The sequence below is a fragment of the Citrobacter sp. HN-141 genome, from assembly GCF_033341895.1.
Lineage (GTDB): Bacteria > Pseudomonadota > Gammaproteobacteria > Enterobacterales > Enterobacteriaceae > Citrobacter.
The window spans coordinates 1-57,671 of record NZ_JAWPBF010000021.1; the positions used below are offsets into that span (position 1 = coordinate 1).

At 51.9% G+C, this 57,671-nt stretch carries 49 protein-coding genes and 2 pseudogenes (1 of these 51 running past the window's edge); 28 read left to right on the plus strand and 23 right to left on the minus strand.

What is annotated here, in order from left to right; translation table 11 throughout:
• Positions 1 to 60: IS1 family transposase (locus RYZ59_RS24830; protein WP_071528444.1), on the plus strand; the 60-nt coding region annotated here is incomplete at its 5' end.
• Between the two features lie 16 nt (positions 61 to 76).
• Here the strand turns inward: RYZ59_RS24830 and RYZ59_RS20925 are convergent.
• A pseudogene (locus RYZ59_RS20925) lies at positions 77 to 238 on the minus strand (DNA-binding response regulator); the annotation flags it as partial.
• 438 nt (positions 239 to 676) lie between these two features.
• On the opposite strand from RYZ59_RS20925, the gene RYZ59_RS20930 reads away from it, so the two are divergent.
• From RYZ59_RS20930 to opgB, 6 genes are all read left to right on the plus strand, one after another.
• Complete coding sequence (locus tag RYZ59_RS20930; protein WP_101742995.1) at positions 677 to 1,453, plus strand: threonine/serine exporter ThrE family protein; 777 nt, start codon at positions 677 to 679, stop codon at positions 1,451 to 1,453.
• Positions 1,444 to 1,917, plus strand: a complete 474-nt coding sequence (locus tag RYZ59_RS20935) for a threonine/serine exporter (protein ID WP_202039584.1) — start codon at positions 1,444 to 1,446, stop codon at positions 1,915 to 1,917. The genes RYZ59_RS20930 and RYZ59_RS20935 overlap by 10 nt, the downstream gene beginning before the upstream one ends.
• A 122-nt stretch (positions 1,918 to 2,039) precedes the next feature.
• Positions 2,040 to 2,579 (plus strand): primosomal protein DnaT, encoded by a 540-nt coding sequence (dnaT, locus tag RYZ59_RS20940; RefSeq protein ID WP_318050537.1) that lies wholly within the window; start codon positions 2,040 to 2,042, stop codon positions 2,577 to 2,579.
• Positions 2,580 to 2,581: 2 nt separating this feature from the next.
• Positions 2,582 to 3,319, plus strand: a complete 738-nt coding sequence (gene dnaC, locus RYZ59_RS20945) for a DNA replication protein DnaC (RefSeq protein WP_003019133.1) — start codon at positions 2,582 to 2,584, stop codon at positions 3,317 to 3,319.
• 69 nt (positions 3,320 to 3,388) lie between these two features.
• Positions 3,389 to 3,880: a DUF2501 domain-containing protein gene (locus tag RYZ59_RS20950; protein ID WP_137383822.1), complete on the plus strand. Its 492-nt coding sequence runs from the start codon at positions 3,389 to 3,391 to the stop codon at positions 3,878 to 3,880.
• Between the two features lie 242 nt (positions 3,881 to 4,122).
• Positions 4,123 to 6,414 (plus strand): phosphatidylglycerol--membrane-oligosaccharide glycerophosphotransferase, encoded by a 2,292-nt coding sequence (opgB, locus tag RYZ59_RS20955; RefSeq protein ID WP_318050534.1) that lies wholly within the window; start codon positions 4,123 to 4,125, stop codon positions 6,412 to 6,414.
• Between the two features lie 78 nt (positions 6,415 to 6,492).
• Here opgB and RYZ59_RS20960 read toward each other — a convergent pair whose 3' ends face one another.
• Positions 6,493 to 7,515: a zinc-binding alcohol dehydrogenase family protein gene (locus tag RYZ59_RS20960; protein WP_202039588.1), complete on the minus strand. Its 1,023-nt coding sequence runs from the start codon at positions 7,513 to 7,515 to the stop codon at positions 6,493 to 6,495.
• A 136-nt stretch (positions 7,516 to 7,651) separates the two neighbouring features.
• Between RYZ59_RS20960 and RYZ59_RS20965 the strand changes: the two genes are divergently transcribed.
• The 3 genes from RYZ59_RS20965 (at position 7,652) to RYZ59_RS20975 (ending at position 11,534) form a co-directional block, all read left to right on the plus strand.
• Positions 7,652 to 8,563, plus strand: a complete 912-nt coding sequence (locus RYZ59_RS20965; protein ID WP_318050532.1) for a GntR family transcriptional regulator — start codon at positions 7,652 to 7,654, stop codon at positions 8,561 to 8,563.
• 147 nt (positions 8,564 to 8,710) lie between these two features.
• The gene (locus RYZ59_RS20970) at positions 8,711 to 10,018 is read left to right on the plus strand and encodes an enolase C-terminal domain-like protein (RefSeq protein WP_318050530.1); all 1,308 of its coding nucleotides are present in this window, start codon (positions 8,711 to 8,713) and stop codon (positions 10,016 to 10,018) included.
• Between the two features lie 220 nt (positions 10,019 to 10,238).
• The gene (locus RYZ59_RS20975; RefSeq protein ID WP_411961748.1) at positions 10,239 to 11,534 is read left to right on the plus strand and encodes an MFS transporter; all 1,296 of its coding nucleotides are present in this window, start codon (positions 10,239 to 10,241) and stop codon (positions 11,532 to 11,534) included.
• 56 nt (positions 11,535 to 11,590) lie between these two features.
• Here the strand turns inward: RYZ59_RS20975 and tsr are convergent, their stop codons facing one another.
• Positions 11,591 to 13,255 (minus strand): methyl-accepting chemotaxis protein, encoded by a 1,665-nt coding sequence (gene tsr, locus RYZ59_RS20980; RefSeq protein ID WP_318050526.1) that lies wholly within the window; start codon positions 13,253 to 13,255, stop codon positions 11,591 to 11,593.
• Positions 13,256 to 13,610: 355 nt separating this feature from the next.
• Here tsr and btsT point away from each other — a divergent pair, with 355 nt between their 5' ends.
• The 3 genes from btsT to yjiA all read left to right on the plus strand — a co-directional run bounded on the left by btsT (position 13,611) and on the right by yjiA (position 17,127).
• Positions 13,611 to 15,761, plus strand: a complete 2,151-nt coding sequence (gene btsT, locus RYZ59_RS20985) for a pyruvate/proton symporter BtsT (RefSeq protein WP_115601038.1) — start codon at positions 13,611 to 13,613, stop codon at positions 15,759 to 15,761.
• 202 nt (positions 15,762 to 15,963) lie between these two features.
• On the plus strand, positions 15,964 to 16,158 hold the full coding sequence (locus RYZ59_RS20990; protein ID WP_003830038.1) for a YbdD/YjiX family protein: 195 nt from the start codon (positions 15,964 to 15,966) through the stop codon (positions 16,156 to 16,158).
• Positions 16,159 to 16,170: 12 nt separating this feature from the next.
• Positions 16,171 to 17,127 carry a GTPase gene (yjiA, locus tag RYZ59_RS20995; RefSeq protein ID WP_318050522.1) on the plus strand — a complete coding sequence of 319 codons (957 nt, stop codon included), beginning with the start codon at positions 16,171 to 16,173 and terminating at the stop codon, positions 17,125 to 17,127.
• Positions 17,128 to 17,242: 115 nt separating this feature from the next.
• On the opposite strand, the gene RYZ59_RS21000 is transcribed toward yjiA, so the two are convergent.
• The gene (locus RYZ59_RS21000; protein WP_318050520.1) at positions 17,243 to 18,211 is read right to left on the minus strand and encodes a hypothetical protein; all 969 of its coding nucleotides are present in this window, start codon (positions 18,209 to 18,211) and stop codon (positions 17,243 to 17,245) included.
• 141 nt (positions 18,212 to 18,352) lie between these two features.
• Here RYZ59_RS21000 and hsdR point away from each other — a divergent pair, with 141 nt between their 5' ends.
• From hsdR to symE, 4 genes and pseudogenes are all read left to right on the plus strand, one after another.
• Entirely contained in the window at positions 18,353 to 20,782 is a 2,430-nt protein-coding gene (gene hsdR, locus RYZ59_RS21005; protein ID WP_318050518.1) for an EcoAI/FtnUII family type I restriction enzme subunit R, read from the plus strand.
• 74 nt (positions 20,783 to 20,856) lie between these two features.
• Entirely contained in the window at positions 20,857 to 22,326 is a 1,470-nt protein-coding gene (locus tag RYZ59_RS21010; RefSeq protein WP_318050516.1) for an N-6 DNA methylase, read from the plus strand.
• Positions 22,326 to 24,086 (plus strand): annotated as a pseudogene (locus tag RYZ59_RS21015) (restriction endonuclease subunit S). The gene RYZ59_RS21010 and the pseudogene RYZ59_RS21015 overlap by 1 nt, the downstream one beginning before the upstream one ends.
• Before the next feature lie 216 nt (positions 24,087 to 24,302).
• The gene (gene symE, locus RYZ59_RS21020) at positions 24,303 to 24,647 is read left to right on the plus strand and encodes an endoribonuclease SymE (protein WP_318050515.1); all 345 of its coding nucleotides are present in this window, start codon (positions 24,303 to 24,305) and stop codon (positions 24,645 to 24,647) included.
• A 104-nt stretch (positions 24,648 to 24,751) separates the two neighbouring features.
• Here the strand turns inward: symE and RYZ59_RS21025 are convergent, their stop codons facing one another.
• The 4 genes from RYZ59_RS21025 to RYZ59_RS21040 all read right to left on the minus strand — a co-directional run bounded on the left by RYZ59_RS21025 (position 24,752) and on the right by RYZ59_RS21040 (position 27,655).
• Positions 24,752 to 25,816, minus strand: coding sequence for a DUF2955 domain-containing protein (locus RYZ59_RS21025; protein WP_318050513.1), 1,065 nt, complete (start codon positions 25,814 to 25,816; stop codon positions 24,752 to 24,754).
• Positions 25,806 to 26,873, minus strand: a complete 1,068-nt coding sequence (locus RYZ59_RS21030; protein WP_318050511.1) for an HlyD family secretion protein — start codon at positions 26,871 to 26,873, stop codon at positions 25,806 to 25,808. The genes RYZ59_RS21025 and RYZ59_RS21030 overlap by 11 nt, the downstream gene beginning before the upstream one ends.
• Positions 26,874 to 26,879: 6 nt before the next feature.
• Positions 26,880 to 27,344: a MarR family winged helix-turn-helix transcriptional regulator gene (locus RYZ59_RS21035; protein ID WP_079937181.1), complete on the minus strand. Its 465-nt coding sequence runs from the start codon at positions 27,342 to 27,344 to the stop codon at positions 26,880 to 26,882.
• 146 nt (positions 27,345 to 27,490) lie between these two features.
• On the minus strand, positions 27,491 to 27,655 hold the full coding sequence (locus RYZ59_RS21040) for a DUF1127 domain-containing protein (RefSeq protein WP_202039606.1): 165 nt from the start codon (positions 27,653 to 27,655) through the stop codon (positions 27,491 to 27,493).
• 177 nt (positions 27,656 to 27,832) lie between these two features.
• On the opposite strand from RYZ59_RS21040, the gene RYZ59_RS21045 reads away from it, so the two are divergent.
• Positions 27,833 to 29,245 (plus strand): PLP-dependent aminotransferase family protein, encoded by a 1,413-nt coding sequence (locus RYZ59_RS21045; RefSeq protein ID WP_318050508.1) that lies wholly within the window; start codon positions 27,833 to 27,835, stop codon positions 29,243 to 29,245.
• Positions 29,246 to 29,296: 51 nt separating this feature from the next.
• On the opposite strand, the gene RYZ59_RS21050 is transcribed toward RYZ59_RS21045, so the two are convergent.
• Complete coding sequence (locus RYZ59_RS21050; RefSeq protein WP_318050507.1) at positions 29,297 to 30,223, minus strand: Rpn family recombination-promoting nuclease/putative transposase; 927 nt, start codon at positions 30,221 to 30,223, stop codon at positions 29,297 to 29,299.
• 501 nt (positions 30,224 to 30,724) lie between these two features.
• Between RYZ59_RS21050 and mdtM the strand changes: the two genes are divergently transcribed.
• A complete protein-coding gene (gene mdtM, locus RYZ59_RS21055; protein WP_318050505.1) occupies positions 30,725 to 31,966 on the plus strand; it encodes a multidrug efflux MFS transporter MdtM in 1,242 nt (413 codons plus the stop codon).
• Positions 31,967 to 32,050: 84 nt separating this feature from the next.
• Here the strand turns inward: mdtM and RYZ59_RS21060 are convergent, their stop codons facing one another.
• The 3 genes from RYZ59_RS21060 to RYZ59_RS21070 form a co-directional block, all read right to left on the minus strand.
• Complete coding sequence (locus RYZ59_RS21060) at positions 32,051 to 32,611, minus strand: YagU family protein (protein ID WP_137351347.1); 561 nt, start codon at positions 32,609 to 32,611, stop codon at positions 32,051 to 32,053.
• A gap of 241 nt (positions 32,612 to 32,852) precedes the next feature.
• Positions 32,853 to 34,043 (minus strand): cystathionine beta-lyase, encoded by a 1,191-nt coding sequence (metC, locus tag RYZ59_RS21065; RefSeq protein ID WP_271449410.1) that lies wholly within the window; start codon positions 34,041 to 34,043, stop codon positions 32,853 to 32,855.
• Positions 34,044 to 34,074: 31 nt separating this feature from the next.
• Complete coding sequence (locus tag RYZ59_RS21070; protein WP_318050499.1) at positions 34,075 to 35,307, minus strand: dicarboxylate/amino acid:cation symporter; 1,233 nt, start codon at positions 35,305 to 35,307, stop codon at positions 34,075 to 34,077.
• A gap of 219 nt (positions 35,308 to 35,526) precedes the next feature.
• On the opposite strand from RYZ59_RS21070, the gene RYZ59_RS21075 reads away from it, so the two are divergent.
• From RYZ59_RS21075 to RYZ59_RS21105, 7 genes are all read left to right on the plus strand, one after another.
• Positions 35,527 to 36,453, plus strand: coding sequence for a LysR family transcriptional regulator (locus RYZ59_RS21075; protein WP_271457542.1), 927 nt, complete (start codon positions 35,527 to 35,529; stop codon positions 36,451 to 36,453).
• A 74-nt stretch (positions 36,454 to 36,527) separates the two neighbouring features.
• The gene (locus tag RYZ59_RS21080; protein ID WP_318050496.1) at positions 36,528 to 37,808 is read left to right on the plus strand and encodes a DUF445 domain-containing protein; all 1,281 of its coding nucleotides are present in this window, start codon (positions 36,528 to 36,530) and stop codon (positions 37,806 to 37,808) included.
• Positions 37,809 to 37,821: 13 nt separating this feature from the next.
• On the plus strand, positions 37,822 to 38,286 hold the full coding sequence (locus RYZ59_RS21085; protein ID WP_202039612.1) for a GNAT family N-acetyltransferase: 465 nt from the start codon (positions 37,822 to 37,824) through the stop codon (positions 38,284 to 38,286).
• Between the two features lie 95 nt (positions 38,287 to 38,381).
• Complete coding sequence (locus RYZ59_RS21090) at positions 38,382 to 39,533, plus strand: double-cubane-cluster-containing anaerobic reductase (protein WP_318050493.1); 1,152 nt, start codon at positions 38,382 to 38,384, stop codon at positions 39,531 to 39,533.
• A gap of 9 nt (positions 39,534 to 39,542) precedes the next feature.
• Positions 39,543 to 40,310: a putative 2-hydroxyacyl-CoA dehydratase activator YjiL gene (gene yjiL / locus RYZ59_RS21095; protein ID WP_318050491.1), complete on the plus strand. Its 768-nt coding sequence runs from the start codon at positions 39,543 to 39,545 to the stop codon at positions 40,308 to 40,310.
• Positions 40,307 to 40,558: a DUF3343 domain-containing protein gene (locus RYZ59_RS21100; protein WP_202039615.1), complete on the plus strand. Its 252-nt coding sequence runs from the start codon at positions 40,307 to 40,309 to the stop codon at positions 40,556 to 40,558. The genes yjiL and RYZ59_RS21100 overlap by 4 nt, the downstream gene beginning before the upstream one ends.
• Positions 40,559 to 40,837: 279 nt before the next feature.
• Entirely contained in the window at positions 40,838 to 41,239 is a 402-nt protein-coding gene (locus RYZ59_RS21105; RefSeq protein WP_318050488.1) for a hypothetical protein, read from the plus strand.
• Between the two features lie 62 nt (positions 41,240 to 41,301).
• Here RYZ59_RS21105 and RYZ59_RS21110 read toward each other — a convergent pair whose 3' ends face one another.
• The 5 genes from RYZ59_RS21110 to uxuA all read right to left on the minus strand — a co-directional run bounded on the left by RYZ59_RS21110 (position 41,302) and on the right by uxuA (position 47,041).
• On the minus strand, positions 41,302 to 42,309 hold the full coding sequence (locus tag RYZ59_RS21110; RefSeq protein ID WP_137383850.1) for a porin: 1,008 nt from the start codon (positions 42,307 to 42,309) through the stop codon (positions 41,302 to 41,304).
• 192 nt (positions 42,310 to 42,501) lie between these two features.
• Positions 42,502 to 42,711 (minus strand): hypothetical protein, encoded by a 210-nt coding sequence (locus tag RYZ59_RS21115; RefSeq protein ID WP_318050486.1) that lies wholly within the window; start codon positions 42,709 to 42,711, stop codon positions 42,502 to 42,504.
• Between the two features lie 637 nt (positions 42,712 to 43,348).
• Positions 43,349 to 44,122, minus strand: coding sequence for a Uxu operon transcriptional regulator (gene uxuR / locus RYZ59_RS21120; RefSeq protein ID WP_271442262.1), 774 nt, complete (start codon positions 44,120 to 44,122; stop codon positions 43,349 to 43,351).
• Positions 44,123 to 44,299: 177 nt separating this feature from the next.
• Positions 44,300 to 45,775 carry a fructuronate reductase gene (locus RYZ59_RS21125; RefSeq protein WP_318050483.1) on the minus strand — a complete coding sequence of 492 codons (1,476 nt, stop codon included), beginning with the start codon at positions 45,773 to 45,775 and terminating at the stop codon, positions 44,300 to 44,302.
• 81 nt (positions 45,776 to 45,856) lie between these two features.
• Entirely contained in the window at positions 45,857 to 47,041 is a 1,185-nt protein-coding gene (gene uxuA / locus RYZ59_RS21130; protein ID WP_318050481.1) for a mannonate dehydratase, read from the minus strand.
• Positions 47,042 to 47,427: 386 nt separating this feature from the next.
• On the opposite strand from uxuA, the gene gntP reads away from it, so the two are divergent.
• Positions 47,428 to 48,771 carry a gluconate permease GntP gene (gntP, locus tag RYZ59_RS21135; protein ID WP_318050480.1) on the plus strand — a complete coding sequence of 448 codons (1,344 nt, stop codon included), beginning with the start codon at positions 47,428 to 47,430 and terminating at the stop codon, positions 48,769 to 48,771.
• A gap of 49 nt (positions 48,772 to 48,820) precedes the next feature.
• On the opposite strand, the gene RYZ59_RS21140 is transcribed toward gntP, so the two are convergent.
• Genes RYZ59_RS21140 through RYZ59_RS21150 form a run of 3 tightly spaced genes read right to left on the minus strand, consistent with a single transcriptional unit; the run spans position 48,821 to position 51,666 of the window.
• Positions 48,821 to 49,516, minus strand: a complete 696-nt coding sequence (locus tag RYZ59_RS21140; protein ID WP_318050478.1) for a lactate utilization protein C — start codon at positions 49,514 to 49,516, stop codon at positions 48,821 to 48,823.
• Positions 49,509 to 50,936 (minus strand): LutB/LldF family L-lactate oxidation iron-sulfur protein, encoded by a 1,428-nt coding sequence (locus RYZ59_RS21145; protein ID WP_137383856.1) that lies wholly within the window; start codon positions 50,934 to 50,936, stop codon positions 49,509 to 49,511. Before RYZ59_RS21145 ends, RYZ59_RS21140 begins: the two co-directional genes overlap by 8 nt.
• A gap of 10 nt (positions 50,937 to 50,946) precedes the next feature.
• Positions 50,947 to 51,666 carry a (Fe-S)-binding protein gene (locus tag RYZ59_RS21150; protein WP_137383857.1) on the minus strand — a complete coding sequence of 240 codons (720 nt, stop codon included), beginning with the start codon at positions 51,664 to 51,666 and terminating at the stop codon, positions 50,947 to 50,949.
• Between the two features lie 579 nt (positions 51,667 to 52,245).
• Between RYZ59_RS21150 and RYZ59_RS21155 the strand changes: the two genes are divergently transcribed.
• A complete protein-coding gene (locus tag RYZ59_RS21155) occupies positions 52,246 to 53,799 on the plus strand; it encodes an L-lactate permease (RefSeq protein WP_202039623.1) in 1,554 nt (517 codons plus the stop codon).
• 499 nt (positions 53,800 to 54,298) lie between these two features.
• Here RYZ59_RS21155 and pdxY read toward each other — a convergent pair whose 3' ends face one another.
• The 3 genes from pdxY to RYZ59_RS21170 form a co-directional block, all read right to left on the minus strand.
• Complete coding sequence (gene pdxY / locus RYZ59_RS21160; protein WP_137383859.1) at positions 54,299 to 55,156, minus strand: pyridoxal kinase PdxY; 858 nt, start codon at positions 55,154 to 55,156, stop codon at positions 54,299 to 54,301.
• Positions 55,157 to 55,167: 11 nt separating this feature from the next.
• A complete protein-coding gene (locus tag RYZ59_RS21165; RefSeq protein ID WP_137383860.1) occupies positions 55,168 to 56,433 on the minus strand; it encodes an aromatic amino acid transporter in 1,266 nt (421 codons plus the stop codon).
• Positions 56,434 to 56,623: 190 nt separating this feature from the next.
• Positions 56,624 to 57,671: the 3' portion of a tyrosine phenol-lyase gene (locus RYZ59_RS21170; protein ID WP_016155590.1), read on the minus strand. It continues 323 nt past the right edge of the window; 1,048 of the gene's 1,371 nt are visible here — the last part of the coding sequence; the start codon falls outside the window, past its right edge — the gene reads right to left on this strand; the stop codon is at positions 56,624 to 56,626.

Genomic DNA, 57,671 nt, shown 5'->3' on the forward strand with positions numbered 1-57,671 from the left:
TCGGTGGAGCTGCATGACAAAGTCATCGGGCATTATCTGAACATAAAACACTATCAATAAGTTGGAGTCATTACCCCAGATCTGAACGTCGCAGTTGCAGCAATGTCAGTTCTTCTACGGCGCGGCAGTAGGTCAGTTTGTAATCGGAGAAATGCGCTTGCATTACCCCTTTAAGCCCAGTTTGTATGATAGGTAATTTACTAATAATAATTGCGTTCTTGCAGCGTCCTGGCAACATAACTCCTCCATATTCACATGTCCTCAATCTTGCGCACGCAAGTATCACCTTCAATCAAATAAATAATTAATAGACATGCGTTAAACAATAGACAGGATGAATTATTTATCCTTATTATAAATAGAAAATGGCGATGCTACGTTCCCAATAGCATCACACTATAAATTCATCATGCCATAATCACGCACATGTACATTCATTGTACAATTAAAATAACTACATTAAATTATTAGCATTCCTTACGTAATTACTGCTCATCTCGAAAAATTTAGTCCGGGTTCAAGCGTGGGTCCCACGATACGATTTCCTGCAACCACCAAGTAGCCTGTTTCTTTTTTCAACACAAAGATTGATCTTATCCAGAGCCAACGGACTCACGCTTCATGATAAAAAGAAGATATTCTTCATTAAGAGAGCATCTTTTAGTCAGAGCGAGCTATGCAAACAGAGCAGTCGTCACAAAGAACGGTTACACGGTTATGTATACAATGCGGGCTTTTTTTACTGCAACATGGCGCAGAAAGCGCGTTGGTCGATGAACTTTCCACCCGCCTGGGTCTGGCGCTGGGGATGGACAGTGTAGAAAGTGCCATATCATCGAATGCCATCGTGCTGACGACGATCAAAGACGGACAATGCCTGACATCGACCCGAAAAAATCAGGATCGTGGCATCAATATGCACGTCGTGACGGAAGTGCAACACATCGTTATTTTGGCAGAGCATAATCTGCTGGATGAAAAAGGGGTAGAGAAACGGTTTAACCAAATCAAACCGCTGCGCTATCCCAGATGGCTGGTTGCTTTCATGGTCGGATTGTCCTGCGCCTGCTTTTGTAAGCTCAATAACGGCGGCTGGGATGGCGCGATGATCACCTTCTTCGCCAGCATGATCGCCATGTACATTCGCCAGATCCTGGCTTCCCGGCATTTGCATCCACAAATCAACTTTTGTATCACCGCTTTTGTGGCAACCACCATCTCCGGCCTGCTGCTTACGCTCCCGACGTTTAATCACACCCCTACTGTAGCCATGGCTGCCAGCGTGCTGTTACTGGTTCCCGGTTTTCCGTTGATCAATTCGGTTGCGGATATGTTTAAAGGACACATTAACACCGGCCTTGCTCGCTGGGCGATTGCCAGTCTGCTTACGCTGGCAACCTGCATTGGCGTGGTGATGTCGATGACCTTATGGGGGCTTCGCGGATGGGCGTGATCGATTTTATTTTTGCACTCATACAGGACATGATCCTTTCTGCCATCCCGGCAGTAGGATTTGCCATGGTCTTTAATGTGCCACATCGGGCGCTTCCCTGGTGTGCGTTGTTAGGCGCCCTGGGACACGGTTCCCGAATGGTTATGATGACCGCTGGATTCAACATCGAATGGTCCACCTTTATGGCCTCATTGCTGGTAGGCTGCATTGGGATCCAGTGGTCACGATGGTATCTGGCGCATCCGAAAGTCTTCACCGTTGCGGCAGTGATCCCTATGTTCCCTGGGATCTCCGCCTACACCGCCATGATATCCGCCGTAAAGATCGGTCATTTCGGCTATAGCGAAGCGCTGATGATTACCCTGCTGACCAACTTCCTGAAAGCATCATCGATTGTGGGCGCACTCTCAATTGGGCTTTCCGTGCCAGGGCTATGGCTGTATCGCAAACGCCCGCGCGTGTAACGAGTGAACCTGTTTACCCCTTCGCAGATGGGGGAACCTTCCCTCATCTGCTGCTCTCCTCTTTCTCTGTGTTACTATAAAAGCAGTCCCTTCTCGGTTGTTGTTCAGTATTGAGAAACATTATGTCCTGCAAAATTTTGACTCCGGACGTCATCAGTATTGACGCCTTATTACACGATCACAACGCGGTGCTGGCGAAGACGGCGGCTGGCGCTGTGGCTGTTTTTGCCAATAATGCGCCTGCTTTTTACGCCGTAACCCCAGCACGGCTGGCAGAATTACTGGCGCTTGAAGAGAAGCTGTCACGCCCGGGAAGCGATGTAACCTTAGATGCCCAATTCTATGAAGAGCCGCAAGCGGCACCAGTTGCCGTGCCAATGGGTAAATTTGCGATGTACGCTGACTGGCAGCCAGATGCTGACTTCCAGCGTCAGGCGGCGTTATGGGGCGTGGCGCTAAGAGAGCCCGTCACCGCTGAAGAACTGGCTTCATTTGTTGCCTACTGGCAAGCCGAAGGCAAAGTCTTTCACCATATCCAGTGGCAACAAAAACTGGCGCGCAGTATCCAAATAGGCCGGGCCAGCAATGGCGGAATGCCGAAGCGCGATGTGAACAGTGTCAGCGAACCTGACAGCCATATTCCACCAGGTTTTAGGGGATAACGATGAAAAACGTTGGCGACCTGATGAAACGTTTGCAAAAAATGATGCCACCCAATGTTGAGCCAGCCTTCAAAACAGGCGAGGAGCTGCTGGCGTGGCAAAAAGAGCAAGGTGAAATTCGTGCCGCTGCATTGGCGCGTGAAAACCGGGCCATGAAAATGCAAAGGACCTTCAACCGTTCCGGTATCCGTCCTCTACACCAGAACTGCTCGTTCGAGAATTATCGCGTCGAGTGCGAAGGTCAGATGAACGCCCTGAGCAAAGCCCGCCAATACGTTGAAGAGTTTGACGGCAACATCGCCAGTTTTATCTTCTCTGGCAAACCCGGCACCGGCAAAAACCATCTTGCCGCCGCCATTTGCAACGAACTGCTGCTGCGCGGCAAGTCGGTACTGATTATTACCGTGGCCGATATCATGTCGGCGATGAAAGAGACCTTCAGCAATCGTGAGACCAGTGAAGAACAGCTGCTCAACGATCTCAGCAATGTGGATCTGCTGGTGATCGACGAGATCGGCATGCAGACCGAATCCCGCTACGAGAAAGTGATCATCAACCAGATTGTCGATCGCCGTTCGTCGTCTAAACGCCCAACCGGCATGTTAACCAACAGCAATATGGATGAAATGAACAAACTGCTCGGCGAGCGGGTGATGGACCGTATGCGGTTGGGCAATAGCCTGTGGGTGATCTTTAACTGGGAAAGCTACCGCAGTCGGGTGACCGGTAAAGAGTATTAAGCATTAGGAACACTCTTAAGACAGGCAGCGCTATACTGCGCTGAAAATGCATAACACGAGTTACACATAATGATGAAAACACCCCAACGTCTGCTGTGCTGCGCGCTTGCCGCCAGCACGCTCATCTCCACCAGCGTTTTCGCCGCCTCCTGGCAAGATTCGCTCTCCAGCGCGGCCAGTGAGCTGAGCAAACAAAGCTCCGGCTCGCAGGGCAGCTCGTCGCTCTCTTCCCTGACCAGCCTGCTAAATGGCAGCAATCAGTCGTTGACCTCCAACAGCATGAATAACGCCGCCGGTATCCTGGAATATTGCGCGAAACAGAAACTGGCTTCGGTCACTGATGCGCAAAACGTCAAAAACCAGGTGCTGGATAAACTGGGGCTCAGCGCGCCAGAACAGAAACAAGATACCAACTATATGGACGGGATTCAGGGTCTGCTCAACGCCAAAGATGGTCAGCAGCTGGACCTGAACACGATTGGCAACAGCTCGCTGGCGAAGCAGGTCAAAACCAAGGCCTGCGATCTGGTGTTAAAACAGGGTATGAACTTCATTTCCTGATGCAACAAATGCCGCGCCCGGCCATTTCACCATCGGCGCGGCAGCAATCAATCCCACGATGATATTTACCTACCAAATGAGGAGTGATTGCCCGCAAACACCCGCATATCTAAACCAATTCTGAATAACAATCTCATTTAATGTCACTACAATTGCAGCAATATAACAACGCTATTACATTGTACTCTCAAAAAAATGATTAGCCTGCCAGGCAATTGCCCGGTGTTACTGAGGATAGACCGTTGTCAGAATTGCTCTCCATCACTCTGTTTCTCGCTTCGGTACTGATTTATGCCTGGAAAGCGGGTCGCAACACCTGGTGGTTCGCCGCCACGTTAACGGTGCTGGGGATCTTTATTGTCTTAAACATCACGCTGTATGCCAGTGACTATTTCACAGGTGACGGCATCAACGATGCGGTCCTGTACACCCTGACCAACAGTCTGACTGGCGCGGGGATCGGAAAATATATCCTGCCAGGCGTTGGGATAGCCCTGGCGCTGACCACCGTTTTTGTCACGCTGGGTTGGATACTGCGTCGCCGTCGCCATCATCCGCATCATGTCGGTTACAGTCTGCTGGCCCTGCTGCTGGCGCTGGCTTCCGTTGATGCCAGCCCGGCGTTCCACCAGATAACTGAACTGGTCAAATCCCAGTCACGCGATGGCGATCCCGATTTTGCGGCCTATTACAAAGAGCCATCAAAAACGATCTCCAATCCGAAGCTGAATCTGGTTTATATCTACGGCGAAAGTCTGGAGCGCACTTATTTTAACGACGACGCCTTCCCGGATCTGACCCCGGAACTCGGCGCGTTGAAAAACGAAGGTCTGGATTTCAGCAACACCATGCAGCTGCCGGGTACGGATTACACCATCGCAGGCATGGTCGCCTCACAGTGTGGCATTCCGCTGTTTGCACCATTTGAAGGCAACGCCTCGGCATCGGTTTCCAGTTTCTTCCCCAACAACATCTGTCTGGGCGATATCCTGAAGAACTCCGGTTATCAGAACTATTTTGTGCAGGGCGCAAATCTGCGCTTTGCCGGGAAAGACGTGTTCCTGAAATCCCACGGTTTTGATCACCTGTACGGCGCTGAAGAGTTAAAGGGCGTCGTTGCAGATCCTGCGTATCGTAACGACTGGGGCTTTTATGATGACACCGTACTGGATGAAGCATGGAAAAAATTCGAAGAGCTGTCACGCTCAGGGCAGCGTTTTTCACTGTTTACCCTGACGGTAGACACGCATCACCCGGATGGGTTTATTTCCCGCACCTGCAACCGTAAACGCTATGATATCGATGGCAAAACCAATCAGTCATTTAGCGCCGTCAGTTGCAGTCAGGAAAACATTGCCACGTTTATTAATAAGATCAAAGCCTCACCGTGGTTTAAAGATACCGTGATCGTCGTCTCTTCCGATCATCTGGCAATGAACAACACCGCATGGAAGTATCTCAACAAGCAAGATCGTAACAACCTGTTCTTCGTGCTACGCGGCGATCAACCCCAGCAGGAGACGCTGGCGGTGAAGCGGAATACCATGGATAACGGTGCTACCGTACTGGATATTCTGGGCGGCGATAATTTTATCGGCCTTGGACGCAGTAGCTTATCCAGCGAATCCGTATCGGAAGTGTTCCTGAATATCAAAGAGAAAATGCTGGCGTGGAAGCCCAACATCATCCGTTTGTGGAATTTCCCGAAAGAGATGAAAGCATTCACCATCGATCGGGACAAAGAGATGATCGCTTTCTCCGGGAGTCATTTCCGTCTGCCGCTGCTGCTCCGGGTCTCGGATCAACGCGTCGAACCTCTGCCGGAAAGTGAATATTCAGCCCCGCTGCGCTTCCAGCTGGCTGATTTCGCCCCGCGCGACAACTTTGTCTGGATAGACCGCTGTTACAAAATGGCGCAGCTGTGGGCACCGGAACGGGCACTCTCTACCGACTGGTGCGTATCACAGGGGCAACTGGGCGGGCAGCAGATCGTGCAGCATGTCGATAAAGCCAACTGGAAAGGGAAGACGACGTTTAAAGATACGGTCATCGACATCGAACGCTATAAAGGTAACGTCGATACGCTAAAAATTGTCGATAACGATATTCGCTACAAAGCTGACAGCTTCATTTTCAACGTAGCGGGTGCGCCGGAAGAAGTGAAACAGTTTAGCGGAATTTCACGCCCTGAATCCTGGGGGCGCTGGTCTAACGCCCAGCTGAGCGAAGAGGTGAAAATCGAATACAAGGCTCCGTTGCCGAAGAAATTCGATCTGGTTATCACCGCGAAAGCCTATGGCGATAACGCCAATCGCCCGATACCGGTGCGCGTAGGCAACGAGGAACAAACGCTGGTCTTAAGTCAGGAAGTCAGCACCACCACCTTGCATTTTGATAACCCGACATCCGCCGACACGCTGGTGATTATCCCACCCGATCCGGTCGCCACCAACGAGGGCAACATTCTGGGTCACTCGCCGCGTAAGCTGGGGATCGGGATGGTTGAAATCAAAGTGGTTGATATACAGGGTTAACCATCCGGATAACCCCAATAATGTGCCAGTAAAAAAAACAGCGCCCAACACGACTCCGGGCGCTGCATGGCAACTGTCTCAGAACGTAATCACCCCTTTGATCAGCTCACGGTTGTTGATCACATCCCGTTCATAGATCTCTGCCAACGTGTCAAACGCATAGCGGTGCGTGAGCATCATGTCAGCCGTCAGTTTGCCTTCCGACATCAGACGCCCCACTTTGGCAAAATCTTCCGGCGTGGCGTTACGGCTGCCCATCATGGTGGTCTCTTTCTTGTGGAACTCAGGATCGGAGAACTGCAAATCACCTTTGAACAGCCCGACAAAAACGATGCTGCCGCCGTGGCGGATCAAATTCACCGTGTTGTTCATCGCGTGCTGATTCCCTGTAGCATCAATGACTTTTTGCGCCAGCGAACCGCCAAACTGTGCGCGCAACTGCGCGTCAAAATCGTCAGCGGACGGGTCGATAACCGGGAGCCCTAATCGGGAAACCACATGCTCTCTGCGTGCCGGGCTGGTATCCGCAACAACCACCTGTGCACCGTCCGCTTTGGCTATCGCCGCGGCACCGAGGCCAATCGGGCCGGCACCGACAACGAGAACATGCTCGCCAGGTACCACCGCCGCCCGACGCACCGCATGGGCGCTGATGGCATAAGGTTCAATCAATGCTGCGGCATGCGGGTCTATCCCTTGCGCATCCAGCAGGTTGCTCACCGGTACAGACAGGTATTCGCTGAAACCACCATCCTGATGCACGCCAATCACCGAGATCTTTTCACAGCAATTAGTGCGCCCACTCAGGCACGCCGGACATTGCTGACACGCCACGTAAGGAATAACCGCAACCTGCTGACCAGTTTTCATATTTTGTATATTTTTACCCAGCCGAACAATCTCCCCACATATTTCATGGCCTAATACACGTGGATAACTGAAAAAAGGTTGATTCCCGCCCCAGGCATGAATATCAGTACCACAAATACCCACAGATTTAATTTTAATTAGTGCTTCGTTATCACCCGGAATAGGTATTTCACGCTCTTTCCAGACTAATTTTTTGGGTTCCTGGCAAATCAGCGTATTCATCGTAGACATGATTCTGCTCTCCTGTTTTTTGTTGCCTCAGATATCGACGAATTTAAAAATGCCGGAGAAAACAGAAACGCAATCTGTGAATTCCAACGCATAAAAATGTTTTAAATCGGGTTTTAATGGATAAAAAGGAGACGTAATGAGCCGTTCACAGAACCTACGCCACAATGTGATTAACCAGATAATCGATGATATGGCGCGTGGCCATATCCCCTCCCCGTTGCCGTCACAAAGCGCGCTGGCGGAGATGTACAACATCAGCCGGACCACCGTGCGCCACATGCTGAGCCATCTAGGCGAGTGCGGCGTACTGACGCAGGTCGGTAGTCACTACGTTATCGTCCGTAAGCCCGATCATGATGACGGTTTTTCGTGTACCACGGCGTCCATGACCGAGCAAAGCCGAATTTTCGAGCAGGCGTTTTTCACCATGATTAACCAGCGCCAACTGCGTGCGGGTGAAAGCTTCTCTGAGCTGCAACTGGCCAGAGCTGCGGGCGTCAGCCCGGTAGTGGTACGGGAATATCTTTTAAAATTCGAACGTTACAACCTGATAAAAAACGAAAAACGTGGACAGTGGGGCATGAAACAGTTCGACCAGGCCTACGCCGAGCAGTTGTTCGAACTGAGAGAAATGCTGGAAACACACTCCCTTCAGCACTTCCTCAACCTGCCTGACGATGATCCGCGCTGGCTGCAGGCCAAAACGCTGCTGGAACGCCACCGGATACTGCGTGACAGCATCGGCAGTAGCTTTCGCATGTTCTCACAGCTGGACCGAGAATTTCATGCTTTACTGCTTTCCGCAGCCGAGAATATATTTTTTAATCAATCACTTGAAATCATATCCGTTATTTTCCACTTCCACTATCAGTGGGATGAAAGCGACCTCAAGCAACGCAACATCATTGCCATCGATGAACATATGACCATCCTCAGCGCGCTGATTTGCCGCAGTGACCTGGATGCAATCCTCGCTCTGCGCAACCACCTTGAAACGGCAAAACAGTCAATGCTGCGCTCTATCCAGCAAAACAGCCGAAAAAATTAAAAGCAGATTAAAAACACAAAATTGCAAAATACCCCACAATCTTATTATCAACTCATATTGAGTAATTAACTCCCTCTTACACTCGGGGTGTCTGCTAAACAAACTTTTCTATTTTATTAGCAAAAGAACATCACAACAGGAGTCAATATGGCGATTACAATCAAGGATATAAGCGTAAAAGATATCCGTTTTCCTACCTCCAGGAACCTGGATGGTTCTGATGCAATGAATGCAATATCCGACTACTCCGCGACTTATGTCACATTAATTACCGACCACACAGAAAATTTAAAAGGGTATGGTCTGACTTTTACTATTGGTCGCGGCAACGATTTATGTGTAAGCGCAGTAAAATCTTTAGCCGAGCTATTTGTTATTGGCCGTACGCTGGAAGACATTACGGCTAACTTTGGCCAATTCTGGCATGAACTTGTTTCTGGTGATTGTCAGTTGCGCTGGGTTGGCCCAGAAAAAGGTGTTATTCATCTGGCTACCGCAGCAATTATTAACGCATTGTGGGATCTCTGGGCGCGTTCGCAGAATAAAACCGTATGGAAAATGCTGGTCGACATGTCGCCAGAAGAGCTGGTTCGCTGCATTGACTTTACCTACATCCAGGATGTTCTGACGCCTGAGGAAGCCATCACATTATTACGCAGAGTTGAAACAGGTAAAGCGCAGCGTGAAAGAGAAATGCTGGAAACGGGCTTCCCTGGTTACACAACGGCCGCAGGCTGGCTGGGGTATTCAGAAGAAAAAATGCGTCAGCTTGCCCGTCAGGCCGTGGCTGACGGCTGGACACATCTGAAGCAGAAAGTCGGTGCCGATCTCGAGCAGGACATTCGCCGGGCGACGATCCTACGCGAAGAGCTGGGTTGGGAACGCAAACTGATGATGGATGCCAACCAAATATGGGGCGTTGATGAAGCCATTACGGCGATGCGCAAACTCGCTAAGTTTGATCCGCTCTGGATCGAAGAGCCCACCAGCCCTGACGATATTCTCGGTCACGCGGCAATAAAAGCGCGAATTGGCGACATTGGCATTGCCACCGGTGAACATGCCCATAACCGGGTAATGTTTAAACAATTCTTCCAGTCAGGTGCAATGGATTTTTGCCAGTTAGACCCTGCCCGTTTGGGCGGTTTAAACGAAGTGCTGGCTGTCGTACTCATGGCGGCGAAGTTTGGCGTCCCGGTATGCCCACATGGCGGAGGCGTCGGTCTGTGTCAGTATTCATTGAATATTGTTTTATTTGACTATATCGCCGTATCCGCATCACTGGAAAACAGGGTGTTAGAATATGTTGATCATTTACACGAGAATTTCGAAGAGCCGTTGGTGATAAAACGTGGAAGATATTATCCACTGCTGCAACCAGGCTATGGTGTAAAAATGAAACCAGACACTCTAACACTTTATTCATGGCCCGATGGCCAGGAATGGTTGAGTTAACATACAGACTAAACAGGTATTTCACTAAATACCTGTTTAAAGGTTCTTCCATTATATTGTCTACTCGCTTTCATCATTTTCATGATGAGAGATGACAGTAGCTCCCCATCATTTTATTGGAAGCATATTTATGAGTCAAAGTGATAATGAAAAGATTGTCAATTCGGCGGTTAAAAAGTCAATTATACGGCTTTTACCCTTTTTGGCACTCATGTATGTCATGGCTTATCTGGATCGCGCCAACATTGGTTTTGCAAAAGAGGCATTCCAGGTTGATACGGGACTGAGTAATGCGGCATATGCGTTTGGCGCCGGGGTCTTTTTTATTGGGTATGCACTATTTGAAGTTCCCAGCAATATATTTTTATATAAAGTGGGGGCGCGCTTATGGCTTTCCCGCATCATGGTAACGTGGGGGCTTATTTCAGCTGCAATGATGTTTGCCCATGATGAGAAAACATTTATTATTTTGCGTTTTCTTCTCGGTGCCTCTGAGGCCGGATTCATGCCCGGCGTAATGTTATATCTGACGTTCTGGTTCCCGCTTAATACCAGGGCAAAAGTGGCAGGTTATTTTTGGTTTGGGCCGCCGATCGCGTTTATTCTCGGAGGGCCAGTATCCGGTGGATTATTAACTATCCATGATTTATGGGGATTACATAACTGGCAATTAATGTTCCTGGTTGAAGGATTACTCGCCGCACTTGTTGGGGTGGTCGCATTTTTCTATCTCGATGATAAACCATCAGATAAACGCTGCACATTTCTGACTGCGGAAGAAAAAAGGGCGCTTAGCGCCATTATGGAAAAGGAAGAGCACACCAAAACAAGCCATGGCCCACAGGGGATCCTGAAAGCACTGTGCGATCCCAGAGTGCTGTATCTGTGTTTGATCTGCTTTACCATTCAGGTTGGCTCTTACGGTATTGCTTTCTTCCTGCCTTCTCAGGTCGCGGCATTATCAGGGCAAGGCGTTGGCTTCATCGTTGGGGTTTTATCCGGTATTCCGTGGTTATGTGCACTTTTTGCCGCGTGGTATATCCCGCATCTTTCCACAAAGCTGAAAGAACGTCGCTGGATAAGTACAATTACACTGCTCTTCGGTGGGCTTGGTGTTGCATTATCTGGAATGCTTGCAGGTTCGCCGTTCTGGGCTTTTATCGCACTTTGCATTGGCTGCGCAGGCTTGCTGGCCGTCCAACCTATTTACTGGACGTTCCCAACCAGCTATCTCGGTGGTGCCGCAGCTGCATCGGGTATCGCGCTCATTAACTCGCTAGGCAATCTTGGCGGATTCGTGGCCCCCAACATTCGCGTATGGGCTGAGAATGCGTTTGATTCGAATATTGCCGGGCTTTACCTGCTGGGTGGCATTGCGATTATCGGCGCTATTATGCTGGCAGGGATATTCCGCATTGGTATACGGCGTGATTTGGACAGTCCTGCGCCAGAAAAGAGCCACGCTACGGGCTCCTCAGGCTCTGCAACGACGGCAACATCCGCTTCTGTCGACTGATACACATGCTGTTGCTCATCGCATAAAAAGCGCCCTCAAAATGAGGGCGCAATTATTTAGAACGTTTCCCAGTTATCACCGGCATCCGTTACCGCGGCTTTGCGTGGTTGTACGGTTGCTGAAGCGGGTTTTGCGGTCGCAACATCGCGAGCACGCTGTTGATCATGCTGAATACGGAACACCGCAACGGCCTGGGTCAGACGGCTGGCCTGTTCTTCCAGCGCCGCAGCGGCAGCAGCGGATTCTTCCACCAGCGAGGCGTTCTGTTGGGTTACACGATCCATCTCGGCGACGGCCAGACCGACCTGGTCGATACCGCGGCTCTGTTCATCAGAAGCCGAAGCGATTTCGCCCATGATATCGGTCACACGGGTCACCGCATTAACGATCTCATCCATGGTTTCACCGGCGCTTTCTACCAGCGTTGAACCCACATCGACACGACTTACCGAATCTTCAATCAGGCTTTTGATTTCGCGGGCAGCCTGCGCACTGCGCTGGGCCAGGTTACGGACTTCACCCGCCACCACCGCAAACCCACGCCCCTGCTCACCTGCACGCGCAGCTTCTACTGCCGCGTTCAACGCCAGGATGTTGGTCTGGAAGGCAATGCCGTCGATCACACTGATAATATCGGCAATTTTCTGCGAACTGGAAGCGATATCGCGCATGGTTTGCACCACGTTATCCACCACTTTGCCGCCTTTTTGCGCCGTTTCTGAGGCACTCAGCGCAAGATGGCTGGCCTGACGGGCGTTTTCGGCATTCTGCTTCACGGTCGCCGTCAGCTGTTCCATGCTGGCCGCGGTTTCTTCCAGCGAAGCCGCCTGTTGCTCAGTACGTGAAGAGAGATCGTTGTTACCCATCGCAATCTCGCTGGCGCCGCTATAGATAGCGTTAGCACCATTACGCACATCACCCACGGTGTTCATCAGCTCACCCTGCATGTGACGCAGGCTTTCTGCCAGTTGCCCAATCTCGTTGGACCCTTCTACATCAATGCGCTTTACCAGATCGCCGCTGGCAATATGGCGAATGCTGTCAATCAGACGGTTCATCGGAGAGATAAGAGAAAGTTTAATACCGAACCAGACCGCGACAATCGCCGCCAGCACGGTAATCAGCACGCACGCCAGTACCCACATCGCCTGGCTGTAAGAGCTGTTGTTATCTTCAACCGCAATGTCATACAGACGGTCATTCTGCTGCATGTAATTGACATACTGCTTCTCAAAACCATCCTGATAGCTTTGCGTCGGTTGATCAAAGAATGCGTTGATCTTCCCTTCACCCAACAGTTGGATCAGCTCCGCCAGCGCACCATGGTAGATGTCATAGGTGCGGTTGATCTCCTGGAAAGCAGCTTCACTTTGACGCGGGTCACGCGGGAGAGACTCATAGACCGCCCAGTTTTTTTCCGTCATTTTCAGCGCCGTGCTCGCTACCTGCATCAGTTCAGCAACGGTCGCACCGCTGCCGATATTGTTCTGATCCATCATGTAGCGAATACCCGCCCGGTTCAGGGTGTTTCGCGTTTGCAGCAGTTCAACCCAGGTGGCATTCAGCGCAGACTGCTGCTGGCGAATGGTTTGCAGAACGGTAAAGTTCTCTTTGTCATTCTTAAGTGAGTTAAAGAACAACCCGCCCGAGGCCAGTTGTAAAACGCCAAATAGCGCCAATACCAGCAGTAAGCTGGTAACAATCTTCATTCGTTTTAACATGTTTTCTCTTTCCGCTAGACAGATGTCAGAATTTTCGGCCTGGAAAGGGAAAACTTTATGGAATTCGTGCTAACTGAATCGATCTCAGCATCGACGATTCGTCGATCCCCGCAGTCAACCCAGGATCTAAAGGCGTTTCTCAGTGATCTCAATCACATAATTATCCCCGCTCACCGGCACCAGGAACCGCTCACTGACACTTGGGACCGCTTAAGCTGACATACAACCACTCACTTATTTACCTTACTTTACGCGCGTAACTCTCTGGCAAGATCCTCCCAACATAGCAGTCAACTTATCTCCTCAAACACACAATCAACCCCCCAGCGGCCTCGGCCAATTATTAGGTTTTACTATGGATACGAAAAAGATATTCAAGCACATACCCTGGGTCATTCTCGGCATCATCGGTGCATTCTGCCTCTCGGTAGTGGCATTACGTCGGGGTGAACACATCAGCGCCCTGTGGATCGTGGTCGCCTCGGTTTCCGTTTATCTGGTGGCCTATCGTTACTACAGCCTCTACATCGCTCAAAAGGTGATGAAACTTGACCCGACGCGTGCCACGCCGGCGGTCATCAACAATGATGGTCTGAACTACGTACCAACCAACCGTAACGTGTTGTTTGGTCACCACTTTGCCGCTATCGCCGGGGCAGGTCCGCTGGTTGGACCGGTACTGGCCGCGCAAATGGGCTACCTGCCCGGTACGCTGTGGTTGCTGGCCGGTGTGGTGCTGGCTGGTGCAGTGCAGGACTTCATGGTGCTGTTTATCTCTTCACGCCGTAACGGCGCCTCTCTGGGTGAGATGATCAAAGAAGAGATGGGCCCGGTACCTGGAACCATCGCGCTGTTCGGCTGCTTCTTAATCATGATCATCATCCTCGCGGTGCTGGCGTTGATCGTGGTAAAAGCGCTGGCAGAAAGCCCGTGGGGTGTGTTCACCGTCTGCTCAACCGTACCTATCGCGCTGTTCATGGGGATCTACATGCGATTCCTGCGCCCAGGACGTGTGGGTGAAGTGTCGGTGATTGGTATTGTGCTGTTGGTTGCCTCCATCTACTTCGGCGGCGTGATTGCGCACGACCCGTACTGGGGCCCGGCGCTGACCTTTAAAGACACCACCATTACCTTCACCCTGATCGGTTACGCGTTTATCTCCGCGCTGCTGCCGGTATGGCTGATCCTTGCGCCACGTGATTACCTGGCAACCTTCCTGAAAATCGGCGTTATCGTTGGTCTGGCAGTGGGGATTGTTATCCTCAACCCGGAACTGAAAATGCCGGCAATGACCCAGTACGTTGATGGTACGGGTCCGCTGTGGAAAGGTGCGCTGTTCCCGTTCCTGTTCATCACCATCGCCTGTGGTGCGGTATCTGGCTTCCACGCGCTGATTGCTTCCGGTACCACACCGAAGCTGCTGGCCTGTGAAACCGACGCGCGCTTTATCGGTTATGGCGCGATGCTGATGGAATCCTTCGTCGCAATTATGGCGCTGGTTGCTGCTTCCATCATCGAACCGGGTCTGTACTTCGCAATGAACACCCCGCCTGCGGGCCTTGGCATCACCATGCCGAACCTGCATGAAATGGGCGGCGAGAACGCACCGCTGATTATGGCGCAACTGAAAGATGTCACCGCACATGCAGCAGCGACCGTCAGCTCCTGGGGCTTCGTCATTTCGCCTGAGCAGATCCTGCAAACCGCGAAAGACATCGGTGAACCGTCCGTTCTGAACCGTGCAGGTGGCGCACCGACGCTGGCTGTGGGTATCGCTCACGTATTCCACAAAGTACTGCCGATGGCTGATATGGGCTTCTGGTACCACTTCGGTATTCTGTTTGAAGCGCTGTTCATCCTGACCGCACTGGATGCCGGTACCCGTTCTGGCCGCTTTATGCTGCAGGATTTACTGGGTAACTTCGTGCCGTTCCTGAAGAAAACCGACTCCCTGGTTGCCGGTGTTGTGGGTACTGCGGGCTGCGTAGGCCTGTGGGGCTACCTGCTGTATCAAGGCGTGGTTGACCCGCTGGGCGGCGTTAAGAGCCTGTGGCCGCTGTTCGGTATCTCTAACCAGATGCTGGCTGCCGTGGCGCTGGTGCTGGGCACCGTGGTGCTGGTTAAAATGCAGCGTACCAAATACATCTGGGTGACCGTGGTTCCGGCAGTATGGCTGCTTATCTGCACCACCTGGGCGCTGGGTCTGAAACTGTTCAGCACCAACCCGCAGATGGAAGGCTTCTTCTTCATGGCGAATCAGTACAAAGAGAAGATTGCCAACGGCGGCGAACTGACCGCACAGCAGATTGCCAACATGAACCATATCGTCATCAACAACTACACCAACGCCGGCCTGAGTATTCTGTTCCTGGTGGTGGTGTACAGCATCATTTTCTACGGGTTCCGTACCTGGCAGAAAGCCCGCACCATCAACGGTCGCTCTGATAAAGAGACGCCGTATGTACCGGTGCCGGAAGGCGGCGTGAAGACCTCTTCACACCACTAACCTGATGCCGGGAGGCGCGCAGCGTTCCCGGCCTACATCACTTAGTGCCGCAGGCGTAATTGGCGCAGTCAGTTTGACCGCGGGCAGCGCGCAGCAACCGGAGCGTACACGCAGTACGTGAGGATTGCGAGCACTGCCCGCGGTCAAAATGGCAAGTGAAATAGCCTGCATCTACGAGATCAACATATATCCGGGGCGTTTCATGTTTGGTACTTTAGGTCAGGCAAAGAAATATCTCGGTCAGGCGGCGAAGATGCTGATTGGCATTCCGGACTACGACAACTATGTCGAGCACATGAAGACCAACCATCCCGATAAGCCTTACATGACCTACGAAGAATTCTTCCGCGAGCGCCAGGAAGCCCGCTACGGTAGCGGCGGAAGCAGTTGCTGTTAGAAGGAGAAGTGAATGACCCCGATTGCAGTTACCCTACTCACCGGTTTTCTTGGCGCGGGTAAAACCACCCTACTGCGCCATATTCTCAACGAGCAGCACGGTTACAAGATTGCCGTTATCGAAAACGAATTCGGCGAAGTCTCGGTGGACGATCAGCTGATTGGCGATCGCGCCACGCAGATCAAAACTCTGACCAACGGCTGCATTTGCTGTACCCGCTCCAGTGAACTGGAAGACGCACTGTTAGACCTGCTCGACAACCTCGACAAAGGCACCATCAATTTCGACCGTCTGGTGATCGAGTGCACCGGCATGGCCGATCCCGGCCCGATCATTCAGACCTTTTTCTCCCATGAAGTGATTTGCGAACGCTACCTGCTGGACGGCGTGATTGCGCTGGTTGACGCGGTACATGCCGACGAGCAGATGAACCAGTTCACCATCGCCCAGTCGCAGGTGGGCTATGCCGACCGCATCCTGCTGACCAAAACCGACGTCGCGGGAGAAAGCGAGAAACTGCGTGAGCGCCTGGCGCGCATCAACGCCCGCGCCCCGGTGTATACCGTGACGCATGGCGATATCGACCTCTCCCTGCTGTTCGATACCAATGGTTTTATGCTGGAAGAGAACGTGGTCAGCGCCAAACCGCGCTTCCACTTTATCGCCGACAAGCAAAACGATATCTCCTCGATCGTCGTCGAGCTGGATTACCCGGTCAACATCAGCGACGTGTCGCGAGTGATGGAAAACCTGCTGCTGGAATCCGCCGAGAAGCTGCTGCGCTACAAAGGTATGCTGTGGATTGACGGCGAGCCAAACCGCCTGCTGTTCCAGGGCGTTCAGCGCCTGTACAGCGCCGACTGGGACCGCCCGTGGGGCGACGAACAACCGCACAGCCAGCTGGTGTTTATCGGCATTAATTTGCCGGAAGACGAGATCCGAGCCGCGTTTGCGGGATTGAAGAAGTAATGCGCATCAAGGCCATCACAGAATGATGGCCTTCTGAGCAGATATGGCACTCTCGATTCGCCGTTACCATATAATATCTTCCACCGGCGCACCACCACATAATTATAAATATAAGCTACCTCAACCACGAGGGGATATTATATTCCGGCAAAGGTTCCACAATATAAGAATCTCTCCTGTCGCTCCCTTTTTTGCAGGTAATCTCATAGAAACCCCATTTATCATTTTTATCAGAATAAAATACAGTATATTTATCAGTATTAAAACCATAATATTTTTCGTTTTTATTTTTCACTTTCAGCTCACCGCACTTTGCTTCATTGCGCCATTCATAGTTGATGGCCTTTTTTAACACAAAATAAGCGGCATCACCAATTAACCTAGGAACAAGCAGAAACAAAAACGTAGACATAATAATGGCACCCGTTAATGTAAAGATTCGATACCCTTTTGCTTTATCACCGTAGCGCAGAAATAGCCCATAGCAAATAGGTTGTGATAACCACAAGAAAAACATAAGAAATGCGGTGGCTTTCCAACAATATTCCAACCATGGAGATGAGGATAGCGCCAGATTACTAATTTGCCAAAAAATGCTGGCCGAGTAACTACTAGTAAAAGCAAAAATACCTGAAAATGCGGTAACAGCCAGGCCGATTACCTTAAGGGTTTTTGCTGTATTATTTCTGGCAAGATCCAAAACAGTCAAAATGCTACTAATGAGGATAGAGACTGAAAATAAAATTGCTAACCAATACGTTATGGTGTTAACAAACACATTAGCAGACAACAACAAAAGCAAAAAAATTGACCATGCAGTTAGTGATAGAATGCCAGCAAACCGAGTCAATAAATGGTCATTGTCTGTACGTACAAAGAAACTAATATATTCCCTGACTCGATTTTCTTGAGTACAAGAGAATATTAGAATAGATATAAAAAGAAATGCAACCAGGTAACTTTTTAAAGGAAACTTATAGGGAATTAAATAGATTGCGATCATGCCGTAGACAACCACCGCAGAGTCTAGTTTTTTCTGTTTAAAATGTTTAAGAAAGGATCTCCAAATCTTAATAACTTCCATATTAAAACCTTATATGTTGGGTACAGAATTCACGAATTCATCTAAAACAGAGACTTAACACCAATAATGCACACAGAGTGTAATGATTTCATCTGATTTTTTGTGTAGAATTCGCGCATCGCTATTTGATGAGAATCCCCAATGGCTGACCTGAACCTGAGTACCCTGACGGAAGCAGACATCATCACCAAACGCGTTATGCCCGCCATCCTTGATGCAGGCTGGAACGACACAACGCAAATCAGACAAGAGGTCAAACTCCGGGACGGTAAGGTCATCGTGCGCGGTAAAGTTGCAGCACGGAGAACGGTGAAATCCGCCGATATCGTGCTGTATCACAAGCCGGGCATCCCGCTGGCAGTGATTGAAGCCAAAGCCAATAAACATGAAATTGGTAAAGGGATACAGCAGGGAATTGAATACGCGCGTCTGCTGGATGTTCCTTTTGTCTTTGCTACCAACGGCGATGGTTTTATCTTCCGCGATGCCACTGTTGCTGACGGCGAACTAATGGAAAAACCGATTACCCTCGGCGAATTCCCTTCTCCCTCGGAACTGTGGCAAAAATTGTGCTTATCAAAAGGCTACACGCAAGCCCAGCTCCCGGTGATTACTCAGGATTATTACGACGATAACACCGGAAAAGCGCCGCGTTATTACCAACTACAGGCCATCAATAAAACGATTGAAGCCGTGTCCGCCGGGCAGAACCGCGTTCTGCTGGTAATGGCGACCGGAACGGGGAAAACCTACACCGCCTTCCAGATTATCTGGCGCTTATGGAAAGCGAAAAGTAAGAAGCGGATCCTGTTCCTCGCCGATCGCAACATTCTGGTCGATCAGACCAAAAATAACGACTTCCTGCCCTTTGGCACGGCAATGACCAAGGTCACCGGGCGCACCATCGACCCGGCATTTGAAATCCATCTCGCGCTGTATCAGGCCATTACCGGCACGGAAGAAGAGCAGAAAGCCTTTAAGCAAGTTGCGCCGGATTTCTTTGACCTGATTGTGATCGACGAATGCCATCGCGGTAGCGCCTCGGAAGACAGCGCGTGGCGCGAAATCCTCGACTATTTCAGCGCCGCCACGCAGATTGGCTTAACCGCCACGCCGAAAGAGACCCATGAAGTCTCCAGCACCGATTACTTCGGCGACCCGGTCTATATCTACTCGCTGAAAGAAGGCATCGAAGACGGCTTCCTTGCCCCTTATAAAGTGGTGCGCGTCGATATCGACGTCGATCTTCAGGGCTGGCGCCCGACCAAAGGCCAGACGGATAAAAACGGCGAGCTGATCGACGACCGTATCTACAACCAGAAAGATTTTGATCGCACGATGGTGATTGATGAGCGCACCGAACTGGTGGCAAAAACCATTACCGATTACCTCAAACGCACCAACCCGATGGATAAAACCATCATCTTCTGTAACGACATCGATCACGCGGAGCGAATGCGCCGCGCGCTGGTCAATCTCAACCCGGAGCAGGTCAAAAAGAACGACAAGTACGTGATGAAAATCACCGGCGATGACGATATTGGCAAAGCCCAACTGGATAACTTTATTAATCCCAAAAAGGCCTATCCGGTTATTGCCACCACCTCCGAGCTGATGACCACCGGCGTCGACGCAAAGACCTGCAAACTGGTGGTGCTGGACCAAAACATTCAGTCGATGACCAAATTCAAGCAGATCATCGGCCGCGGCACCCGCATCGACGAGCGCTACGGCAAGCTATGGTTCACCATCCTTGATTTCAAAAAGGCCACCGAACTGTTTGCCGACGAACGCTTCGACGGCATCCCGGAAAAGGTGATGGACACCACGCCGGAAGATATCGCCGACCCGGACTCTGATTTTGAAGAGCAGTTCGACGAGCACGAAGAAGAGACTGAAGACGACATCACCGGGGCCGATGAAGATCCCGCACCGTATACCGTCACCGGCTCAGACGATGTCGGCCCGCTGCCGGAAGACGACGAGAACAAAGTGCGTAAGTTCCACGTCAACGGCGTGGCCGTCGGCGTGATTGCCCAGCGCGTGCAGTATTACGACGCCGACGGCAAGCTGGTCACCGAATCCTTCAAAGACTACACCCGTAAAACGCTACTCAAAGAGTACGCCTCGCTGGATGATTTCACCCGCAAGTGGCAGGACGCCGAACGCAAAGAGGCCATCATCAAGGAACTGGAGCAGCAGGGGATTATCTGGGAAGTGCTGGCGGAAGAGGTCGGTAAAGAACTCGACCCGTTCGACATGCTGTGCCACGTGGTGTATGGTCAGCCGCCGTTAACCCGCAAAGAACGGGCAGAGAACGTGCGTAAACGCAACTACTTCACCAAATACTCCGACGCCGCGCAGGCGGTGCTGAATACGCTGCTGGATAAATACGCCGACGCGGGCGTGCAGGAAATAGAGAGTATTCAGGTGCTGAAGCTCAAGCCGTTCGACAGCATGGGTACGCTGCCGGAGATCATTAAAAGCGGATTCGGCGACCGTAACGGGTATAATCAGGCCATCAGCGAGCTGGAGAGCGAAATCTACCACTTACCGCCCCGCTCCGCGTAACCACTCCCCTTCTGCGCCTTCTGCTGCCACCGTGTAGCAGAAGGCCTTATTGTTAATGAAACATGGAACACATCATGTCAATCAGCTCGGTTATCAAATCATTACAGGACATTATGCGCAAAGACGCCGGCGTGGACGGCGATGCGCAGCGCCTCGGCCAGCTCTCCTGGCTGCTGTTTCTGAAAATCTTTGACGCCCAGGAAGAGGCGCTGGAACTGGAGCAGGATAACTATCAGTACCCGATCCCGCAGCGCTACCTGTGGCGCACCTGGGCGGCGAACGCCGAGGGCATTACCGGCGATTCCCTGCTGGAATTCGTCAACGATGACCTGTTCCCGGCGCTGAAAAACCTCACCGCCCCCATCGATAAAAACCCGCGCGGCTTTGTGGTCAGACAGGCGTTCAGCGATGCCTATAACTACATGAAAAACGGCACCCTGCTGCGTCAGGTGATCAACAAGCTCAACGAAATTGACTTCACCAGCGCCAGCGAACGCCACCTGTTCGGCGACATTTACGAACAGATCCTCAAAGATCTGCAATCGGCGGGCAATGCCGGTGAATTCTATACCCCGCGCGCCGTCACCCGCTTTATGGTCGATCGAGTCGATCCGAAACTCGGCGAGTCGATTATGGACCCCGCCTGTGGCACCGGCGGCTTCCTCGCCTGCGCGTTCGATCACGTAAAAAACCACTACGTGAAAAGCGTGGCCGATCACCAGACGCTGCAACAGCAGATCCACGGCGTGGAGAAAAAACAGCTCCCACACCTGCTGGCGACCACCAATATGCTGCTGCACGGCATCGAAGTGCCGGTGCAAATTCGTCACGACAACACCCTCAACAAGCCGCTGTCGTCGTGGGATGAACAGCTGGACGTGATCGTCACCAACCCACCGTTCGGGGGCACCGAAGAAGACGGCATCGAGAAGAACTTCCCGGCAGAAATGCAGACCCGCGAAACGGCGGATCTGTTCCTGCAATTGATTATTGAAGTGCTGGCGAAAAACGGCCGCGCGGCGGTGGTGCTGCCGGACGGCACGCTGTTTGGCGAAGGCGTGAAAACCAAGATCAAAAAGCTGCTCACCGAAGAGTGCAACCTGCACACCATCGTGCGTCTGCCGAACGGCGTGTTTAACCCGTACACCGGGATCAAAACCAACCTGCTGTTCTTTACCAAAGGCCAGCCTACGAAAGACATCTGGTTCTACGAGCACCCGTACCCGGCGGGGGTGAAGAACTACAGCAAAACCAAACCGATGAAGTTTGAAGAATTCCAGGCCGAGATCGACTGGTGGGGCAACGAGGCCGACGGCTTCGCCAGCCGCGTCGAGAATGCGCAGGCGTGGAAGGTCAGCATCGACGAGGTGATTGCCCGCAACTTTAACCTCGATATCAAGAACCCACACCAGGCGGAAACCGTCAGCCACGATCCGGACGAACTACTCATACAGTACGCGAAGCAGCAGGAAGCAATCCAGACCCTGCGTCACCAGCTGCGCGATATTCTCGGCGCGGCGCTCTCCGGTAAGGAGGCCAACTGATGGCGGTGGAAAAACTGATTGTCGACCATATCAACACCTGGACCACGGCGCTGCAAACCCGCTCCACGGCGGGGCGCGGCAGCTCGGGTAAGATTGACCTGTACGGCATTAAGAAGCTGCGAGAGCTGATTCTGGAGCTGGCGGTACGCGGCAAGCTGGTGCCCCAGGATCCGAACGATGAACCGGCGTCGGAATTGCTGAAACGCATTGCGGCGGAAAAGGCCGAGCTGATGAAGCAGGGGAAAATTAAAAAGCAAAAGCCGCTGCCGGAGATTAGCGAGGAGGAGAAACCGTTTGAGCTGCCAGTGGGATGGGAGTGGGCGCGGCTGGGCGTTTTATGTAAGAAATTGACTGATGGGTCTCACAATCCTCCCAAAGACGCAGGCAATGGTTATCCTATGCTCAGCAGCCAAAATATTCAGGATGGTTATATAGATATAGAGAACCCATCTCGATATGTAAGTGAAGATGATTTTGAAAAAGAAAATGCCAGGACACGCGTCCAAAAAAATGATGTTTTATTAACAATTGTGGGGTCAATCGGAAGATCCGCAGTTGTTTTAGATGATAAATCCTTTGTATTGCAACGCAGTGTTGCGGTTATAGACACATCTTTATATTCACATTTTATATCTAATTTCTTCAAGGCTATTACCGCACAAAACTATTTTATAGAAAATGGGAAAGGAACCGCATAAAAAGGAATTTATTTAGGCCAACTGTCTTTGATGTTAATACCTGTACCTTCATTAGGTGAACAGAAGCGTATTAGTGACAGATTGAATGAATTAATGATCCTCTGCGATCAACTGGAACAGCACTCTCTGACCAGTCTGGACGCCCATCAACAGCTGGTTGAAACCCTGCTAACCACGCTAACCGACAGCCAGAACGCCGATGAACTGGCCGAAAACTGGGCGCGTATCAGCGAACATTTCGACACGCTGTTTACCACCGAAGCCAGCATTGACGCCTTAAAGCAGACCATTCTGCAACTGGCGGTGATGGGCAAACTGGTGCCGCAGGATCCGAACGACGAACCGGCTTCTGAACTGCTCAAACGTATTGCGCAGGAAAAAGCGCAGTTGGTAAAAGACGGGAAAATGAAAAAGCAAAAACCGTTGCCACCGATTAGTGATGAGGAAAAACCGTTTGAGCTGCCGGATGGGTGGGAATGGAGTTATCTACAGGATGTAACTAATCTAATTACAGATGGGAAACATGGCGATTGCTTAAATCACGATAATTCTGGGTATTACTTTTTATCCGCAAAAGATATTCAAGAAGGAAAGTTATCATATGAACATGCTCGCCAGATAGATAAAGATCAATTTGAAGAAGTTCATCAAAGAACCGATTTAAAAGAAGGCGATATCTGCCTTGTTAATACAGGTGCCACTATCGGAAAGCTTGCTCTAGTTGAAAATGCTGAATTAGCCAGCAGAACTACATTTCAAAAGAGTGTGGCCATTATAAAACCAACAAAGCCATACATTTTGAATTTATATCTATACTTATATCTTCAATCACAAAGCGAAGCATTAAAGAAAAAATCTGGTGGTAGTGCTATTAATAACCTATTGCTAGGAGATTTAAAGAAAAAGTTATTACCGGTACCACCTTTAAATGAACAACAGAAAATTATTGATAATGTTCATTCATTAGAATCAACGCTAAATATTTTAAAAGTCAAAATTAAATCAGCCCAACAAACCCAGCTCCACCTGGCCGACGCTCTCACCGACGCTGCCATAAATTAACCCGCCCCCAGAAACCAATAAAGCGGCTAAATAGCCGCTTTATTCCTATCACCAGAAATAATCCTTCCCTTTATCCCCGCCGTTATTTTCATTCATTTTCAGCTGGACTTTCCTTCTATTCCCTGATGATATGTACAGGTATTTTTCGCAAGACGCCCGTGCTGCAACACGAGCGCCTTGCTAATCACAATCACTATTTCTAGAGGAATAGCCATCATGACTACCCCGCATTCTATTGCAGAATTCACCGATCCAGAAGTCTCCCCGGCAAATAATCGTCTGGGCACCGTTAGCTATGCGAGTCGCTACCCGGATTACACGCATGTCCCGGCGATTATAATGAAAGGCCAGTGGCTGGAAGCTGCCGGTTTTTCCACCGGTACCCCATTCGATGTCAGGGTGATGCCCGGCTGCATTGTGCTGACGACAAAGCTGCCGGAGCCGGAAGAACCCACGTTATTGCAGTCGCTGCGTCGGGTGTGCAAGCTGTCCGCACGTAAGCAACAGCAGGTACAGGAGTTTATCGAGGTGATTTCAGCTAAGACACGCAGGCAGAAATAATCCCCGCTGAAAACGCCCGGTGGCGCTACGCTTACCGGGCCTGGAAATTCCACTTTCCCGTAGGCCGGATCAGGCGCAGCCGCCATCCGGCACTCACTCCCCACTCACTCGGTAATCACAAACCGCGTCGCGGCAAAGCAGTTCAACACCCGATGCACCAGAAATACCATGGTTAACGTTGCCACCAGCGCGACGGTGACGGAGGCGATACGGTACAAATCGCTGAACACCAGGTCCTGATCCGGGTGCAGGTTCTGGCCAAACATAATGCCGATGGTGGTGATGCTGGCAAACCCTACGCCTGCACCGACTTTTTCCATTACGTGCAGGCGGGCGCTAAACGCCAGTCCGAGACCAATCAGCGGCATCATCAGCACCATGTGGTTGCTGAAATCATAGATAAGCAGCTGCACCAGCAGAATATACAGGCAGGCCAGCACCACGCCGACCACACGCCAGATCGAGCTAATCACTGCGCCGCGGTAGTGCATCGGAAACAGGATCAAAATCCCTGCCATCAGCGCCGACAGCGAATCACTCAAATCACAGATCTGGAAGACCACAAAAATCATCGTTGCCACCGTACCGGAAAGCAGCGACTCGTGGCGAACCCGGACGACATCTTTCTCAATGCGCGGCGGCGGTAGGCGAGGTTCCACGTCCGGGATCAGATAATGCAGCAGCGCGCTCAGCGCCACCGCCATTACGCAGGCTTCCATATTGGAGAACATCAGCGTATGCCAGTTGGTGGTGGGATAGCTCATAAAGTTGAGCATCGTGCTCTGGCACACCACGCCCATCGAGCCGAGCAGAAACAGCGGGCCTTTGCTCATAAAACGAAAACGCATCACATACAGGCCGAACACCACCAGTGTCATAACCAGCGGCCACTGTGAAAGATAGCCGACAATCAGCACCATTTCGACGCAGTTCACCGCCGCGCTGAACACGAACTGTGTTGCCACATGGCGGTTGAACACCGGCACCAGCGACAGCAACATCAGCGGATAAACCACAAAAAACACGCCGTACTGCACGTTATAGAAGGTCGAGATACTCAGCGCGATTGTCCCGGCAACGGAGATACGCAGGGTCTGGCGAAAATCATTGGCGGTGTAGACAATATTCCCGTGCGGCGTAAAAACATGGGCCAGCGTATTAATAGACATAATGCAGCCAGCTAACGAGGTGGATCTGCGCCCCGGCAAAAGTGCGGGCGAACATTCCTTCGCTGTTATACAGCTGTACTGTGGCGCGCGCCCCGGTCGGTAACGGCGTGTCGAGCGGTTCGTTCAGCGCGACGTGAATGCGCATACGCTGAGCATCGCGCACCCAGCGGGTGGACTGTTCCGGTTGCGACAACTGGCCGTTAACCTGCTCCTGGCCCGCCAGAATACCGGCATCGCTGCTGGTGACGCGGGCAGAGAAAACCTTGCCCGGCATGGCGTCGAACACTACGGCGGCATCGGTATCCACCCGAGTGTGGCGCAGGCTTTTCTCGCGAAAGTCAGCCACGATATCGGTCTGATGGCTGACCAGCGCCAGCAGCGGCGTAGCCGCAGTGGCATACAGTCCGGGGTTGAGCTGGAGGTTGCTCACTGTGCCATCGGTTTCTGCATGCACCTTCGTCCAGCCGAGGTTCAGTTGCGCCTCTTCCAGAGTGTTACGGTATTTTTGCAGCGTCACGTTACGCTTATCATCGCGCTCGCCGCGCTGGATCAGCAGGTTCTGAATACTGGCATTCAGCGCCGCCACCGACTGCTCGCTGGTTTGCCAGGCGGTGCGCACCTTGTCGAGATCGGATTGCGACACGTTCTGCATGGCGCTCAGGCGCTGATAGCGGTCTAAGGTGGTCTTATCGTTGCGGGCGTTGAATTGCGCGGTGCGCAGGTTGGCGCGGGCAGAGGCGATCTGTGCATCCATTTGTTGGTTGCTCAGCTTCGCCTGCTCAAGGGCAATTTGCGCCGCCTCGAACTTATTGATAAATGGCGTCGGATCCAGTTCGTACAGCAAATCGCCCTTCTTCACCTGGCTATTGTTATGTACATGCACCTGCGAGACGTAGCCGGAAACGCGCGAGGAAACAGGTGTTACCACACGCATCACCGTGGAGTCCGGCGTCAGCGGGATCCAGATATCGGCAACGATAAACCAGGCGAATACTACCAGGAAAGCGGCAATACTCACCCTTACCCAACGGGCAAATTTTTGTTCTGGGGTCATCATAGTTTTTTAGTGTTGATTGTCTTCTTCGCGGATTGTCCGCAAATTGCAGGCGAGTTGATTTAAGGTCGCGCTGAAGGAGGCAAGCTCCGCTTCAGGAATGGTGCAGGTGACGCGATGTTGATAGTTATCAATCACCCTGTTTAGTTCTTCAAGCCTTGAGCGGCCTTGCGCGGTCAGCGTTAGCAGGCGGATGCGTTTGTCATAAGGCGATGTAGAACGCAGCAGATAGCCCTGCTTTTCCAGCTGCGAGAGAGTGCGCATCAGCGGCGGCAGTTCAATGCCCTGCATTTGTGCCAGTTCGCTAACCGAGACGTTGTCTCCCAGTTGATACAGCTGCATCAGTACCGTCCAGCTGGACTGCGTCAGGCCGGTATCAGTGATGGCAGCATCAATAATGGCCCGCCACTGGCGCACCACCATCGCCATGCGCATCCCCATTGGACGGCGGGCAAACAGTTCATCTTCAGTCATGTTTCTTTTCCCTCATCGCTGAGAAGAAAATAATACTTATCAGGGTAAGTATCAAGAAACGGACTAACCAGAAGCATGAATTGATAAATATCGTGAATGTAAAAGAGGCCGGGAGATAATCCCCAGCCTCTGTCGATAAAAGAAAGTCACTCCACCTGATCGCGTCGTAGCCCGACGTCCCGCAGCCGCTCATCACTCATCTGATGCAACACACGTCGCGTTTGTGCCCGTAGCCGCCACCGTTTTATCGCCTGCCAGATCTGCACAAATCCAATAAACGGCTGCTTTGCTTTATTCTCGTGAAATTCCATACCTTGCCTCCCCGTCTTGCCAGAGGCTTTATCTTCACGGATTTGGCCCGGAACAATACAGACTCACAAAGTACTTTTATTTAACATACAGATTGGTTAAAAAGAGTTCTTCATCGCTTTTTTCACGCAATTCTGTACTGGTTTTTTAATCTGTATGGCACCCATGAGGGATACAGCATGACGCGTTACCAACATCTGGCCAATCTGCTGGCCGAACGCATTGAGCAGGGGCTGTATCGCCATGGCGAAAAACTGCCTTCGGTACGCAGCCTGAGCCAGGAGCACGGCGTCAGCATCAGCACCGTACAGCAGGCCTATCAAACGCTGGAGCAGCGACAGCTGATCACCCCGCAGCCACGCTCCGGTTATTTTGTCGCCCCGCAAAAAGTGCAGCCACCCGTGCCACCGATGTCGCGTCCGGTGCAGCGTCCGGTCGAGATAACCCAGTGGGATCAGGTACTGGATATGCTGAAAGGCAACGCGGACAAATCGATAATCCCGTTTAGCAGCGGCGTACCCGACATTGATCAACCGAGCCTGAAGCCGCTGTGGCGTGAGCTCAGCCGCGTGGCGCAGCATAATCTGCGCGCGATACTGGGCTACGATGAAATATCCGGATGCCGTGAACTGCGTCAGCAGATTGCACGGCTGATGCTGGATGGCGGTTCAGTGGTCAATGCAGACGATATTGTGATCACCAGCGGCAGTCAGTGCGGGATGTCGCTGGCGCTGCTGACGGTCTGCCAGCCCGGAGATATTGTCGCCGTTGAATCACCGGCCTACTACGGCACGATGCAGCTACTGCGCGGCTTAGGGATCAAGGTGATTGAGATCCCAACCGATCCGGATACCGGGATCAGTATTGAAGCGCTGGAGCTGGCGCTGGATCAGTGGCCGATCAAAGGTGTGCTGCTGGTTCCCAACTGTAACAACCCGCTCGGATTCATTATGCCGGATGCGCGGAAGCGGGCGGTGCTCGCCCTCGCCCAGCGTCACGACATCGTGATTTTTGAAGACGATGTGTATGGCGAACTGGCAACGGAGTACCCGCGCCCGCGCACGATCCACTCCTGGGATAGCGACGGTCGGGTTCTGCTATGCAGCTCATTTACCAAATCTGTAGCCCCCGGTCTGCGCGTCGGTTGGGTGGTTCCCGGTCGCTATTACAACAAGCTGCTGCACATGAAATACGCCGTTATCGGCACCAACGTTCCCGCTACGCAGCTGGCGGCGGCGGCCTTTGTGCGTGAAGGTCATTACCATCGCCATATCCGACGTATGCGCCAGATTTATCAGCGCAATATGGAAATCTACACCTGCTGGGTACGGGAATACTTCCCCTGCGGGATCTGCGTCACCCGACCAAAAGGCGGCTTTATGCTATGGGTCGAACTGCCGCAGCAGGTCGATATGGTCTGCGTCGCTAAGCAACTCTGTCGCCTGAAAATCCAGGTTGCACCGGGTTCGCTGTTCTCCGCATCCGGAAAGTATCGCAACTGCGTGCGCATCAACTGTGCGTTACCGCCAAACGAGAAGCATCAGGAAGTAATGCAAAAGCTCGGCGAGGCGGTAAAGATGGCGATAGAGTAAACCGGACCGCCCGGTGCTTCCGGGCAGGCGATTGTGCGGTTTAAGTCATTTCTAATGGCTTACGCCCTGAATATCTTCAACGGAAAGTCGGGTAATTTTTTGCACCGTGCTGATATCAATGCCATCTGCCAGCATGGTGCGGGCAATACGGAGCGCCTCAGTTCGTTGCCCCTCTATCAGCCCTTCCTGTAACCCTTCCAGCCTGCCTTTTTGTAGCCCTGCCTCATGCAATCTGTCCGCGATCGTCATCAAATGCTCCTTATGCTGCGGTGAACGTTCGGCAATTGCACTGATAAACGTATTGAAGCGAGGTGCATCGCCGGTTCGCAAAATATAATTAAACAGCGTCTTTAGCTGACTGTCATTAGTCGAGCCGTTAACTAACAGGGAAACAAGTTGCTCGACCAGCCCCATAAGATCGCGCTGGCGAATATGTTTTTGGATCAACTCCAGCAGTGCCATGCGTCGATGCTGCACAATTTCGTCATCTGGAATAACGGTAATATCCACCAGCGGAAACGCCGCAGCATACAGCTGACGAGCCAGCTTCGGGTTGGCAAACTCGTCCAGCCAGCATAGAGAATAAGGGTACGGGCTTTTAGCGCCGTGATAAAACAGCATCGGCACCACCAGCGGCAGTTGCTGATGCCCGGCATCTAAATGTTTCTGCATGGCCGCTACCGCGTAGCGCATCAGTCTGAATGCCATATGCGCATCCGGGGTGCTTTGGTGTTCAATTACCACATAAATATATCCATCCCCATCCGTTGTTTTCACCGACCACAGCACATCGGAGTAATACGCACGTAAATCCTCTTCAATGAAACTGTCTGACTCGAGTTTCAGCGTCTGAAAATCGCAAAGTTCGCGCAGCGAAGCGGGAAGATGTATTTGTAGAAAATCCCGCGCTGTCTCTGGGTGGCGCAAAAACGTTTTAAAAACAGCATCATGCTGTGTGGAAGTCGGTGCTGTATTCATGGCGGTCCGTCACCTGGAAATAAGATGCGGTGACTGTAGCGCCGGAAAACCGCTCTCTCACCTGCGACTTTCTCTCTTTGCGAGACGTTATCAGAGATAAAAACGTCCCTTTGTAACGTCTGCATTTGTCTGGAATACCTCACGCAGAATCGCGACTTCAATGCACATTCCCGCGTTAAGCCCCTTTAATTTCTACGCATTAACCCGCTAAACTCGTTTAATTATCATCCAATCCGCATTACACTGCGGGAGGTTATTTTCCATTCAACGTTCTCTTCCCGAGGTGTAATGTGCTGATTGTCACTTGTAATCGTTACGTTTTCTGACCTGAGTCAGAAAGACGTATTTCCTGTTTGCGCTTCACGCAGGCAGCGTTTTTGATTACATGAAATTCAGTACAGCTGCAGTCTGTTTTTTTTCTGTCACCAGCCTGACGTCTGTAAGACGGTATTGAATTTCGCTATTCCCGTTGAGGGTTTTCTCCCGACAAGGAGTTGTTTTATGCAACGGATTCTCGCGTTTTTCGCTCAACGCGCCACAACGCTATTTTTCCCTATCGCGCTGATTTTGTATGACTTCGCCGCCTATCTGTCGACGGACCTGATCCAGCCCGGCATCATCAATGTGGTGCGGGATTTCAATGCCGATGTCAGTCTGGCGCCGGCGGCAGTCAGTCTGTATCTGGCGGGGGGGATGGCGCTACAGTGGCTGCTAGGGCCGCTTTCCGACAGGATTGGCCGCCGACCGGTACTGATTGCTGGGGCGTTAATCTTTACGCTGGCCTGCACGGCGACACTCTTCACCACCTCGATGACGCAATTTCTGGTTGCGCGTTTCGTGCAGGGCACCAGCATCTGCTTTATCGCCACTGTCGGTTATGTCACGGTACAAGAGGCCTTTGGGCAAACAAAGGCCATTAAGCTGATGGCCGTTATCACTTCCATTGTACTGGTGGCACCGGTTATCGGCCCGCTCTCCGGGGCGGCGCTGATGCACTTTGTCCACTGGAAGATCCTGTTTGCCATTATCGCCGGCATGGGGCTTATCGCCCTGATCGGGTTAGTCCTGGCGATGCCGGAGACCGTCCAGCGCGGTGCTGTGCCGTTCAGCGCGTGCAGCGTACTGCGTGACTTCCGCGACGTGTTCCGCAACCGGGTGTTCCTGTTTGGCGCCGCCACGCTGTCGCTGAGCTATATCCCGATGATGAGCTGGGTGGCGGTCTCACCGGTTATTCTGATCGACGCTGGCGGCATGACCACATCGGAGTTTGCCTGGGCACAGGCGCCGGTATTTGGCGCCGTGATCGTCGCCAACATGGTCGTCGTACGTTTTGTAAAAGATCCGACGAGGCCGCGCTTTATCTGGCGGGCAGCGCCTGTTCAGTTAAGCGGGCTGGCGGTGCTGATTGTGGGTAATTTGCTGTGGCCGCACGTCTGGCTGTGGTCGGTGCTGGGCACCAGCCTGTATGCGTTTGGCATTGGGATGATTTTCCCAACGCTGTTCCGCTTTACGCTGTTTTCCAACAATTTACCGAAAGGTACGGTCTCCGCATCACTGAACATGGTGATCCTGACGGTAATGGCCGTTTCTGTCGAAGTCGGACGCTGGCTGTGGTTTAACGGCGGCAGGATTTCTTTTCATCTGCTGGCGGTTGTTGCGGGGATTGCCGTCGTGTTCACGCTGGCAGGTTTACTCAAACGCGTACGTCAGCATGAGGCAACGACGTTAGTAACAGAGAGTTAACCTTCTATGAACCGCCCCCATTCGCGAACACTGGTTTTGTGTTTAGCGGTTGGGGGCAATCCATCATAGTGCATCTACTTTTAATCATCTGACGAGAGATAACGGAACTTCCGCATCGGGTTCATGCGTGATCCGATTGCGCAGATCGCGACGAATCATTTCAATGACCCAAAACCAGAAAATATGCCCAATAATTTCCGACACATATTCATCAAATGGTAGCTGAGACAAGGGCGGCGAAAGATGAAGTGCGGGAATGAAAATACCATGAACCGCCACCGTCACGATTAAACCTGCCAGTACCCCCTGCCAAAGTTTAACTTTTGGAAAAATTTCAGCGGCAACGCAATACCCAACCGCAAACACCAATGAAAATATGATGTGCGTGACCATAACCGGATTAATCACATGTTCAGAAAAGGTATAGACCGTTTGCGTGGGGTCAATCCCCAAATAGTCTCGGAGAAAAAGGTACGGAGGATTAAACTCATTTCTTCCCAGAGAAAATGTCCTGGGTGGAAGAGGAACTTCGGCCCCCCACTTAACAAATGCAGAAAGTACGCCAGAAACAATGCCGACTAACACGGCGGCGCCATAATGGCGACGTTCAGTCGGTGTCCTTGTGAATAAATCTTTCAGCTTCATAACTCATCATCCCTTATATGCTAATAACACTAAAATCAGTGGCAATGCTACCCAGGATGGATACTAAAAATCGTGATTAAGATTACTTTTGATAAAAAATGATCCAATATGACTAAAAATGAGTTAATTTGATTATAAATATAACGTCATTGCGAATGTTGGGCAGGCGTTTTATCCGACCTACTCGGTTACGTAGGCCGGATAAGGCGCCTGCGCCGCATCCGGCTACGATCACATCATCTTACGCGATGCGTGCAAAACCTGCGTCCAGATCGGCAATCAGGTCATCAACATCTTCCAGGCCAATATGTACCCTGACCAGCGTGCCGCTGAAATCCACATCCCCGGCCGGGCGGATGCTGTTCAGTTCTTCCGGCTGGTTCGCCAGAATGAGCGACTCAAATCCGCCCCACGAATAGGCCATATGGAACAGCGAGAAGTTATCGAGGAAATTCGCCATCTGCTCGTCGGTCAGTCTCTTTTTCAGCACAAACGAGAACAGTCCCGAGCTTCCCGCAAAGTCGCGCTGGAAATACTCATGCCCCGGACATTCCGGTAACGCCGGGTGGTTCACCCGCGCCACTTCCGGTCTTGCCGACAGCCAGCGAGCAATATGGATGCTGCTCTCCTGATGCTGCTTAAGACGTACCGCCAGGGTGCGTAATCCGCGGCTGCCGTTGTAGGCCGTATCGGCATCCAGCGTTTGCCCCATCAGGTAAGAGTTTTCGCGCAGACGATCCCAACAGCGGGCGTTCGACACCGCGGTGCCCAGCATGCCGTCCGAGTGACCGATGGTGTACTTCGTTCCCGCCTGAATGGAAATATCCACGCCATAATCCAGCGCTTTGAACAGCACTCCCGCCGCCCAGGTGTTGTCGATCATAATGACAATCTCCGGATTCACCGCGCGGATCGCCTTCACCATTCCCGGCACGTCCTGAACTTCCATGGTGATAGAACTTGGTGACTCAAGGAATACTACCTTTGTTTCCGGACGCAGAAGATCGACGATACCCGCGCCAATCAGCGGATCGTAATACGTGGTTTCCACGTTGAATTTACTCAGGATCTTATTGCAGAAATCCTGGGTTGGTTCGTAGGCAGCACCTGTCATCAGAATATGATCGCCACTTTGGACAAACGCCAGAATCGCATTGGTCACCGCCGCAGCGCCGCACGGGTACAGCGCGCAGCCTACGCCGCCTTCCAGCTCACTCATTGCTTTCTGGAAAGCAAAGTGGGTGTAGGTTCCGCGACGGCCGTAAAACAGTTCGCCGTTCGCACGGTTGGCGGTGGCAAATTTTTTGTCCTTCACGGTATCAAACACCAGCGAAGAGGCACGTTGGATCACCGGATTCACCGCGCCCTGGGTGTAGCGTTTATCGCGTCCAGCCACGACCAGATGTGTTTCAAGCTTCATTGCGTCTTTCATAACTTCTCCTGTTCTTAATCCGTGTGAAAACCTATACCACCGCAGCAGTAGAGTTGATTTCAGCGTTGGTCTGCTTTTTTCCAGCAAACCGTTCAACAATCTGCGCCGCATTCAAATCATGGATAACGTTAATCAGTGTGGCCGGCGCATCGGTAATGGTGCCCAGTACCACCAACATCGGGATCGCTTCCATTGGCAGGCCCAGCGTGGTGACGATAAAAATTTCACCGAGGAATGCCCCGCCCGGTACGCCGCCGACGATAATGGCGGAGAGCACCGCAATCAGCATGGTCAGGAAGAAGGTCTCAGTGGTGAACTCCATGCCCAGCACGGAATAGATAAAGACAATTTTCAGTGCGGCAATCATCGCTACGCCGCCTTTATTCAGGTTAACCAGCAGCGGAATAGAGACATCAACGATTTCCGGGTTGATCCCCATCGCCTTACCGGCACGCAGCGTCACCGGCAGCGTCCCCAGCGAAGAGCAGGTCCCCAGCGCGGTAGCCGAAGGTTCAATCGCATTACGCCAGAAGGCTTTCACCGCCGGAATGCCACCGCCTATATATGAATAGAGAATAGAGCCAAAAACGAAGTAGACCAGCGTGGCAACCATAAACAGGCCAATGGCGCGGGCAAAGGTTAACAGCAGAGCAGAGTCCTGGCTGGCCATGGTGGCAGCGAAATAGCAGCCCAGACCCACCGGTGCGACCTTCATAATGATCGAGACGATCTTCATGATCACGGTATTAACATCTTCCAGCAGCGACGCAATACGTTTACCGGCCTGATCCGATTGACCAATCGCGACCCCGGCAATAATCGCCATCACAATCAGCGCCAGAATATTGGACTTAGAAAACAGTCCGATAAAGTCACTGGTGGTAATCATGCTGACAAAATCCATCTTGCCGCTGCCCGCCTGCACGGACTGCGAGAGATCGATAGTGACGCCCTGCGCCGGGTTATACCATAGCGCCAGCGCCACGATCCCGGCCGCCGGAATAAAGGCCATCGCGATCGAAACAATAAAGATAATCGCCATAATGCGCCCCAGCCTTTTCAGGTCGGTCATACTGGCGATAGACGACATGACGCTGATCCCCACCAGCGGCACAATAATCATAAATAACAGGTTCAGGAATATCTGACCTATCGGCTGGAGTTTGCTGGCAAACGTCGGGGCATAAATACCTAATAAGCCGCCAATCACCAGAGCAACTAATAAAATAATCGACGATCTGTAGGGTTCGAGTCGTGACCACATAATCGGTACCTTTAGAATAATAATTAATGAGATTAAATTCACAATGTGATGAGTTTCCGTTTCGCCTCCTTTTATTTTGTGACGTAACTCACCTAAGTTGTTATTTTTTCATTTTGCCAGCAAGATGTTTCCTGTGATTCAATAGTTGCATGTTTAAAAGGCGAATGTAACGGCCTATTCGTACCGTTTTTGCACATCACTTGTGAATCTAAGGAAACTATGAGTACGCCGATTTCACTCAAGCATCTGGAGTTTTTCGTCAAAATCGTCGACTGTGGAGGTTTATCGGAAGCCGCCGCTCAGCTTAATGTGTCGCCGTCGGCGGTCAGCAAAAGCCTGACGGCGATGGAAGATACATTGGGGACAACATTAATTAAGCGCACCACCCGCAGTATTACCTTAACCGATGCCGGGCAATATTTATTTAACCGCGCCAATAAGTTACTGACAGAATTTGATGAAACGCTGAATACCACCTCTGGTTATTATCACAGCCCGCAGGGGGAATTACGCATAACCTGTTCCATTGCTTTTGGTTATTCGCGATTGGTAAATCTGGTGGATAAATACCGCTCACAGTTCCCCGATGTGAACCTGTATATCGATCTCAACGATAACTTCGTTAATCTGAATGAAACAGATTTCGACATCGCCCTGCGCATCTCCACCGCACCACCGCAGAACTATGCCATGCGCAAGCTGGTGCCTATCCGCTGGGCGTACTGCGCATCGCCCGGATACCTTGCCAAAAAAGGCATGCCCCAGCGCCGAAGCGATCTGGTGGATCACGATTGCCTGGTTTACCCCGGTCTCACGCCGGTGCTGAAGGTGGCCGATGAACAGGATCGTCTGCATCAGTTGAAGCTGCATATGCCTATCCAGGCCAACAGCAGTCTGGTATTGCTGAAGTCAGTGCTGGAAGATCAGGGCGTGGCGTATTTACCCACCTATCTGATTGGCGATCATATTCAAAAAGAGGAGATAACGCCGCTGATGCTCGACGGCACCATCACCTGTGAAACCCACGCCCTGTATGCGCTCTATTTTCCCAGCAAGTACAGCAATCCGAAGGTGCGCTCGTTTATCGATTTTCTGGTCGCAGAACTTGGTCCGCTACCGGCGTGGGATAACTGGATCCCTGGATAAGCGCTTCCGCTCTAAAATGGGAGGCACACCACAAATTTTGCGCGATCCCGCCGTCTGGCTCTATCCTTAAGCCTATGAATAAAATTGCTGAACTCAAACGCGCCAAACGACTGGCGCTCTCTCTGCTGCTGGCCGCCGCCGCCACTTTCGTCATTACGCTATTTCTGCCACCTAACTTCTGGGCGCTCGGAGTCAAGGCGATTGCCGAAGCGGCGATGGTCGGCGCACTGGCGGACTGGTTTGCCGTGGTGGCGCTTTTTCGCCGGGTGCCGATCCCATTTATCGCGCAACATACGGCGATTATCCCGCGCAATAAGGATCGGATCGGCGAAAACCTTGGGCAGTTTGTGCAGGAGAAATTCCTCGATACGCAATCTCTGGTCGCCCTTATCCGTCGCCATGAACCGGCGCTGTTGATTGGCAACTGGTTCAGCCAGCCGGAAAACGCCCAGCGTATTGGCCAGCATTTACTGCAAATCATGAGCGGATTTCTCGAACTCACCGATGACTCGCGTATTCAGCGGCTCATTAAACGGGCGGTGCATAAGGCGATCGACAAGGTTGATCTTTCTGGCACCAGTGCGCTGATGCTGGAAAGCATGACCAAAAACAATCGCCATCAGGTGCTGCTCGACACGTTGATCGCTCAACTGATCGCCCTGCTTCAGCGCGACAGTTCGCGGGCGTTCATCGCCCAGCAGATCGTACGCTGGCTGGAGACCGAACACCCGCTCAAGGCGAAGATCCTGCCGACCGAATGGTTAGGTGAACACAGCGCCGAGCTGGTCACTGATGCCGTCAACTCTCTGCTGGATGATATCAGCCACGACCGGGCACATCAGATCCGCCACGCCTTCGATCGCGCCACATTAAGGCTTATCGAGAAGCTCAAACACGATCCGGAAATGGCCGTGCGGGCAGAGAGCCTCAAAAGCTATCTGAAAGAAGACGAAGCCTTTAACCGCTATCTCGGCGAACTGTGGTCGGATCTACGCCAGTGGGTGAAAACCGACATTAACGCCGATGATTCCCGCGTGAAGCAGCGCATCGCCAGCGCCGGACAGTGGTTTGGCGAAACGCTGGTTGCCGACGGCGCCCTGCGCACGTCACTGAATGAACATCTGGAGCAAGCCGCACGCAAGGTCGCACCAGAGTTCGCCAGCTTCCTGACGCGCCATATTAGCGACACGGTGAAAAGCTGGGATGCCCACGATATGTCACAGCAAATTGAGCTAAACATCGGCAAAGATTTGCAGTTCATTCGCGTCAACGGCACGCTGGTTGGCGGCTCTATCGGACTGGTGTTATACCTGTTGTCGCAAATTCCTTCCCTGCTAACGCTGGCGAATTTTTAAGGAGAAAAATTCAATGACGATGAACATCCGCATTTTTTCCCTGCGCGAGACGCCGGAAAAACGGCACGAGGTCACCGCTTACTTTCAACAACAATGGGCCTCAGAAGACTCAATGAAGGTTTACGAGGATGCGCTGCATCGTTGCATTGGCGCAAAGAACCCACTACCGCAGTGGTATTGGTTGCAGGATGGCGACAGCATTGTTGGCTGCGCCGGATTGATCACCAATGATTTTATCAGTCGCGGCGAACTGTGGCCGTGGCTATGTGCGCTCTATATCGATCCTCGCTATCGTGGGCACGGTCTGGCATTTCGCCTGATTGAACATATTGCGCAGCAGGCCAGACAACTGGGGTTTAAGCAGCTCCATTTGTGTACCGAGCTGGAAGGTTTATACGAGAAAGCGGGATTTTACTTTGACGGGCCGGGCTATCATCCGTGGGGGGAAGTGTCACGGGTCTACAGTCGTCATCTGTAAACGCGCAATTGTTGTACATCAATAAAGCCTGACATATTACAGGGTTATAATGCGGCGTCTTTTTACTGTCTCCCGTGTCACGGGGAAGGAAAATCATGTCGCTAATCACCGATTTACCCGCCATTTTCACTCAATTCTCCGACGCCCGTCAGAAAGGTTTTCTCACCGTAATGGATCTTAAAGAGCAAAGTATTCCGCTCGTTGGGACCTATTGCACCTTTATGCCGCAGGAGATTGCGATGGCGGCGGGCGCGGTCGTCGTTTCCCTATGCTCGACCTCTGATGAAACCATTGAAGAAGCCGAAAAAGATCTGCCGCGGAACCTGTGTCCGCTGATCAAAAGCAGCTACGGTTTTGGCAAAACCGACAAATGCCCCTACTTCTATTTCTCTGACCTGGTGGTAGGCGAAACCACCTGCGATGGTAAAAAGAAAATGTACGAATACATGGCCGAATTTAAAGCGGTACATGTGATGCAACTGCCCAACAGCGCCAGTGATGCGGCTTCGCGTGCGCTATGGAAAGCCGAGATCCTGCGTCTGCAGCAGGCCGTCGAAGCCCGTTTTGGCACAGCCATTACCGAAACTGCGCTGCGTGAAGCCATTATTCTCAAAAACAAGGAACGTCGGGCGCTAGCGAATTTCTATCGCGTTGGTCAACTTAACCCACCCGCACTTAGCGGCAGTGACATTCTGAAAGTCGTCTACGGCGCCACCTTCCGCTTTGATAAAGACGCGTTGATCGACGAGCTTAATAGCATGGCCGAGCGCGTACATCTGGAATGGCAGGCCGGGAAACGTCTGGCGTCACGTCCGCGCATCCTGATAACCGGCTGCCCCATTGGCGGCGCAGCAGAGAAAGTGGTGCGTGCCATTGAAGAAAACGGCGGTTGGGTGGTGGGTTATGAAAACTGCACCGGCGCAAAGGCCACCGAACAATGCGTGGCGGAAACCGGCGATGTCTACGACGCGCTGACCGATAAATACCTCGCCATCGGCTGCTCCTGTATTTCTCCTAACGATCAACGCCTGAAAATGCTCAGTCAAATGGTTGATGAGTACCAGGCTGACGGCGTCGTCGATGTCATTTTGCAGGCTTGCCACACCTACGCCGTTGAATCGCTCGCGATTAAGCGTCACGTACGCCAACAGCACAACATTCCTTATATCGCGATTGAAACCGACTACTCCAGCGCGGATATCGGCCAGCTTAGCACCCGTGTCGCCGCATTCATTGAAATGTTGTGAGAAACGCGGATGACATACTCAATAGGGATTGATTCCGGCTCCACGGCGACGAAAGGTATTTTGTTGGAAGGTAACGTCATCAGGCGCCGCTTCCTTTGCCCAACGCCTTTTCGCCCCGCAGATGCGATCGCGCAGGCATGGGAAACGTTGCAGGATGGGCTGGAGAACAGGCCATTTTTAACCCTCACCGGGTACGGACGGCAGCTCGTCGATTATGCTGACAAACAGGTCACTGAAATTTCCTGCCACGGACTGGGGGCACGATTGCTGGCTCCCGGCACCCGCACAGTGATTGATATCGGTGGTCAGGACAGTAAAGTTATCCAGTTGGATGACGATGGTAATCTCAGCGATTTCTTGATGAATGACAAGTGCGCTGCCGGAACCGGGCGGTTTCTGGACGTCATCTCACGCACCCTCGGTGCCAGCGTAGAGCAGTTGGATACGATTACTGCTGGCGTCGAACCGCATGCTATCACCAGCATGTGTACAGTATTTGCCGAGTCAGAAGTCATTAGCCTGCGCTCTGCGGGTATCGCGCCGGAGGCGATTCTGGCTGGCGTGATCAACGCGATGGCCAGACGCAGCGCAAACTTCATCGGGCGGCTTTCAGCCCAGGCACCGCTGCTATTTACCGGCGGTGTCAGCCACTGTCACGCCTTTGCCCGTATGCTCGAAGGGCATGTCGGCATCCCCGTACACACGCATCCCGACGCACAGTTTGCCGGTGCAATCGGGGCTGCGTTGATAGGTCAGCGTCAGGAGAAGCGTCAGTGAAGGAAACGCTGTTCTTGTTTCATTCCACCGTTGGTGTCATCAAAATGCGCAAGGCGCTACAGGCCGCAGGGGTCCGCTTTCGGGTGGCGGATATTCCCCGCGAGCTACGCGGTGGCTGCGGACTCTGTATCTACATCGACTGTGTTGCTGGCAGGGAGGAAGAATGGACGATCCCAGGGCATACCGAATCTATCTACCGTCAGGAAAACGGAGACTGGCGCTGTATAGCCGCGTTTCCCGCCTCCTGAACACGCCTGATTAGCACGAAACGCTGATATATACTCTCATTATCCAGGGTATAAACAACAGCTTATAGTCTGTATAGACCATCACGCCGCTAACGCCATAAATATATTTTAATCAGATTGTTCTGCAATTTAATGTCAGCATTTAATAACCTGTAAATAACAGTCAAACATCTCTCTAAAAACTTTATAATTCACTTTTACGTATATACCTTTGCTGATAGCACATGCGTAAAAATGGACATATTAATTAAATTGCAACAACACTTCCGGGAAGAGTACATGTCGAGGTTAAAAAAACTCATACTTGGGTTAATTATTCTGGCTAGTTTAATTAGCACGGTAGGCGATTATAAAAATTTTGGTCTATTTGGTGCAGCAGGATTGTTTGTTATATTTCTGCTAACAACCGTTTTCTTGTGGCAGTGGGCTTCCGGAAAGTTTCCGGAGGTAGCCAAAATACAGGCCATTATTATTTTACTGGCCAGTGCTATTGCTTCTATTTTTGTTATCAACATGGCAATAGCCGGCAACTTGCATGTGGACCTGATGGAAGTCATGCGTATTTCCATTACGCACAATCCTCTTTTTTACCTCATTCTCTGTATCGTCGCATGGGTAAAAGTGGATATCTGGAAATGGTTATTTAGCGATCTGCAGTCGGCACAAAACCAACCGCTGTGAGCCTCAACAGCATGTAAAAAAGGCGTCTTACTAAAGACGCCTTTTTCAATCATCACAAAAACTTAGAACTGGTAAGTCAGACCAGCAACAACCTGGTTATCGTCGTTTTTGCCATCAAGCAGGTTAATTTTATACCCTACATCGGCCACCATGTTTTTGTTGAAGTAGTAATCCGTACCCAGCGCAACGTATTCGGTCAGGTCAGTGTTGTTATTGTCACGCGCATGAACGTATGCCACGTTCGGACGCAGGCCAAAATCAAACACATAGGCAGCCATCGCTTCAAAATGCTGTGCTTTGTCCGCATCCTGAATCAGGTTGTGGGACTCGCCGTACATGGTTGCAACGTAGATAGCATTCGCGTCATATTTCAGGCCAGCGCCCCAGAACTCAGCGTTGTCACCTTCCCAGCCGCTACGTTTCTGCTCAGCAGTCACGGAGTTAGTGGTATAGGTCGCAATGGCAGAAACGCCGGAATCCGCAATATTGTCATAACCCAGCGAGAAACCGTAGCCATTACCGTGCTGTTTTGCCGGGTTAGCGTTAGAGTCATCCTGGCCCTGATACTGCGCGCCAACGTTCAGACCATCAACGGCACCAAACAGATTTTTGGTGCGGAGTGTTGCAACGCCAGAAGTGCGTGTAGTAAGGAAACGGTCAGTATCTTCAAAGGAGTCGCCACCGAACTCTGAAAGAGTGTCAGTGTAAGCTCCCACATCGTAAGCGATACCGTAGTTACGACCGTAGTCAAAGCTAACGTCATGGCCGTAATCCAGACCAGCAAACGCCAGACGTGTATTAACGCCATTCTGTGACCCTTCTGCCTTAGAAGCATCAAACTGACTTTCAAACTGGCCGTAACCGGTCAGTTGATCGTTAATTTGAGTCTCACCGCGAAAACCCAGACGCGCGTAAGTACCATCAGCATCTTTACCGTCAGTCCAGGAATGTACCGCTTTTACTTTGCCGTACAGATCCAATTTGTTGCCATCTTTATTATAAATTTCCGCTGCATGAACGGAGGTTACCCCTAATGCCATTACAGCTAATGCCACTACTGACTTTTTCATGTTGTTACTCACTTTTAATTGTGAATTTTGCTATCAACTTTGTTATGAAGGCAAAACGCCTGCATAAAAAAGTCCCCTATGGATTAAGGGGAAACACCAATAACACACCAAAAAACATACCGATAAAGGTAATAATGAAGTGGCAGGACATATTTTATTTTGGGTTTTAAATAAAACCCGAACAGAGAGATACTACTTTGAACTTTCGCCTTCGCTCTCATTAATAGAGCGATGTAACATTAACGCTTCCGCAATAATGTCTTGTTTACTTTTACGCGTTTCAAATGCCAGTGTTCGGACATATTCCCAAAGAGAAGTATCAACACGGGCACTTAAAAGGACCATATCTTTAGATCGGGCACCCCTGGCTTTTCGGATATCGGGATAATCTCGAGAAGGCATATTTAACTCCTGACGCAATAACACGCTTATGGCGATGAAATATGCAGCCAGTGTAAAAACATGTCAACGGTAAAAAAAAATCACAATAGTAATGAAACTGTTAATAAACCAAAAAAAAGTGGAACGATATTTCAAATGAAAGATAACTTGATTGTAGAATAATGTGTAATTTTAACTTTACGAATATTTGTTCTTACTCATTTGATTAAAATGGGAGCGGCTGGACGAGTCATCAACCTGCGCAATCAAAACATCATTCTGACCAATAGGTTACAGAGCGAGATTAATGTCTACTTTTATCTAAATCCTTTGTTTTTATACGCCTTTAAGTACATATTAACGGCACTAACCGTTGGACAAATCAGTGTGATTCTCACTTCGCATTGACCTGTTTTGTCGAAAAATAAGCACGAAAAGGTAAAGATAAGGTAAATGATGCATTTTTTTGCACGCGAAAATAAGTTGTTTTTAATTGATATATGTCAATTTTCGCCCCGCAATGACGCTGCAAAAAACGCCATCTGCAGTGATGGAAACATTATTTTACGTCGCGTCCAGACGCGGAAAATAGTCAGAGGAAATCAGCGGGAAGTGATACGTGAGCCGGGATGGCCCACGTTATAAAAGGGAAGAAAAATCAGGCGTTAACCGTATCTAACGGCCAGGAGTCAAACAGATAACCATCAAAATCGATGTCATCAACGTTTGAAAACTCCAGCAGTCGCTGTTTAACATTTTCCAGATGCTGCCACATTGCCAGTTTGGCCGCGCGGGCATCTTTTTTAATGAGTGCCGCCAGGATCTGCTTGTGGTCGCCCATCCATTCTTTACGGTAATGAGTATCGTCAAGATGGCTGTGCAGTTGGATCCACATCGGGTTGTTCTCACGCCACTGCCATGACTGACGAAATAACTCGACCAGCATACTGTTGTGCGTGGCCTCGGCAATGGCAAGGTGAAACTGCATGTCGCCGCTTTCCGAGCCGTTTGGTTCGCTGGAGGCCAGCTCACGTTCTTCCAGTAGCAATGCCTGGCGCATTTTGACGATATCCTCGCGCGTGGCTTGCAATGCAGCAAACTCGGCGATATTGCTCTCTAATAGCTGGCGTGCCTGTAACAGCTCAAAAGGCCCCGCATCATTGCAATGGTTAATATCCGTGCTGTCGATTGTCTGCGCGTTCGCGTTGTCGAGGACGTAGATCCCGGCACCACGCCGTACGTCCACCAGACCTTTTATTTCCAGCATGATTAACGCTTCGCGCACCACCGTACGGGTGACATTGAGCATCTCGGCTATTTCACGCTCCGGGGGCAGGCGCTCGCCGGGTTGGTATGGCGTCTGGACAATGAGATCGCGGATCATGGCACCCACTTCCTGGTAGGGTCTTTGCTGAGAAGTGTTCGATTTCATTATGTTCTATCCGTCAGATGCGTTTATTCAGATCCGTAGGTCGGATGGCAGCGGACGCACCTTATCAGGCCTACAAATAACCTTTATGTCGCCTGAACTATAGCATTTGCGGCAAGCCAAAAACAGAAAACGGGTCAACCAAACAGATATTTTGATTGACCCGTCATAGTTCGGGCGTTATGCGTCAGCGTGCAGTGCTGCGACACACTCGCGTGCGCCCTTCTCGCACAGTTGCTGATAAGCCTCGATAATCGCTTCCACAAAATCCGCGTTTTCCGCTAAATCATGGCCAAAGATCCCGCTTAATCCCAACAGGGCCATAACGCGTTCACTGCCCTGATACTGCTGATTGATGCGCTGGAATTCCGCCAGCATCGGGTCGACAACGTCAATGCTCTGCCCCTGCTCATCCACGCCTTGGGTATAGCGCATCCAGCCCGCCACACCCAGCGCCAGATGCCGCCAGTCGCTGCCGTTTTGTAGGTGCAGGCGAACAGGGTCCAACAGGCGCTGCGGCAGTTTCTGGCTGCCATCCATGGCAATCTGCCAGGTACGATGGCGCAGGGATGGATTGCTGAAACGCTCGATCAGCAAGGTCGCATACGCATTGAGATCGGTGCCTTCCGGCATCGACAGTGTGGGCGCCTGCTCCTGCATCATCAAGGCAAACGCGGCTTTGCGGTACGCCGGGTTGGTCATGGTATCGGCAATCGTTTCATAACCACCGAGATAGCCCAGATACGCAAGGAAAGAGTGGCTGCCATTAAGCATGCGCAGTTTCATCATTTCAAACGGCACGACATCGGCAACAAACTGCGCGCCGACTTTATCCCAGTCAGGACGACCGTTCACGAAGTTGTCTTCAATCACCCACTGCCGGAACGGTTCACAGGCGATGGCGCACGGATCGTAAACACCCAGTTGATCGGCAATCTCCTGCAACGTCTCCGGCGTCGCCGCCGGAACAATGCGGTCGACCATGGTGCATGGGAAAGTGGCATTGGCTTCAATCCACTGCGCCAGCTGCGGGTCGCGTGCCTGCGCCAGCCCCAGCACCGCGACTTTCGCCACGTGGCCATTTTCACGCACGTTATCACAGGACATCACGGTAAAGGCCGGCAGACCCTGCTCACGACGCAGATGCAGCGCCTGCACGATATAGCCAATTGCCGATTTCGGCGCAGTCGGATTCGCCAGATCGTGTTTAATCAACGGGTTATTGAGATCTAACTGACCGCTGGCGGCATCCGTGCAGTAACCTTTTTCGGTGACCGTCAGCGAGACAATCGCCGTCTGCGGGCGCGCCATCGCACGCAAAATACCGTCGCAACCGTCAAGATCCGGGTGCATGGCTTCTTTCATCGAGCCAATCACGTTCAGAACGGTATTGTCCGCGCCTTTTTCCGCTACGGTATACAGCAGCTGTTGTTTTTGCAGGTTTTCAATCAGTACACAGTCGTTACCCGGCATCAGGTTCACTTCACAGATACCCCAGTCGCTGTCCGTGGTTTCCAGCAGATGATGGGTGTACAGCGCCTGATGCGCCCGGTGAAAAGCCCCGCATCCGAGGTGAACAATACGGGATTGCAGACGCGAGTTATCCCATACAGGGCGCGCAACCGGCAGGTTGCTATTGGCAATTGTCGTTGTCATCGTGAACTCCAGAACCCGTCGGAAATGCCGACGGGAAGAGAAAAGAAAAAGCCGGCCCGACAGGTTGCCGGCCGGTCTGATTTAACGGCTAAAGAAAGCGCGCTGGATAGCCATCTCAACGCCGCGCACTTCCGCCAGCCCTTTCAGGCGACCAATCGCGGAGTAGCCTGGGTTCGTTTTCTTTTTCAGGTCGTCCAGCATCTGGTGACCGTGATCCGGGCGCATCGGAATCAAATCTTCTTTACCTTCGGCTTTACGGCGCTGCTCTTCTTCAACAATCGCTTTCACCACTTCATACATATCCACGTCACCATTGAGATGCGCCGCTTCATGGAAGGTTTTCGGGTTATCTTCACGCAGCGTGGAACGCAGGTGGGTGAAGTAAATGCGCGGGCCAAACTGTTTGATCATATCAACCAGATCGTTGTCCGCACGAACACCGTAAGAGCCGGTGCACATGGTGAAACCGTTCGCCATGCTGCTGACCGTATCAACCATCCACTGCATATCTTCCACGGTGGAAACAATGCGCGGCAGGCCGAGGATCGGGCGCGGCGGATCGTCCGGGTGTACCGCCATGCGCACACCAACTTCTTCAGCAACCGGAATAATCGCCTTCAGGAAGACGGCAAAATTTTCGCGCAGCGCGGCTTTATCGATATCTTTGTAACGCTCAAGGTGCTGACGGAACTGGTCAAGGGTATAGCCTTCTTCCGCCCCCGGCAGACCGGCGATGATATTGCGGGTCAGACGCGCTTTATCTTCTTCGGTCATGGTGGTGAAGCGTTCCTGCGCCTGAGCGACCTCTTCAGCGGTGTAGTCTGCTTCTGCACCGGGACGTTTGAGGATATGAATCTCAAAGGCGGCAAATTCAATCTGGTCAAAGCGCAATGCTTTGGAGCCGTCCGGCAGGACATATTCCAGATCGGTACGCGTCCAGTCGAGTACTGGCATGAAGTTGTAGCACACGGTGCGAATACCACACTGCGCCAGGTTGCGCAGACTCTGTTGGTAGTTGGCAATCCACTGCTGATAGTTACCGGAACGGGTTTTAATGTCTTCGTGGATCGGCACGCTTTCGACAACCGACCAGACCAGGCCCGCCTGTTCAATGATAGCTTTGCGTTTTTCGATTTCCTCAACTGACCACACTTCCCCGTTCGGGATATGGTGCAAGGCGGTAACAACGCCGGTAGCGCCTGCCTGACGCACATCAGCTAAAGAAACCGGATCGTTAGGACCGTACCAGCGCCATGTCTGTTCCATGCTTTTAACCTCTTCACATTGTTGGCCCCCGACGCAAACACCGCGAGCCACTGCTTACTCAACTGCCGGGTTGCTCAACGCATAACGCCAGCAAACCGGACGACATGGCGCATAAATTCTACCTTTCGCTCCAACATGTCAACCTAAACAATAAAATTGGTTAACCAAATCACAAAAACTGTATCAGTGGTCTGACACGAATAGTGAGGTAAGGTGATGAAGTTAAGGGGAAAGAGCCTGCAGGGCGCCGGCCTGAAAGGGAACTGTCTGTTATCAATGTCAACATTGAATATGGATTGTGACATTCATCGCATCAATGGTTAACCAATATGTGTAACATCTCAACCAAAATCATAATGGTTCAACCAAAACAAGGTAGACGTTTTATGCACGTTCTCAATATTCTGTGGGTTGTATTCGGCATCGGCCTCATGCTGGTGCTCAATTTGCGTTTCAAAATAAACTCAATGGTCGCCCTGCTGCTGGCGGCACTCTCCGTCGGCATGTTGGCGGGGATGGATTTAATGGAGCTGCTGCACACCATGAAATCCGGCTTCGGCGGTACGGTGGGTGAACTGGCAATTATCGTGGTGTTCGGTGCGGTCATCGGTAAACTGATGGTCGATTCCGGGGCGGCGCATCAGATTGCCCATACGCTGCTGGCGCGACTCGGCCTGCGCTATGTACAGCTGTCGGTGATCATTATCGGCCTGATCTTCGGCCTGGCGATGTTCTACGAAGTGGCCTTTATTATGCTGGCGCCGCTGGTGATCGTCATTGCCGCAGAAGCGAAGATCCCGTTCCTGAAACTGGCCATTCCTGCGGTTGCCGCAGCGACCACCGCACACTCACTGTTCCCGCCACAGCCGGGCCCGGTGGCACTGGTAAACGCCTATGGTGCCGACATGGGTATGGTCTATATCTACGGTATCCTGGTGACCATTCCGAGCGTGATCTGCGCCGGGCTTATCCTGCCGAAATTCCTCGGTAACCTTGAACGCCCAACGCCGTCATTTATGAAAGCCGATGTACCGGTTGACCAGAACAATCTGCCGTCATTCGGTGTGTCGATTCTGGTGCCGCTGATCCCGGCGATCATCATGATTTCCACCACCATCGCTAACATCTGGCTGGTCAAAGGGACGCAGGCGTGGGAAGTGGTCAACTTCTTAGGCTCTTCCCCAATCGCAATGTTCATTGCCATGGTTGTCGCCTTCGTGCTGTTTGGTACCGCACGCGGCCATGACATGCAGTGGGTGATGAACGCCTTTGAAAACGCAGTGAAAAGCATCGCCATGGTGATCCTGATCATCGGCGCGGGCGGCGTACTGAAGCAAACCATTATCGATACCGGCATCGGCGATACCATCGGCATGCTGATGTCACACGGCAATATTTCTCCGTATATCATGGCGTGGCTGATAACCGTGCTCATTCGTCTGGCAACCGGCCAGGGCGTGGTCTCCGCCATGACGGCGGCGGGGATTATTAGCGCAGCGATCCTCGACCCGGCAACCGGTCAACTGGTGGGTGTCGATCCGGCGTTACTGGTGCTGGCAACGGCGGCGGGTTCTAACACCCTGACGCATATCAACGATGCCTCCTTCTGGCTGTTCAAAGGTTACTTTGACCTGTCAGTGAAGGACACGTTGAAAACCTGGGGTCTGCTGGAGCTGGTGAACTCCGTGGTTGGCCTGATTATCGTGTTGATCATCAGCATGATTGCATAACGTCGATACCGCTCTGGCCTGTAGCGCCAGAGCGGTTTTCCATCCTGCCTCAACAATCCTCAATAATCAGATACACCGCCTTCACCGGGCCATGCACCCCAACCACCTTGATAAGCTCAATATCCGCCGTTGAACTGGGCCCGCTAATGATATTAATGCACGACGGCATCCGCTCACCGGCCAGCGCTTTCTGATGCAGTTTTTCTGCCAGTTGCGCCACCCGCGGCAGGATGGTGCTTTTACGCAGCACGAAAATCGAGGACTCCGGCAACAGGCTCAGGGAACGCCCGCGCTCCGGCGCGGAAAACAGCACCACGCCGCCGGACTCCGTTAAGCCGTATTCGGCATACACCACACCGACTTTCGCCTGCTCGGCCAGGGTAATATTCTCTGCCCCGCGAGCCGGGTCCCAAACCACGGCGTTGCATTCCTGCTGCAGGCGTTCGGTAATGCCCAGCGCCACCAGCCGGCTGTCACCGCTCAGCACCACCGGCTGCTGACCCAATTCTTCGCACAGACGAAGCGCCGCGTCTGCGGCCTGGTCCTCGCGAGTCAGCTCACAGCGGGCCAGCATCACGTCGCTGGCAAACTGAATAAACGCATCGCAGCGCTGCTCAGGACTAAGTTCGGTCAGGCGCTCGTTGGCATAGTTGTTCACCGGCGCGGCATCCGCTTGCGGTTCGAAGCGCAACGGGCGGCCCAGCGCCTGGGCGATGGTGTTTAAAAACGCGGTACGGTTATCCATTCTTTTTCTCCTGCGCCTGATGTTTCTTAAACCAGCTGCGGAAGCTCTCGCCGTCAGCATCAGGCAGATCGCGCGCCTCCATCCAGTCACCAATCGCGCCAACCTTGAGCGGCGTTTTGCCGCCATTGATAAACCAGCTCGCCGCATGCGCGCCCGCCATCATCCCCACTTTCCACAGCCCAGGATGACTATTGGCATAGGCGAACATTTTGATCGCCCGGCGCTCGGCTTTCGGGGTAATGCCCTCTTCCGCCATAACGCGACGATGGCGCAGGATCAGTTTTGACAACGGAATGTGTACCGGGCAGACGCTGTCGCAGGCCGTGCAGAGCGAACAGGCGTACGGCAGGTCTTTAAAATCTTTATAGCCGCCGAGCAGCGGAGAAATCACCGCGCCGATAGGACCGGGATAGATTGAGCCATAGCCGTGTCCACCAATGTGGCGGTAGGCCGGGCAGGTGTTCATACAGGCTCCGCAGCGGATGCAGCGCAGCACATCGCGAAACTCTGAGCCCAGCACCTGCGAACGGCCGTTATCGACAATCACCAGGTGGAACTCTTCTGGTCCATCAACGTTATCCGCCTCACGCGGGCCGGTCAGCCAGGTGTTGTAGCCCGTCAGACGTGCGCCCACGGCGCTGCGTGCCAGCATGGTGATCAGCACATCCACGTCGGCAAAGGTCGGCGCGATACGCTCCATGCCCATCACCGCAATGTGCGTTTTCGGCAGCGTGGTACACATCCGCGCATTGCCTTCGTTGGTCACCAGACACACCGAGCCGGTTTCCGCCACGGCAAAGTTACAGCCGGTAATGCCAATTTCAGCACTCAGGAAATCCTCGCGGATCTTCTGGCGAATGAATAAGGTCATCGCTTCCGGGGTTTCCGGGCCATCGTAACCCAGGCGCTCGTTCAGCACGCGGCGGATCTGATAGCGATCTTTATGAATCGCCGGAACCACGACGTGCGAAGGCGGGTCCTGATCCAACTGCAGGATATATTCCCCGAGATCGGTTTCGATCACCTGAATTCCGGCATCCTGCAGCACATGGTTGACGCCGATCTCTTCGGTCACCATCGACTTGGACTTCACCACCTTCTTCGCGTTTTTACTCTGCGCGACCTGCAAAATATAGCGGGTAGCCTCTTCTTTGGTTTTGGCGAAATAGACGTGACCGCCGTTTTCCGTCACTTTCTCGGAGAGTTGATACAGGTAAGCGTCGAGATTGCTCAGAACGTGATCGCGGATCTGGCTGGCACGATCGCGCCAGTCTTCCCAGTGGCCTAATTCATCGACCATTTTCTGGCGATTCGCGCCGATACGCTCCTGCGCATTGGCCACGGCTTTGCGCATGATCGGATCTTCTATCTGCTGACGAATACGCAGTTTAAATTCTACATCGCTGGTTTTTATCGACATCTCATTCCCCTCAGCGGCTCATCAGCACTTCAGCAATATGCATCACTTTGACCGGCTGGCCTTCCCGTTGCAGTCGGCCGCCAATGTTGAGCAGGCAACTGACGTCCGCGCCAATCAAATACTCCGGCTTCGCATCCATCAGATGTAAGACTTTCTCTTTCACCATCTCGCCGGATATCTCGGCCATCTTGACCGAGAACGTCCCGCCAAAGCCGCAGCAGGTGTCCTGATCGGCAAACGTCAGCAGCTCCAGCCCACGCACATTTTTCAGCAGCGTGAGCGGCTCTTCCTTCACCCCCAGCTTGCGGGTCAGGCTACAGGAAGGGTGATACACCGCCCGGCCCTGCAGGCTGGCGCCGACATCCACCACGCCCAGTTTGTTCACGATAAAAGAGGTCAGATCCTGCATACGCGCAGCAACTTTCTCGGCACGCAGCGCCCATTCCGGTTCATCGGCAAGATACGTCGGGTAGCTTTTTACCGCGTAGGTACAGGAGCCTGCCGGGGAGATAATCGGGTCGTCGTTGTCTTCCAGGGCGGCGATCAGGTTTTTCATCCCCGGGATCGCTTCTTTGATATAGCCGCTGTTGATGGCTGGCTGACCACAGCACCCCTGTTTTTCAGGGAAATTCACGCGGCAGCCCAGTTTTTCCAGCAGCAATACGGAGTCTCGTGCCATCCGTGATTTCAGTGCATCACCAATACAGGTGACAAAGAAATTTACATTCACAATAACTACTCCATTGCTTCATTTCTGTTTATTGCGCTTGATATCGCGATATCAAGCAAAGGTTCAGCCGTATATCACGCCCAGTTTTTCGTTTTTTGGTTTTACTCATGCCTGGATTCATGGTGATGTTCGGATCGTTTTCCGTTGCTGGCGACTCTCCGCGTCTTATATCAGGACAATCGCAAATGTCTGTATTTTCATTTGTATGACAAAAACAAATAATCCTCTAATCGACTCGCGCATGCAACACCCTGGTTTATTTCTTTCGGCCTTGCTCACATTTTTATATTGAAAACCACCGCGTTATTAACACCTTAAAAACAGTTTCAGGTGAGTACTACTCTCGTCACTACCATTATTAAAAAGGTTATTAAATAACTACTTATAGGTATTAGGCTTACTCTTAAGTATATTTATCTGACAGCGGGTTTTAATTAAAAGATTACAATAGTTACAAAAGCATTAATCATAATTACTTTATTCACTGAAGCGATTCAGTTTACATACTTTATTAGAGCAGCAATGTAGCCTCCCCGTCATAAATATAAATCAGGTTTAATGAACCAATCGGGAATAGCAATGAACGAATATTTTATGTTTGCCCTGGCACTCTCTCCGTTACTACTGATGGTATTTTTAATATTGAAATTGAAAATGCCCATCCATTATTCTGTGTTGATCTCGTTAGTATTCACCGCCGCGCTATCAGCGATATTCTGGGCAATGCCGGTACAGAATCTGCAAGCCGCAATAGGCTATGGCGCACTGAAGGGATTATGGCCGATTGTGATTGTGATCCTCGGCGCTATCTTTAGTTATAACGTCATGCAGGCAACCAAAGCGCTGGATATTCTGCGCGATATTCTCGCCAGCATTAGCGAAGATAAGCGTATTCAGGTGCTGCTGATTTCATGGTGTTTTGGTGGATTCCTGGAAGCTGCGGCGGGTTATGGCACGGCGGTCGCCATTCCGATCGGCATTCTTATCGCGCTGGGATTCAACCCGCTGAAGGCGGCGATTGCCTCTCTGGTGGCAAATACCGTACCTACAGCGTTTGGTGCGGTGGGTATTCCCGTCTCCATACTGGCGGAACAGGTTAACCTGCCGGTTTATACCCTCGGCGGAACCATTATTCTGCAGCTCGCGCTGTTTAATATCCTGCTGCCGTTTGTGATTATTTGCATTATTGGCGGCGGTCTGAAGGCTATTCGCGGCGTATTTCTGATCACGCTGATTTGCGGCATCACCACGCTGGTTCCGCAATATTTTGTCGCTATCCATCTTGGCGCGGAATTGCCCGCCTTTGCCGGGAGCCTGGTCAGCCTGTTTGCCGTGGCCATTGCCAGTCGCCTGCGCAAAGGGAAAACCGATCCCGAGTGGCGCATTGAAGTCAGCCATACCCGCGAAACCACACCGCGCTCGGCAAAAGTGTTGTTCCGGGTTGGCTCTATTTATCTGTTTATTTTCGTGTTTATCCTGTTGTGCTCACCATTATTCCCGTCAGTAAAAGCCGCGGCGTCCCAACTGGCCTCGGTGCTGCATTTCACGCTGGCCGATGGCCAAACGCTGGCGCTGAAAGTGGAATGGGTGACCACGCCAGGAATGCTAATCATCTTTGCGACCATCATCGGCGGTTTTATTCAGGGAGCATCTGCACGCGGGATGCTGGAAGTGTTTATCAAAACCATTTTCCAGCTTAAAAACTCTATCGTCGCCATTATGGCGATCGTCGCGCTGGCTACGGTGATGGATCTCAGCGGGATTATCTCCACGCTGGCCCAGTCGATTGTCGATCTGACCGGCAGCTCGTACGTCTTCCTCGCCCCGGTGATTGGCGCGCTGGGCACGTTTGTGACCGGCAGCGATACCAACTCGAACATTCTGTTCGGCAAGCTGCAAACCATAGCTGCCAGCAAGTTACATATCGATCCCAACTGGCTGGCGGCGGCCAATACCTCTGGCGCAACGGGCGGGAAAATGATCTCGCCGCAAAGCATCGCCATCGCGGTTTCGGCCACCAAAATGGACGGTCAGGCTAACCAGATCATGTCTGGCACCATGAAATACTGCTGTGCCTACATTGTGATCCTCGGCTTAAAGGTTGGCCTCTTTTATTACTGGTTTATGGCGTAACCCCTTGTCAACCCCGTCAAATTCGCGGCAACCGTATTTGACGACACAGTGACCAAAAAGGTTTACACCGCCCAGGAACGGAACAAGGCGACAGACTTTACGATTTGTCGGCGCTGACTAAAATAGCGCCGATGTTTCAAATCGAGGATGGTTGTTATGTTGTTCTGGAAAAAGATGGTGAAGAAGTTCGACGCTTTCTCTGCGTTGATTCCACCACGCTACTTCCGCGTGTAAAACCTGGCACTTATGCCTAATGGCGCTTCGCTCATCAGGCCTACATTTCACACTTATTTGTAGGCCTGCGTTTCACGCTCATTTGTAGGCCGGATAAGGCGCGAGCCGCATCCGGCAGCGACAGCGGCGTAAAATGCTCACCCCTTTCTCTTACGCAGTCCACACGCTCTTAACATCACGACCCAAATACGCAGCCACGCAAAACGGTAGACCAACGGATGCTGAAGCCGCAGCAATGTCAGAAACACAGAGCCCCCTTGCGGCGTCAGATCACCGTTGCCTGATAGCGAACCGGTGGGTCCATAATCTGATGACGCGCGTCTATCAGCCGCAGTTCATACGAGTCGCGCTCTTTCGTCAGCCGCATCACCGCATCGACAACACTGGTCGTCCGCTCCAGCGCCAGCTTGTCCTCATAGCCATTGAGCAGTGAGGCCAGCATCACGCTGCAAATCAGATCCCCAACGCCCACCGGCATTTTGGCAAAGGTATACAGCGGCCGGGCGATGTGTAACGTCTGTTCCGGCGTCACCAGCAGCATTTCAAACGCCTGCTTATCACGTGAGCAGTCGCCGAGATGCTTCACCAGCACCTTCTTCACGCCCCACGCCACCAGCTGCTGCGCCGCTTCCACCACCTCGTCAAAACTACGCAGTTGTCTGCCCGTCAGCACGCCCAGCTCATACAGATTCGGCCCCATTATGTCGGCCAGTTGAATGGCGTCATCGACAAAAAAGGACTCCACGCCCTGCGCGACAATGCAGCCTTTTTGCGGGTCGCCCATCACCGGATCGCAAAAATAGAGCGCCTGCGGGTTACGCTGGCGAATGGTGGTGACCGCGTGCTTTACCTCTTCGCAATGACGTTTATCACCGAGATAACCCGACAGTACGGCATCGCATTGCGCCAGCTTTTGCAGGTCGTCCAGCCCGCTGATGATAGCGCTCAACTCGCCGTGCGGCATCGCCATGCCCTGCCACATCCCGTACTGGGTGTGGTTGGAAAACTGTACGGTGTAAAACGGCCAGACATCGATCCCCGAGAGCTGCATCGGCAACACGGCGGCTTTATTTCCGGCATAGCCATAAACGACTGACGACTGAACAGACAACACGTTTTTCATTTTGACTCCGTCTAACGAAACGTTGGCAGCAGACCAAATACGTCCAGAACAACCGTCAGATAAACAACCGCCCCACAGACAATCACCAGGTTAAGCACGGTGTTATTACAGGGCGCGGTATAGCTGGCGGTCGGGAAACGTTTCCGCGCGGCTTTCACCAGGAACGGCGGCAGGATCACGCTCCAGATGGTAAAGGCCAGACCGGCGTAGCCAATCGCGTGCACAAAACCGTTCGGGAAGAAGAAGCACACGGCGGCTGGCGGAAAGTAGGTCACCAGCGCGGTTTTCAGGCGGCCCATGCCGTCATCCGGGAAGTGAAACAGGTCGGCGATGTAATCGAACAGGCCAAGCGTCGCCGCCAGCAGGGAACTGGCTACCGCGAAGTTGCCGAAGAAGGTCAGGATCAGATCCATATAGCGGCTGGTGAACAGTTCGCTGATCGCCTCGACAAACACGTCAATATTGCCGCCTTTGGCGATAATCGGCGGGAATGAGGAACGGCTGATGTTACCCATCGTGACGCCCAGCCAGAAGATGTACAGCAGCAGGGCAAACAGCGTGCCGATGATAATCGAACGCGTAATATGTGAGACACCGCCCTTGCCATACAGCTTGACCAGGCTCGGCACGTTACCGTGAAAACCAAACGAGATAATACAGAACGGCAGCGTCATCAGAATGTACGGCAGGTACTGTGAGTTGGGCAGCGCCACCGCCACGCTATCGACAAGTTTCGCCACCTCAATATGACCAACCAGCCCGGAGAAGGTGGCAAAGAACGCAATAAACTTACCGATAATCAACACAGTGGTGATGCGCCCGACCAGCAGTGAGCTGTACCAGGCAATCGCCCCGACCAGCATACTGACGATCACCACCGAGATATTCGCCGGAAAGCGCACGCCGCTGTATTTGAACACGGTTTGCGCCATCACCGCCGACGAACCAGAAATATAAGCATAGGTCAGAATATACAGCACAAAGCCGAAAGCGATACCGACCACGATATTCCACTTTCGGCCTAATAAATCCTGGGTAAAGGTATTAAAACTGGCACCGGCGCCATAATGCAGGTTAACTTCAACCAGCATCAGACCGGTTAATAACATCATGATGGCGATAAAAAGAAGAATAACAGACGCACCGGGGAACCATACGCCGGCCATCGCAATCGGTAGGGAGAACATCCCGCCACCTACTACGGTTGCGATAACCAACATGGTTCCGCTAATCAGTCCGGGAGTACTACTCTGTCGCTCAATGGCATTAATATCCATGATAAATGTTCCTGTAGACTATTCGTTATAATTACAGCTGTCATTTGTACATCATGCGGATAATAAAAATGTCGGAGTCAGGGTTTACTTTTTTTTAGTTATGTCACGGTAACGGGCACCGCAAAGGCTTCCTGTTCATGGAAAAATAATACAAAAAAGCCCCATCATGTGATGGGGCCATAACTATTTTTTAGATGTAATCAAAGCGTGCAGTAAAGAAACGCAGCTGCTTAGGCTCGTAAATAAACTTCAGCCCGCGAATATCTTCTTTGTGCTGGTAAAGTTTAATAATACCGTCAGCCACGACATCCATATGTGCGTAGGTATAAACACGACGTGGAATAGTCAGACGCACAGTTTCCAGTTTCGGTCTGTGGTGTTCACCGGTCACGTTATTACGGCCCGCAGAGATAATTCCGCGTTCCATACTGCGTACGCCGGTTTCCACATAGATGCTGGCAGCCAGACTTTGTGCCGGGAACTCGTCCTGCGTCAGGTGCTCGCAGAAGCGACGCGCATCGAGGAATACCGCGTGACCGCCCACCGGTTCAACAATCGGTACGCCAGCGGCTTTCAGCTTATCGCCCAGGTAGCGAACCTGCTTCACGCGGTGCTCGATGTACTCATACTGCATGGCTTCACGCAGGCCAATCGCCATGGCTTCCATGTCGCGTCCGGCCAGACCGCCGTAAGATGGCATCCCTTCGTACACCACGACTAACTCTTTGGCAGAAGAGAACATTTCGTCATCGTTCATGCACAGGAAACCGCCGATGTTCACCAGACAGTCTTTTTTACCACTCATGGTACAACCGTCGGCGTAGCTGAACATCTCATGCACGATCTCGGCGATGCTCTTGTTCTCAAAGCCCTGCTCTTGCTCTTTGATAAAGTAGGCGTTTTCCACGCAGCGGGTAGCGTCGTAGAACACTTTAATACCGTGTGCTGCCGTCAGTTCACGCACCGCACGCATGTTCGCCATGGAGACCGGCTGGCCGCCCGCGAGGTTAACCGTCACCGCCAGGCAGATATACGCAATATTCTCTGCGCCTTTTTCATCAATCAGCTTTTGTAATTTTTTAAGATCGATATCACCTTTAAACGCAATATTCAGACCGGCATCGTGCGCTTCGTCACGAACGATATCGACAAACACCGCACCATTTTTTTCCTGGTGATAACGGGTAGTAGTGAAATACATATTACCAGCAACATATTGCCCTGGTTTAATAGCCAGT

Coding starts and splice junctions, on each gene's coding strand:
- RYZ59_RS20930 (WP_101742995.1), top strand. CDS start 677: ATGCAAACAGAGCAGTCGTCACAAAGAACGGTTACACGGTTATGTATA.
- RYZ59_RS20935 (WP_202039584.1), top strand. CDS start 1,444: ATGGGCGTGATCGATTTTATTTTTGCACTCATACAGGACATGATCCTT.
- dnaT (WP_318050537.1), top strand. CDS start 2,040: ATGTCCTGCAAAATTTTGACTCCGGACGTCATCAGTATTGACGCCTTA.
- dnaC (WP_003019133.1), top strand. CDS start 2,582: ATGAAAAACGTTGGCGACCTGATGAAACGTTTGCAAAAAATGATGCCA.
- RYZ59_RS20950 (WP_137383822.1), top strand. CDS start 3,389: ATGATGAAAACACCCCAACGTCTGCTGTGCTGCGCGCTTGCCGCCAGC.
- RYZ59_RS20960 (WP_202039588.1), bottom strand. CDS start 7,515: ATGTCTACGATGAATACGCTGATTTGCCAGGAACCCAAAAAATTAGTC.
- RYZ59_RS20965 (WP_318050532.1), top strand. CDS start 7,652: ATGAGCCGTTCACAGAACCTACGCCACAATGTGATTAACCAGATAATC.
- RYZ59_RS20970 (WP_318050530.1), top strand. CDS start 8,711: ATGGCGATTACAATCAAGGATATAAGCGTAAAAGATATCCGTTTTCCT.
- RYZ59_RS20975 (WP_411961748.1), top strand. CDS start 10,239: ATGGCTTATCTGGATCGCGCCAACATTGGTTTTGCAAAAGAGGCATTC.
- tsr (WP_318050526.1), bottom strand. CDS start 13,255: ATGTTAAAACGAATGAAGATTGTTACCAGCTTACTGCTGGTATTGGCG.
- btsT (WP_115601038.1), top strand. CDS start 13,611: ATGGATACGAAAAAGATATTCAAGCACATACCCTGGGTCATTCTCGGC.
- RYZ59_RS20990 (WP_003830038.1), top strand. CDS start 15,964: ATGTTTGGTACTTTAGGTCAGGCAAAGAAATATCTCGGTCAGGCGGCG.
- yjiA (WP_318050522.1), top strand. CDS start 16,171: ATGACCCCGATTGCAGTTACCCTACTCACCGGTTTTCTTGGCGCGGGT.
- RYZ59_RS21000 (WP_318050520.1), bottom strand. CDS start 18,211: ATGGAAGTTATTAAGATTTGGAGATCCTTTCTTAAACATTTTAAACAG.
- hsdR (WP_318050518.1), top strand. CDS start 18,353: ATGGCTGACCTGAACCTGAGTACCCTGACGGAAGCAGACATCATCACC.
- RYZ59_RS21010 (WP_318050516.1), top strand. CDS start 20,857: ATGTCAATCAGCTCGGTTATCAAATCATTACAGGACATTATGCGCAAA.
- symE (WP_318050515.1), top strand. CDS start 24,303: ATGACTACCCCGCATTCTATTGCAGAATTCACCGATCCAGAAGTCTCC.
- RYZ59_RS21025 (WP_318050513.1), bottom strand. CDS start 25,816: ATGTCTATTAATACGCTGGCCCATGTTTTTACGCCGCACGGGAATATT.
- RYZ59_RS21030 (WP_318050511.1), bottom strand. CDS start 26,873: ATGATGACCCCAGAACAAAAATTTGCCCGTTGGGTAAGGGTGAGTATT.
- RYZ59_RS21035 (WP_079937181.1), bottom strand. CDS start 27,344: ATGACTGAAGATGAACTGTTTGCCCGCCGTCCAATGGGGATGCGCATG.
- RYZ59_RS21040 (WP_202039606.1), bottom strand. CDS start 27,655: ATGGAATTTCACGAGAATAAAGCAAAGCAGCCGTTTATTGGATTTGTG.
- RYZ59_RS21045 (WP_318050508.1), top strand. CDS start 27,833: ATGACGCGTTACCAACATCTGGCCAATCTGCTGGCCGAACGCATTGAG.
- RYZ59_RS21050 (WP_318050507.1), bottom strand. CDS start 30,223: ATGAATACAGCACCGACTTCCACACAGCATGATGCTGTTTTTAAAACG.
- mdtM (WP_318050505.1), top strand. CDS start 30,725: ATGCAACGGATTCTCGCGTTTTTCGCTCAACGCGCCACAACGCTATTT.
- RYZ59_RS21060 (WP_137351347.1), bottom strand. CDS start 32,611: ATGAAGCTGAAAGATTTATTCACAAGGACACCGACTGAACGTCGCCAT.
- metC (WP_271449410.1), bottom strand. CDS start 34,043: ATGAAAGACGCAATGAAGCTTGAAACACATCTGGTCGTGGCTGGACGC.
- RYZ59_RS21070 (WP_318050499.1), bottom strand. CDS start 35,307: ATGTGGTCACGACTCGAACCCTACAGATCGTCGATTATTTTATTAGTT.
- RYZ59_RS21075 (WP_271457542.1), top strand. CDS start 35,527: ATGAGTACGCCGATTTCACTCAAGCATCTGGAGTTTTTCGTCAAAATC.
- RYZ59_RS21080 (WP_318050496.1), top strand. CDS start 36,528: ATGAATAAAATTGCTGAACTCAAACGCGCCAAACGACTGGCGCTCTCT.
- RYZ59_RS21085 (WP_202039612.1), top strand. CDS start 37,822: ATGACGATGAACATCCGCATTTTTTCCCTGCGCGAGACGCCGGAAAAA.
- RYZ59_RS21090 (WP_318050493.1), top strand. CDS start 38,382: ATGTCGCTAATCACCGATTTACCCGCCATTTTCACTCAATTCTCCGAC.
- yjiL (WP_318050491.1), top strand. CDS start 39,543: ATGACATACTCAATAGGGATTGATTCCGGCTCCACGGCGACGAAAGGT.
- RYZ59_RS21105 (WP_318050488.1), top strand. CDS start 40,838: ATGTCGAGGTTAAAAAAACTCATACTTGGGTTAATTATTCTGGCTAGT.
- RYZ59_RS21110 (WP_137383850.1), bottom strand. CDS start 42,309: ATGAAAAAGTCAGTAGTGGCATTAGCTGTAATGGCATTAGGGGTAACC.
- RYZ59_RS21115 (WP_318050486.1), bottom strand. CDS start 42,711: ATGCCTTCTCGAGATTATCCCGATATCCGAAAAGCCAGGGGTGCCCGA.
- uxuR (WP_271442262.1), bottom strand. CDS start 44,122: ATGAAATCGAACACTTCTCAGCAAAGACCCTACCAGGAAGTGGGTGCC.
- RYZ59_RS21125 (WP_318050483.1), bottom strand. CDS start 45,775: ATGACAACGACAATTGCCAATAGCAACCTGCCGGTTGCGCGCCCTGTA.
- uxuA (WP_318050481.1), bottom strand. CDS start 47,041: ATGGAACAGACATGGCGCTGGTACGGTCCTAACGATCCGGTTTCTTTA.
- gntP (WP_318050480.1), top strand. CDS start 47,428: ATGCACGTTCTCAATATTCTGTGGGTTGTATTCGGCATCGGCCTCATG.
- RYZ59_RS21140 (WP_318050478.1), bottom strand. CDS start 49,516: ATGGATAACCGTACCGCGTTTTTAAACACCATCGCCCAGGCGCTGGGC.
- RYZ59_RS21145 (WP_137383856.1), bottom strand. CDS start 50,936: ATGTCGATAAAAACCAGCGATGTAGAATTTAAACTGCGTATTCGTCAG.
- RYZ59_RS21155 (WP_202039623.1), top strand. CDS start 52,246: ATGAACGAATATTTTATGTTTGCCCTGGCACTCTCTCCGTTACTACTG.
- pdxY (WP_137383859.1), bottom strand. CDS start 55,156: ATGAAAAACGTGTTGTCTGTTCAGTCGTCAGTCGTTTATGGCTATGCC.
- RYZ59_RS21165 (WP_137383860.1), bottom strand. CDS start 56,433: ATGGATATTAATGCCATTGAGCGACAGAGTAGTACTCCCGGACTGATT.